Origin of the sequence: Corynebacterium sp. UMB10119B, assembly GCF_030228125.1 — a bacterium.
In the GTDB taxonomy this organism is placed as follows: Bacteria; Actinomycetota; Actinomycetes; order Mycobacteriales; family Mycobacteriaceae; genus Corynebacterium; species Corynebacterium pseudogenitalium.
In genome coordinates, this window is sequence record NZ_JASPBG010000007.1 from 57,422 (window position 1) to 108,619 (window position 51,198).

Sequence of the window (51,198 nt, forward strand, 5' to 3'; positions counted from 1 at the left end):
AAGACGACCCGAAAGCGGTCGCGGTGATTGAGCACAATGCGGGCGTTGTCGGGCACCCGAACACCCGTGTCGAGTCCGTGAAAGTCTCCACGTATGTGGCGCGTGCTCCCAAGCAGCACTTTTCAATGGTGCTCGCCGATCCACCCTATGACCTTGCCGATGAAGCCGTGGCCGAAATGGTCACTGCGTTGCAGGAGCTACTCGTCGACGGCGCCGTGGTCGTCATCGAACGTCACCGCGAAAGCCCCGAGACCGCATGGCCGCCCGCGTTTACCCCTACGGGACAGAAACTCAAGAAGCGCTTGTACGGGATCGCACGGTTCGATATGGCAGTGTATACAGCCCCCTCAGACGCTCAGGAGGAGTGAGTTATGGCCCAATCGTTAGCTTCGGCTCGTAACGTTGCGGTGTGCCCCGGGTCGTTCGACCCCTTCACGAACGGGCACCTGGATATCGTAGACCGTGCTCGACGCCACTTCGACGAAGTAGTCGTTCTGGTAACTGGGAACCCAACCAAGAAAACTGGAATGTTTACAGTGGCGGAACGAGTCGCCTTGATCCAGTCCGCCGTCGCCGACATGCCGGAAGTGAAAGTAGACAGCTGGGGTGGGTTGTTGGTCGACTACACCAGCGCACACGGCATTACTGCCCTGGTGAAAGGCTTGCGATCGTCACTTGACTATGAGTATGAGCTGCCAATGGCGCAGATGAACCGCCGACTCACCGGTGTTGAGACGTTCTTCTTGCTCACTGACGAGAAGTACGGCTACATTTCGTCCTCGCTATGCAAGGAAGTCGCCCGCTTCGGAGGCGATATCGGGGGACTGGTACCTCCGGCGGTCATGCAGGCGATGAACGAACGCCTGCGCGAAGCAAAGTAAAAACCCGGAAGATCAGCCAAGCAGATCTACCGGGCTCCGATTGCGCGCTCAAGCTAGAAAATCGTCGAAAGGAAGGCCTTCGTGCGTTCCTTTTGAGGGTTGTCGAGCACCTGTTCAGGGGTGCCGTACTCGACGATCTGACCGTCGGACATGAAAGCCACGTGATCTGCGACCTCGCGCGCGAATGCCATCTCGTGTGTGACCACCAACATCGTCATGCCATCCTGCGCAAGTTGCTTCATCACCCGCAGCACTTCACCGACAAGCTCCGGGTCAAGTGCGGACGTGGGCTCGTCGAAAAGCATGAGCTTTGGATCCATCGCGACCGAACGAGCGATAGCGACTCGCTGCTGCTGACCACCTGAAAGCTGGATCGGGTAGGCGTCCGCCTTCGATTCGAGACCGACCATGCGCAGAAGCTCCATCGCACGGACCTTTGCCTTCTCCGGTGACTCGCCCTTGACATGGACCGGAGCTTCAATGATGTTGTCGAGCACGGTGCGGTGCCCGAACAAGTTAAAGCTCTGAAAGACCATCCCGATGTCCCGGCGCTGGACTGCGGCATCCTTCTCGCTCATCTCATAGAGCGTGCCGTTCTTTTCGCGGTACCCGATCAGATCACCATCAACGTACAGGCGACCAGCAGTGACCTTCTCAAGATGGTTAACGCAGCGAAGGAATGTGGACTTGCCGGAGCCGGAAGGACCGATCAAACAGGTAACAGAACCCGGAGCTACTTCGAGGTTGATGCCCTTGAGTACTTCCAAGCTGCCGAAGGACTTCCATACGTCAACCGCTTGGATCATTGGCGTTTGGGCGGGGGAAGAAGATGTAGGAGAAGCCATGGTTACCGTTGGTTCCTTTCTGGAGCTTCAATGATCTCGACGTTGTTTGGAATTGTGCCTTCGGCGTCGGCCAAGCTAGCGAGCTGCCGAGCAGTGAGCTGGCGGGTTGCGCCCCGGTCGAAGTAGCGCTCCAGGTAGTGCTGCGCGACCATCAGCAAGGAGGTGATTACCAAGTACCACGTTGCTGCCACAAGCAGCAACGGAACCGGCTGGAACAGCGCTGCAGCGATATCCATCGAGCGGCCGTACAGCTCCAGGGAGTAAGGAACCGCAACAACCAACGAAGACGTCTTCAGCAAGGAGATAAATTCATTTCCTGTCGGCGGGATGATAATGCGCATCGCTTGGGGAAGAACTGTCCTAGTCATGGTCTGGGACCAGCTCATGCCTAGCGACTTCGAGGCTTCAATCTGTCCTTCTGGAACAGCGGAGACACCCGAGCGGACAATTTCCGCCATGTAGGCGGCCTCATTGAGGCCAAGGCCAACGACGGCGAGAGCAAATGCGGAAGAGGTGAACGGATCGAGGGAGATTTGCGTAAACCCGAGATTGATGGAGTCGTAGATCGCGCCGATCAGGCCCCAGAACATCAACTGAACGTACACGGGGGTACCGCGGAAAATCCAGAGGAAAACCCAGCTTACGGTGCGAAAAACTGGGTTGGGACTCATTCGCATCACGGCAAGGAGCACACCGCCGACCACGCCAATAAGCATCGCGAGGACCGTAATCGCAATGGTGTGTAGAGCAGCTACCGCGATTCGAGTATCGAAGAGGTACTGCGCGTATGTGTCCCACCCATACGCTTCATTCTTGGCTGCGCCAATAATAAACCAGACAACGAGGACGCCGAGCAGGACCGCGAGCGCCCACCGTCCTGGGTGCCGTAACGGTTTCGCTTCAATTCTGGCAGGCCGACTTTGGCTAGTAGATGGTGTGGTCATGGTCTGTTACTTCCATTCTGTAAGGGGCTGTTCGTTAATAAGCGCGGTATCGAGCAGGCCAGTTCGTACGTTCCACTGCGCCAAAATGCGCTCGTAATCGCCAGTGTCGATGAGATGCTGCATTGCGTGGGCAAGCGCAGTGCTCAGACCTGAGTCTTTTGGCACCGCGATTCCGTATGGTGCTGCGTCGAACATGTCACCCACGAGCTCGAGCTTCCCGTCGGAGCGTTCGACCGCCCAAGACGTGACAGGGGAGTCAGCACTAAAGGCATCTGCACGGCCAACCAGTGCCGCGAGCGCCGCGTTGTCAGAGGTGTCGAACGACAGGATGGTGATGGGTGGTTTTCCTGCTTCAATACAAGCATCATTCTTCGGACGCACGTCATCGGTCTCGGAAACGGTTGTGCGCTGAACCGCAACTGTGAGACCACAAGCATCCTCTGGGTTCACATGCGTACCGGTGAGTTGAGCCCACTGGATTCCTGCGAAGAGGAAATTAACGAACTCAAAGCTTTTGCGGCGCTCTTCGTTATCAGTAAATCCAGACATGCCAGCGTCAAGGCTGCCTGCCTGAACCGCAGGTAGGATCATAGAAAAATCCATCTCCTGTGGATCGAATTCGAGACCCATGATTGAGGCAAGCGCGCGCCCGAGGTCAAGCTCCAGCCCGATCAAATTACCTTGTGAGTCTTTGAACTCGAAGGGGGCGAATGGTGGGTTGGCGCCAATTGAGAATTTGCCGTCTTTCGAGACATTCTCGGGGACCATCGCCGCAATCTCAGGAACGGTAGCAGGCTCAATAGGCTCCCACCCATCTGGGTTGCCACCTTCCACGTTGGTTACGCAGCCACTGAGAAGACCAACGCCCATCATCAACGTGAACGCGCTGAGGACCCTCGTCGCCTTGCCAAAGCGTTTGTTTTGGTTCATTGTTTTCGACCTTGTTTGGGATTGTTTCTAGCGTGGGGTTGGAAGCGATCGCAGCTCACGCATGATGAGCTCTACCGTTTGTCCAACCAGAAACACACTCAACATTGCGAGAAGCACTGGTGCTGTCGCTTGGCTTGAGCCCTGAGAACTTTGAGCAAAATTACCAGTGAACAATCCACGGACCATATTCGAAGATCCCTGTACCTCAGCTTTAGTCCATTCGAGCGGGTTTGCGGTGCTTGGTATCGACGACCCCTTCGCCCATCCCTGAACAAAGTCCTTGCCCTCGCCCTCTGGCATGTCATCAGTCCATTTGAGGAACAGTTCAGAACTGGAGATTTTCTGCACGGGGTTCTTTTCGGGCGGAATGTAGAGAGGGTCGTTCTCTGGGTCTTGATCCAGGGAGCTCTTCTTTTCGCCCTCGGACGCGCTAGAAGCTTCACCGGCGTCTTTATCAGAGTCTATCGAACTTGTAGCAGGTGCTTCGGGGGCTGGGATTTCCGCAAGTGCGGAAGGGCTGACCACCGAAGCCGTTGCAATGAGAGAAGCCGCGGTGACCGCGGCCGTGATACGTTTGCGCATGAGTGAATAATACCCACTCGGACAGTTTTGCGCTAACAAATCGAAAGATTTTACCCCCAGGCAGTTCTGACCTGGGGGTTTACTAATCTAAGAGAGGGAAGAAGTGGTGATTTTATCTATTCTTCCGAAGTTGTAATATGCGGCACAGGCTCCTTCTGGGGAAACCATGCAGGTACCAATCGGGGTGTCCGGCGTACAGGCGGTACCGAAGACCTTGCACTGCCACGGCTTGATGTGGCCGGTCAGGACAGACCCGCACTCACATGCCGCGGGGTCTTCGACTCGGTTGCCGGGCACATCGAAAATGCGCTCCGCATCCCACTTGGCGAACTCTTCAGAGATGGCCATTCCGGAATGGGGAAGGGTTCCAAGGCCACGCCACTCGAACTCGTCCCGTATATCGAAGACCCTATCCAAGAGTGCTTGCGCTGAAGGGTTGCCCTCTGGGCGCACGACGCGGGCGTACTGGTTTTGGACGCGTGCTTTGCCCGCGGCAATGTCGCCCGACGTAAACTGCTCCAGCAACTGGGCAACGCCCTGAAGAATATCCAGAGGTTCGAAGCCGCAAACGGAGACTGGCCGGTTAAATTCTTCAGCCAGGAAATCGAAAGCCTTTGTGCCGACCACAGTTGCTACGTGGCCGGGTCCGATAAAGCCGTCAACCTCCGTGACGCCCCCGTTGGCGATTGCACGCAGTGGTGGCTCGATGGTCACATGGTTAGAAAAGACTGAGAAGTTTGGGATATCGCGTTGCTTGGCGGCGGTTAGCGTTACAGCGGTGGATGGCGTCGTCGTCTCAAAGCCAATTGCGAAGAAGATAACGTGCTTATCCGGGTTCTCCTCCGCGATCTTGAGAGAGTCCAGTGGAGAGTAGACAAAGCGAACGTCGCAACCACGTGCACGAGCCTGCAACAGTGACTCCTCGGAGCCTGGAACACGCATCATGTCGCCGAACGTGGTCAAGATAACGTCAGGCTGGTTTGCAAGCCAGAGTGCGTCATCGACCCTGCCCATCGGAATGACGCAGACTGGGCAACCAGGTCCGTGAACGAGGTCGATGGAGTCTGGGAGAAGGTTTTCCAGGCCGTAGCGGTAGATCGTATGGGTATGCCCACCGCAGATTTCCATGAGCTTAATCGGGCGGTCGAGTTGCTTCGCCTGTTCCTCAATGGTTGCAATCAGTTGGCGAGCTGCGGCTGGGTCACGAAACTCATCGACGAATTTCATGTGGGGTCCTTTCTTAGGAACGTAGGGGGCGGTGGCTTAGTCGATTCTTGAGGTTGTAAACGAATCGAGCTCGTCCTCAAACGTATTTGCACCGAGTTGTTGAATCTGTTGCAGGGTTGTCGCGGCCTCATCCTCGTCAATTTTTGACAGCGCAAATCCTACGTGTACCAGCACCCATTCGCCGACCTCGAGTCCTTCTTCAACAAGAAGATCAGTGGAGATTGCACGGGTTACTCCCGAGATGCTGACTGTTGCGCGGGTGGGATCCTTAATTTCGACAACCTGCGCTGGTACTCCCAGACACATAAAGCAGAGCCTTCCATCGATTGCATTATTTTCACACTTTTTCGTGCTTATTCCGTTTTACATTATTGCCCATGATTTGTGCATTTCTAAAAGTACCCAGCAAGCTAACTATGCGCGTCACCCACAACCTTCAAGCCCCGAAAACCCAAAACACGGTACCGGCGGTAGAATTCACACACGGAACTATTCGTAGCAATTCCACACGGTGGCTAGTTGCGAAAATAAGAAAAGGAAAGTGCTGTGCAGCCTAAAAACCGCCTCAATGTTGATGAGTCCAAGGTCAATGACAACATTGCTCGAGTGCGTCGTCGTGGCGGACGCTTGAAGGATGAATATGTCACGCTCGCACACGGGGCGGGCGGAAAGGCGAGCGCGACACTGCTAGAGCAGGTATTTTTCGACGAGTACGGCAACGATCTGCTCTCACAGGGGGAAGACTCGACGCTGTTGGACCTCGATTTGAACGGCGGGACGCTGGCGTTTACAACCGACAGCTATGTGGTGAACCCGATAGAGTTCCCGGGTGGATCCATCGCGGATCTCGCGGTAAACGGTACCGTCAACGATCTTGCCGTGGGTGGTGCGGAGCCGAAGTATATTTCGGTGGGTTTCATTCTGGAAGAAGGGCTTGAAGTAGAGACGCTTCGCCGGATCGCGCAGAATCTCCGCACCGCAGCAGAACGCGCCGGAGTACAGATTGCGACTGGCGACACAAAAGTAGTTCCGAAGGGTGCTGGGGACAAGATTTATATCAATACAGCAGGCATCGGCGTAGTACCTGCTGGACGGGAACTCGGTTTTGCAAAAGTCAAGCCTGGTGACCGGATTATCGTTTCTGGCCCGATCGCAGACCACGGTATGGCGGTCATGATGGCCCGCGGAGACCTCGCAATCGAAGCACCGATCGAGTCCGACTCGCGCGAGGTCGCAAGTTTGGTGCGGGCGATGCTCGCCGATGCCCCCGAGACTCGTTGGATGCGTGACGCCACACGTGGTGGTCTAGCGACAGTCATGAACGAACTTGCAGAATCAACTGGCTACGGCGTTGCACTGCACGACGAGAAGATCCCTGTGCAGCCGATGACGCGCGCAGCTTGCGACATGCTGGGCATTGATCCGCTCTACGTCGCGAACGAAGGAACGTTTACGGCGGTGGTGCCGGAAGACCAGACCGACCAAGCACTCGCGGCGCTGCATGCAGCAGGCGCTGAAGGGGCGGCGGTGGTTGGAAAGATCGTCGAGGAACCAGCTGCAGCGGTAGTGTTGGTCACCGGCTTTGGTGGTACCCGTATGGTCGACAAACTGGTTGGCGATCCGTTGCCACGAATCTGTTAAGTTCCTGAGGCTGCATGGGTTCGCTACCGCGACCAGAGCCTTCCTGCGGCCGCCTGGCCGAGGCTGAGCCCGCCATCAGTGGCGGGCACTTTTTTATGCGTTAACACCGTCAATGATGGGCGTTGGTGCCGGAATACTTGCAAGATGTCGGTCATCAAAATGCGGTTGACGGCGCAGCCCCCCGTGATGCCAATGACCTCGGTAGCTTCTTCTTGGGCGGCGTCAATAAGCGAGCGAGCAACGAGTGTCGCTATGCCTGCGTGTGCAATCCGGGCAATGTCTTCGAAGAGGCGTGTTCCATCTAGGGTTGCGTTGATCACCCATTGTGCAAGATGCGGGAACGATCGAATGTCTTCGATTGCGTCAAGCGCTTCTGCCGACGAAAGGCGAGACTTGCCTGCGAGAGCCTCAAGCTCCATCGCTGCTTGCGCTTCGTAGCTCACCGATTGTTGGACCTGAAGTATCGATGCGAACGCGTCGAAGAGTCGTCCCATCGAAGTTGTTGCAGTGGTGCCGAACCCGCTGCTGAGCTGAGAGTCGACTAATCGCAACTCGTCTAGATCAACCTCAGGAGGCACGCTGAGGTCTTCGAGCTGCCAGCTATGCGCGAGACCGCGCGCAATCCGCCACGGATTTCGCACCGCTTTGTCGCCACCGACGAGGGAAAATGGTGGTAGGTGCCAGAGCCGCTCGGCGTTGCCATCGTCGGTTACATGAAGTATTTCGCCACCCCAAATGGTGCCGTCCGTTCCGTAGCCGGTGCCGTCGAGAGCTGCGACGACGGCGGGCGTCGATAGTCGCTGATGCTCAGCCAACAGTGACAGTGCATGTGCGTGGTGATGCTGGACCTCAATGAGCTCGACGTCACGCTGGTCAGCGTAACGCTGCGCCCACATCGAAGTTTGGTAACCAGGGTGCATGTCGCACACAACAACGTCGGGTTGTGCGCCTTGTATTGAGCAGAGCTGTTTTACCATTTTTTCGAAGTGCCGCTGAGCATCCCATGACCCCATATCGCCTACATGCGAGGAGACGTGTGCGTACCGCCCAACGGCTAGAGTCGCCGTGTTCTTGAGTTCGCCCCCTACCGCTAGGACAGTGGGCTTTCGCTCAGTGTCGAGCAGCATTGGAATCGGCGCCAGTCCGCGAGACCTCCGAACAAGCGTCGTATCGACGTAGACCGAGTCTTCCACGGGCACATAAATCTCACGATCGTGGAGCACAAACATGTCCGCGAGGTGCGTAAGTTTCCGAAGTGCCTCTTCATTAGTGACGCATAAAGGCTCGCCGCTGAGATTGCCCGAGGTAGCTACCACAGGTCGGTCAACCAACAGATGGTGCAGTGGCGAATATGGAAGCATGAGGCCTACTTCCCTCAAACCAGGCGCAATACCTTCGCAGAGTGCTCCTTCGTGAAGCGGAACAGACACGATCGGATGTGACGGCGATGCCAAAAGATCCTCCGCTTCTTTACTGAGTGTTGCAATGGATTTGGCGGCGTCGAGATTTGGCACCATCACCGCGAGAGGCTTGTCGGGTCGGCGCTTGCGCTCCCTCAGCTTTTCGACGGCCTCTTCGTTTTTCGCCGCGCACATCAGGTGAAAGCCACCAATCCCTTTGACCGCGACGACCGCACCAGATTCCCAGGCGTTTTGAACCTTAAGCACGAGCTCGTCGAATTTGCCGGGGTCCAATGCAAGCGCATCCGTTCGCGTTTCGGCGAGGACGGCACCGTTGGCATCCGTACACCACAAAGTAGGGCCGCAATGTGGGCAGCTAATTGGTTGGGCGTGAAACCGCCGGTCGTCTGGGTTTGTGTACTCTTCCTCGCATTGTGTACACATAGGGAATTCGCGCATGGTGGTAGTCGCGCGGTCGTAGGGGAGCGAAGTAATGATGGAGAGACGTGGTCCGCAGTGTGTGCAAGTGGTGAATGGGTAGTGGTAGCGCCGATTGTCTTGGTCATCAATATCGGCTAGGCAGGCTTCACAGGTTGTCATGTCAGGAGAGATGAGTGTCTTTTCTCCCTCGACATGTTCTGACTCGACAATCCGAAACCCCGTTTCGCCGTATACGAGTGGGAGTGGAGACGTTTGGCTATCCAAAATGTGAGCGAGAGGCGGGAGCTCGTCGATAAGCGTCTTCTGCGCATTGTGGAGTGCTGTTGCGTCGCCCTGAAACTCGATAAAGACTCCGCGCTCGTTGTTGCCGACAAGTCCAGTAAGGCCGAAGCGTTGTGCGATTCGCGCGACGTGCGGACGCATTCCCACCCCCTGGACAATGCCTTCGAGAAAGACGCGGACTCTGCTCTGTGCTCCCATGCTGCATACTCTACAAACTTCTTGAATAATCGCCTAGGCTAGGTGCTGTGCATGAAGTTGCATTAAGTCATCAGTTAGCGTCAGCAGTTCAGCGCGCAGCGCGCGGACGAACGGTGCTGTCGGTGCACCTCCGAATCGGTGCGCTGCGACAAGTCGTGCCGGAATCACTCGAGTATGCCTGGGGGTTCGTCACAAAGGGGAGCCTCATGGAAAAGTCGGAGCTGCGGATCGACTGGGTTCCAGCCGAGATCGAGTGCAGCAACGGGCATCGAAGAATACTCGACCCCAATGAGTATCTCGACGTCCGATGCCAGGAATGCAACGCTCCCACGAGTGTGATTACGGGCGAGGAATTCGCTGTCGTAGACATTGATGTGACATCTGACCGTTAAGAAGGAGAAAAGAAGCATGGGACGTTTCCACCGCCACGACGACGGGACTGTTCACAGCCACGATCATTCGCATGATCACACGCACCACCACGAACACGATCACCTCCACGTGGGAGTAGATGCGGAGCACTCTGAGCACGGAGACCACACTGGGTATGACACTGGACGTGAACGCATCGCGGTGCTTGAGGATATTTTCACGGAAAACGATGTAAAAGCGGCCGCAAACCGTTCCGCGTTTGAAGAGCACGGCGTGGTTTGCATCAACGTGATGAGCTCCCCGGGAGCAGGAAAGACGACGCTGCTGCGTAAAACCTTGGAAGCGCTCGCGGACAAAATCCGTTTCGGGATTATAGAAGGTGACATCGAAACTGCGTTAGACGCAGAGCGCTTGGAAAACCTCGGTGCACAGGTAAGTCTGCTCAATACCGGGAACGGGTTTGGGGGCGAGTGCCACCTCGATGCTCCGATGGTTGCGCATGCTTTAAAGGGGCTCAACCTCGATGATGTCGATATGGTGCTGATTGAAAATGTTGGCAACCTAGTGTGTCCGGCTGAATTTGAAGTTGGAGAGCATCATAAGGTAATGGTTGCCTCAGTTACCGAGGGGGAGGATAAGCCGCTGAAGTACCCGGTCATGTTCCGGAGTGTCGAAGTGGTCGTCGTAAACAAGGTTGACCTGCTGCCTTACCTGAATTTCGATCTCGATCTGTTCAAGGAAAATCTTGAGAAGGTGAATCCTGGAGTGAAGGTAATCCTTACCTCAGCTACAACCGGGGAAGGATTAGACGAGTGGAATGAGTGGCTTATGTCCCAATCGGGGGTAGATTTCTAGCCCTGCCGACTTCACGACACCGGAATTACTTTCATGTCTTGATACCCTGGCCCTATAGATGCGTTAAGCATGCAGCTTGACCGCTGATGGAATCTGTACACGTTCATTTGAGGGGTATGGGCCGGAGTATGTGCCGGCACATGGCTCTCGCATGAGAGGGAAAATCGATGCTTCTACAAGACACTTGGCAGAGTGGAACGCTTTGGGAAAACCTGTCGAAGAAGGGGGTGAAGCGTCGAGACTTCCTTAAAATGTGCAGCTCTATGGCTGCAGTGTTTGCAGTGGGTGCGCCGCTTGCCTCACGCGCCAACGCTGAAGAGACTGAGGTAATTGCCGAGGCGCTCGGTGATGTAAAGAAGCCAATGGTTGCTTGGCTTCAGCTACAGGAGTGCACCGGCTGTATGGAGTCGGTGCTTCGTTCCGGTTCCTCCACAGTTGAGGACCTCGTCTTGAACCAGCTGTCGATGAACTACAACGAGCTCGTGATGGCTGCATCAGGGCACGCAGCCGAGCAGGCACTGGAAGAGATGAACAAGGAACCGCACATTCTGGTGGTCAACGGCTCTGTTCCAACTGGTGCAGGTGGCGCATACTGCCAGATCGGCGGCAAGAGCGCCGAGCAAGTTCTCCGCGAAGCCGCAGAGAACGCAACCGTAATCCTTTCCGTGGGTGCATGTGCAGTGTATGGCTCAGTGCAGGCTGCTCGTCCAAACCCGACCGGGGCAGTGGGTGTTGACGAAATTATCAAGGATAAGCCAGTCATCAACGTGGCTGGTTGCCCGCCTATCGGTGAAGTTATCACCGCAACAATCACCTACCTGCTGACCCACGGTGAGCCACCAAAGGTGGATGCAGAGGGTCGTCCACTCTTTGCGTACGATCAGCGCATTCACGATTCCTGTCCGAAGCGTCCACACTTCGATGCGGGCCAGTTCGTGCGCACGTTTGATGACGAAGGCGCTCGTAATGGCTGGTGCCTCTATGAAGTTGGTTGCAAGGGGCCATCGACCTTCTCGCCATGCCCGATCATCCAATGGAACCTCAAGTCCGGCTGGCCGATCGGCGCTGGTCACCCGTGCATTGGTTGTACGGAAAAGGACTTCTTTGACCGGTTTACTCCGTTCTACGAGGAACTGCCGAATGTTCGTGCATTCGGTCAAGAAGCTTCCGCTGGCAAGATTGGCCTCGGCCTCATCGGTGTCGCCGCCGCTGGTACCGCAGTCCATGGCGCACTCAGCGTAGTCAAGGAGGTTGGCATCCGTCGCAAGAGTGGCGAAGTTCAGCCTCTTGCGGCCTTTGGCGAAGAAGACGGTCCCGAGGATATCTCGGCACTTATGGCAGAAGGTGATCAGGCGTTCGCGACCACCACCGATACTGATGGACACCACCGACCCAACCCATCCGCGTAAGCGGCGTTCACGACGATTGAAAGGAAAAGCAACTAAAAATGGCTGAAAGAGTTGTTGTAGACCCGTTGACGCGTATCGAGGGTCACCTCCGCATGGAGATGGAAGTCGAAGACGGCACCATCACCAACGCTTGGAGCGAGACTACGATGTTCCGCGGCATTGAGAAGATTGTAGAAGGTCGAGATCCACGCGACGTCTGGGCGTTTGTTGGCCGTATCTGTGGTGTTTGCACTGGCGTCCACTCCCTGGCAAGTGTTGTTGCCGTCGAGGATGCGATTGGAAGCCACATCCCAAAGCAAGCGCAGCTTATTCGTGACCTCGTCCTGACAAGCCAGGAAATCCACGACCATGTTGTGCACTTCTACCACCTGCACGCCCTTGACTGGGTGAACGTTGTCTCCGCAGCAAAGGCTGACCCAGAGAAGGCAGTCGAGTTTGCGAAATCGATTGGTTCAAACTGGAAGCTCAACTCCGTCGACAAGTTCCAGCAGGTGAAAGACACCTTGAACTCGGTTCTTGATTCCGGTCAGCTTTCTATCTTTACCGGTGGTTACTGGGACCACGAGGACTACCGTCTGCCACCAGAAGCAAACTTGATGGCGGTTTCGCACTACCTCGATGCGTTGCAGTTCCAGCGCTCGATTATCCGCATCAACACGGTGTTTGGCGGTAAGAATCCGCACCCGAACTTCCTCGTCGGGGGTATGGCCTGCACGATCGATCAGGATAAGTCAGAGACGGTCAACCAGGTTTCGATTGACCAAATCAAGAACTGGGTCGCAGAGATCCATGAGTTCATCAACGGTGTGTACCTGCCTGACGCAATGGCGATCATGGGCGTGTACAAGGACTACTTTGATATTGGTGCGGCTGCCCCGAACTTCCTCGCGGTTGGTATGGCTGGCGCAACAGTTCGTGGTGATCACATGGAGCGAACCATGGGGTACACGCACACGGACATCACTCCGGGTGTACTGCTCAACGGTGACTACTCCAAGGTCCATGAGCTCAATCCGGACCTGTTCAAGGAATACGTTTCCTCGGCATGGTTCGCACAGGATGACAAGAACGAAGGCAAACACCCATTTGAGGGCGACACTATCGCCGATTACACCGGTCCTAAATTGCCGTATAAATGGCTCGGCGATAACGAGGAGTACACCTGGTCTAAGGCGCCGCGTTACGACGGCCACGTCGTTCAGGTTGGCCCAGTTGCCCGTATCCTGCTCGCATATGCTCAGAACGAGCCAAGCACGAAGCGCCTCGTTGATGATGCGCTGAAGAAGCTCGGCATTAAGCTCGAACAGCTGAATTCGACCGGTGGCCGTACGCTGGCTCGTGCTCTGGAAGCTGTAACGACTTCTGAGGCCATGACCAATGTGTTGCTGCCCGAGTTCATCGAAGGATTGCGCAAGCGTGACTACGACGTCTTCGACTCCAGCAAGTGGGAACCTTCTTCCTGGCCGAAGGAATCAGAAGGCTTCTGCATGATGGAAGTCGCCCGTGGCTCTCTCAGCCACTGGACCAAGATCAAGGATGGTAAGACGGAGCGCTACCAGGCCGTCGTGCCGACCACCTGGCTGGCCGGTGGTCGTGATCCTGAGGGCAAGATGGGCCCATACGAGGAATCTCTGGCGAATGGCAAGCACCCGCTGGCCAACCCAGAGGAACCGCTAGAGGTACTTCGCACCATCCACTCGTTTGATCCATGCATGTCCTGTGCTGTGCACCTGCTGGACACGGAAGGCAATGAACTTGTGAAGGTGATCACGCAATGAGCACCCAGCTAAACCGTGCTTCTTCGAGCTCGGGTGGCGTGCCTGAGACTCGCAAGATCGCTCCAGATAAAAATCTGGTGTTGAGCGTCACAGAATCACGGCCGATAGACGATATCGGTGCGGAAACACTGTTGCGCCTGGCATCGTCGCAGCCGGCAAACTCGCCAGATCCTGTTGATCAGGCGCTGCTGCGTGCTGTTGACCCCGACTACGTCTACGGCACCGTGGAGAGCTTCAGCCCCGCGACGCCAAGCCGAAAGTACTCGCTTTCGGTCGTGCGTAACGCAAAGTTGCTCGGCGAGCGCCAGGACGTAGCGGTCATGCGTGGAGACCTTGCATCGGTAGTTCAAGCATCTGCATGGGATAAGCATGAGATGAAGACGATGATGCAGAACGTCGACACTGTTTCGAAGTTCGGCAATCGATGCATGGGTGTCGCCGTTGCACCTGTAGATGGCGACAAGACCGGTGAATTTGTACTCAAAGGCTATATTGCATTCGGCATCGGCGACCATGTCCGTCCGCGTCCTGTATCCAAGGGCGGCTACACCCGCATCGAGATGTGGCCGGTTGCACTGCGTTGGCAGCACTGGATCAACATGATTTTGATCATCATGATGACGATCACTGGTTACTACATCATGGATCCATTCTTCGGTCCTTCGAATGCTCACGATGCCGGAATGCTCATGGGCTGGAACCGTCTCATCCACTTCATTGCAGCCTTCGCGTGGATCGCACTGTCTATCTGGCGCCTAGCCATTATGGTGTTCGCTCAAACACGACAGATGAAGTGGCGGGCACTGTGGCCAGTGCGAAGCCAAGATGATCTGAAGTTGATGTGGGAGCAGACGAAATACTACCTGCTCCTTACGAACGAACCGCCACCACGTGTTGGCCACAATGGTCTCCAGCAGACGGCGTACACGGGCATTTACGCCATGTGCATGGTGCAGATTTACTCTGGTCTTGCGCTTTTCGGTTTGCCAAAGCAGGATAGCTGGTTCTGGCGGCTCATGGCTGCACCCGTGGAATGGATCGGCATCCCATACTTCCGTTTGGTGCATGCATTGATCATGTTCATTATTTGGGCTTTCGTCATTCTGCACGTCTACCTTGTGTTCCGTGCCGATGCGACGGAGCGCCACGGTGGCCTGTCTGCAATGATCAACGGCGGTGTTTGGTTGCCGAAGGGCACGAAGCCGGTTGACGGTCCTGAGGTTGAGTAGAGTATGACGGTCACGAGGAAGCTTCGTCCTGCGCCAGATGTCCCGGTGCCATCGCCTGAGCTGGTGACGCTTGATGGCGTCACTATCAACGTCATTGGCATTGGAAACGAGATCATGGCGGATGACGCAGTTGGGCTGGCCATCCTCCGCGAGCTTGAGGCGGACCCGATCCAGGGTGTGAACTTCATCTATGGAGGAACGTCTGGCATGGAGATCCTACCCATGGTGCAGGACGCCGACTACCTGCTGGTGCTCGATGGGCTCAAACAGGGCCAGCCAGGTGATGTGGCTGTGCTCGTCGGTGATCAAATTCCGCGCCTATTGCAACAGCAGCTATCGCCTCACCAGGTGGGACTGCTGGACCTGTTGAGCGCCGCGCGCCTCACAGGTCAAGAACCCGACAACGTGGCGGTTGTGGGTATCACGGCGCGCGACGTCGAATTCCGTACATCGCTGAGTGAGGAGACCAGTGCTGCAATTCCAGAAGCAGTGCAGCGGGCCCGGCAGCTGCTAAAGGAGTGGACAGCAGAAGCTACTCAACATCAACCCAAGTAACTTGGAACTCGTCACCCCCACGCAGATCTGCAGTGGGGGTGTCACATTTAGGGCATCGCAGCGCGAAGTATTCGTCAATCTCGACGGTATCTTCACATTGAGGGCACCAGACTGCCGCGGGGATAATGTCCAAGTCGAGCCGGGCTTGAGCACACGTTGTATCGACGCGTGCAAGATCCCATGCTTGGCGAAGCGCATACACATCAACCCCGGAGCGCGTGCCTACTTTCATACCGACCGCCAGGACGTTTCGGCCGGGCACCGACTCGTTCACTGCATCGATTACCCCGCGAAGTAGACTCAATTCATGCATACCCCCATTATGTTCAATTGGGGTAGGCAACGCGAGTAAGGAGCATGGAATTTGTCAGAGAAGTTGTTTCTTGACGCCGTCATCGATCCGCTTGCAGCGACAGTTATTGTCGAAGGCGAGGGAAGTGAACGCACGGCACGCTTCGACATCGCCGGCGTGCCGCGCGTAGACAAGCTGTTAGTGGGCAAGCGCGCGAGCGAAGTTCCGACTATCGTGACGCGACTCTGTGGGCTGTGCCCGGTAACGCACCACTTGGCGGGGATGCGAGCACTTGACCAACTTGTTGGGTCGAGCGATTCGATGAGCGAGCAGGCCGTGCAGCTCCGGCGCCTTCTTCATGCGGGTTCGGTCCTTGACACGCTCGCACCGCGCCTGCTGCCTGACCACGGATTAGAGATCCGCAAGTTTGCGAAGCTGGTGCTGCGTGCCGCCGGTTGTCCGGGTCACTTTCCCGATGTTGCGATTCCTGGGGGAGTGCACGCACACGCCGATGCCGATGAGGTCAAGCGCGCAGCTGAAGGCGTCTCGACGATCCGTAGTCTCTTGCCTTCCCAACCGGTTGAGCCTGTGGAACAGCATCCTCCAAAGCTTGCCGACCTTTTCGCGTGTGATGCTGACGGCGCAGCAGATCCACTAGGAGAGTGCATTGCCGCGCGTTTCGAGGGTGAGCTGCATGTGTTCCCAGCGCATGATTTCTATGAGCACGTTCGAGAGCAGCACCCCGGTGCTATCACCCCGCGGCCCCAGGTACTTATCGACGGCCACTGGCGCGACTACCGGGTAGGCCCAGTTGCGCGATTCCCCCATCTGAGCGCGCGCGACGCCCAGTTTGCGCTTGTGCGCTCGGTACTCGACGATATCGAAAAGCTTTTGCAGGTTCCTGAGCTGTTGGCTGAGCCGGTCGTCGTCGATAATTCACTGCGCGATGGCACCGTAACGGGCATCGTTGATGGTCCTCGAGGCTTGTTGGTGCACCGCTACACTGTGGAAGACGGCAATCTGATCGATTGCCAGATTTTGAGCCCTACCGCGCAAAATGAGGGATGGCTTGCTCGGATGCTCACAGAGGCATCGACTTCCGCGGAGATGGAGCATGCGATCCGTAGCGCAGACCCTTGCCTGCCGTGCACCTCGGCACCGGAAGGCGCCATGAACATCAACATTGAAAGGAAATGATGTAGCGATGTGTCTTGGAGTTCCAGCGAAAGTGCTCAGCACTGGCGACCTGTCCAGCCCCATGCCGATGGGGGCCATCGATATGAAGGGTGAGGAGCGGCCATGCTGCTTCGCATATCTCCCAGAAGTTGAGGTGGGGCAGTGGGTGCTCATCCAGAATGGATTCGCGATGGACGTCATTTCGGAAGATGACGCGCAGGCCTCGTTCGAGGCGATCGATGAGTTTGATCTGCTACCAAACCAACCCGGCTCTACTGTGCGCTGACCTTAACGGCGTCCGATTGTTGTTCTGCTCGCGCCGTGCGCTATATTGAGCAGGCACGCCCCAGTAGCCCAATTGGCAGAGGCAACGGATTCAAAACCCGTCCAGTGTGAGTTCGAGTCTCACCTGGGGCACAAGGAGCGGGGTCGGAGTCTTTTCTCCGACCCCGCTCCTTGCCTAGATACGGCTGACTTATATACCTCCGCACGTCTCTTTCAACGGCTAGCGAATATTTTTTACCTTGTTATGTATCCGCTAATAGCTCTATTTTGCTGAGGCCAGACCGTTGATGCGTTCGACGGCTGTTACAGGGTCATCAACTGTGAGAACCAGACGGTCGAATTCCTCGTCTTTTAGCTCGATAACAACTGTGTTTTCGAATCCGCTGACATTCCAAAACAACTTTTCACCATTTGAGTGGAAAGTTCCTGCCAGCTTTTCTCCCATCCTTAATCCAGGAAAGCGAAACCCCTTGGGCTCGTTCTTCATGCCCGGGTCGTGCGTGGCTCCGCGTACATGTTCCCAGGGGATGTCGATGCATCCTTTGAGCGACCAAATCTTGTCCAGGCCAAGTAGTTCAACGACAAGGGCTGTGTCGGTGAACTCGAGATTGTTGTTTCTCATCGTGCTTCTCCTATCGGTCTACCGCTCGCGCGGTCTAGCAGGTGCTTGCCAAGTGCCGTCGGATTCTCCTCGAAGCAAAGAGCGTTTGCTTCGAGGATCAGGGGCCGTAGCTCTTGGTTCATGGGCGCTACTTCCACTAGCGTGACTGCAACGAGGCTCTTGGCTTCGGGTGTCACTTCACCGGCCTTGGCGCCTTGGCAAACTGCCTCCAACGCGGTTCTCAAAAGGCCGTGCTTGGATCCGAAGATCTTGTAGAAGCTTGAACGATTTAACCCAAGGTACGAAAGGGTTGTGTCAACAGACAGTGCTGTGAATCCCTGTTCGCCAAAAAGCTGTATCGCCTTACGAACTACTTCATCTTCATTAAACTCTCGTGGCCTACCCATGACTTTCATACTATTCATTCGGGAATGAAATGTCCATTACTCGGAGAAAGTCTTACCCGAATGTCAGATCAGTGATTGTGGTGCTTGGGGCAGACAGCAAATAGGCGCTGTGCGGTTCGGGCTCCTGCGCGCAATTGTGTTGGTTTGGGGGCTACGCTCCGGCACCAAGCAACCCGCGAACGAGTGCGGTGAACCCACCGAAAATCGCCAAAGCGAGCGCGATACGGTATCCCACTTGTACCGGCACTCGTGCTGCCATGCGGGTGCCAACGACGATGCCCAGCACCATCGCAACAATGCCAACCACCCACGTTTCAGGAGTCACCGCGGAGAGGTTTGCTGCACCAGTGATTTCCTTAATGGCGAAAGAGAGAGCGCCACTGACCAGGAAGATTGGCTGGAGCGTAGCTGCGTAGATCTCCTTAGGCCAGCGTGCCGCATGAGCGTACACGGTGATTGATGGGCCAGCTACTCCCGCCAGCGTGTTCATGAAACCACCAACTGAACCTGCGATAACAGAAGGTACGGTGCCTTCAATATTCGGTATGTAGCGCTTTCCCAACGTCACTGTGCCGAGCGCGATCAACAATAGAACGCCAACGATGATTAGAAGCAAGCTAGCTGAAACTGCCCGTATGAGGAATGCGCCGGGTACCGCACCCAAAACAAGGGTTCCAGCAATTGGGGCAAAGCGTTTCCAATCAACGCGCTCGCGCATGGAATAGGTGTTGGCAATCGCGTTGGCGGTGGCTAATACGTTGACCATGAGCACGCCGGATACCGGGCCGAGTAAGACAGAGAGTGCGGGGGCCGCAATTAGTCCGAGCCCCATTCCTGAAATTCGTTGGAGCGCTGCACCGGCAAATATGGCCAGGAAAATCCCCATCAGAACTGGTGTCACTGTGCCCTCCTGCGCTCTACTCACTATACGGCGCTCATCACCCTACCTGACAGATTCTAGATACCCGCAGTGAACTGGCGATTTAGGTGATTTCGCGCTGCGATTCACGCCGGAGCGCCTGCCTGCTATATACTTTGCGACGTCGCCCCAGTAGCCCAATTGGCAGAGGCAACGGATTCAAAACCCGTCCAGTGTGAGTTCGAGTCTCACCTGGGGCACAACACCCGGCCACGAGCCGGGTTTTCTTGTTTGAGTCGTCATGTCGGGACGTACGTCTACACTAGGGGCCGTGAAGAAACGGTTATTGCTCATTGACGGACACTCCATGGCATTTCGAGCGTTCTACGCTCTGCCTGCTGAAAACTTTTCGACGACCGGTGGCCAAACAACGAATGCGGTGTATGGCTTCTTGTCGATGTTCGCCAACGTTGTGGCGCAAGAAGCACCGACGCATATTGGTGTGGCGTTCGATGTGGGGCGCAAGACGTTTCGAACGGAACGTTTTCCGGAGTACAAAGCTCAGCGCGAATCCACTCCGCCAGAGTTTAAGGGGCAGGTTCCGCTGATTCAGGAGTGTCTTGCGGACCTCGGAATCATCAGCTTGTCGAAGGAGAATTTTGAAGCTGACGATATCGTGGCGACGCTGGTGCACCTGGCTCGCGCTGATCAGGATTTCGAAATTGTCTTGGTTTCAGGGGACCGTGACTACCTACAACTGGTAGACGATTCAACGACGCTGTTGTACCCGATGCGCGGGGTTTCGACGATGACACGTTTCACTCCGGACAAGGTCGAGGAGAAGTACGGGCTGACTCCGGCACAGTATCCGGATTTTGCGGCGCTTCGGGGAGACCCGTCTGATAACCTCCCCTCGGTTCCGAAGGTCGGGGAGAAGACGGCGACAAAGTGGATCACGCAATACGGTTCGCTTGCAGAACTCGTTAACCACGCGGATGAAATCAAGGGAGTCGCAGGTCAAAACTTCCGAGACCGTATCGAGCAAGTGCAGCTCAATCGTGAACTCACGCAGATGGTCACCGACGTAGAGCTCCCTGTTACGCCAAATGACTTGGAGCTAAAGGCCGTAGACATCGGTGCTATTGCGAAGCGATTTGATTCTTTGGAGTTCGGCACGAATCTTCGCGAACGTGTGCTATCCGCGCTTCCTACGGAAGGGGACGCCGAAGAGCATTTGCCTGTGGAGCTTCCAGAAGTTGTGATCGACGAAGGGCCGTTGGACGCATGGATCGCTTCCCATAGGGGTCAAGGATTAGCGCTGTATGTGGACGGTAGTCCGCTGCCGGCAAACGGCGATGCTACTGCGATTGGGATCGTCGATAAGGAGCGGCACGGCATCCAACGCGAAACAGCGGAGCTAACCCCTGAAGAGGATGTTGCGCTGAAGGACTGGTTGGAGTCAGATGACCCCAAGTACCTCCACAACGGTAAAGCTATGTATCACATGCTGCGGGGCAGAGGTATCACACTCAGCGGGATTGCGCATGACACAGCGATTGCTGCCTACCTGCTTCGCCCGGGGCAGCGCACCTATGCGCTGGCTGATGTATACCAGCGTCACTTGCAGCGACAGTTGGACGTAGGGCAAGAGCAACTCAGTCTGTTGGATCAAACTTCACAGGTTGATGCCGCCGTTGCTGTGCTGGAACTGGCGCAACATCTTGCTCAAGAACTTCGTGAAATCGACTCTTACGCGCTGTATGCCGACCTTGAGCTGCCGCTTGTACCCATTCTTGCCAGGATGGAGGACGTCGGTGTGGCTGTTGACGTCGAAGCTCTTGAAAATCTTCGCAAGGAGTTTACTGACAAGGTTGCCCAGGTAGAAGGAGAGGCCCGCACGCTTGTCGACGAGCCAGCTCTCAACCTTTCAAGTCCGAAGCAGCTTTCTGTCGTTCTTTTCGACAAACTCGACTTGCCTAAAACCAAGAAAACAAAGACTGGGTATTCGACGGCAGCCAAGGAGATCGAGGCGCTTGCAGAAAAGAATCCGCATCCGTTCCTTGATCATCTGTTGGCACATCGTGAATATCAGAAGATGAAGTCCACAATCGAGGGGCTTATCAAGGCGGTACACAGTGATGGCCGAATTCACACAACCTTCAACCAAACCGTGACTTCAACGGGCCGACTGAGTTCGACTGATCCAAACCTGCAGAATATTCCCGTCCGTACAGAGACAGGCCAAAAGATTCGAGCAGCATTCACCGTTGGTAAGGGGTATGAGTATCTACTGACCGCTGATTACTCACAGATTGAGATGCGAGTGATGGCGCACCTGTCCGGGGACAAGGGGCTCATCTCCGCGTACAAGGATGGCGAAGACCTGCACAACTACGTCGGTTCCCAGGTATTTGACGTAGCTATCGACGCCGTGACGCCCGAGCTACGCCGTCGGGTCAAGGCAATGTCATATGGTTTGGTCTATGGGCTCTCTGCGTACGGCCTTGCCGCGCAGCTCTCGATCTCGCCAGGTGAAGCCAAGGAAATCATGGAGAGTTACTTCCACCGTTTCGGTGGGGTGAAGCACTATCTGGACTCGGTCGTCGAGAAGGCCAGAAAAGATGGATACACGGCAACTGTGTTTGGGCGCCGACGCTACCTGCCTGAGCTCAACAGCGACAACCGAGTCGCCCGAGAAAATGCTGAGCGGGCGGCCCTGAATGCTCCTATTCAAGGTACTGCCGCAGACATCATTAAAGTAGCGATGATTCACGTTGACCGAGCGTTGGCTGACTACGAGTCCCGTGTGCTGTTGCAAGTGCATGACGAGTTGGTTGTTGAAGTCGCTCCGGGTGAGCTCGATGAAGTGCGTGAGATTGTTGAGCGGGAGATGGATCGCGCTATTGAGCTCAACGTGCCGCTCGAGGTTTCTACCGGATACGGAGAGAACTGGCAAGATGCTGGCCATTAGGGCGGGAAGTGTGGGGCTATAGAGCGGCCCCCCATTATTCCGCTCTATAGCCCCGAGACGGTCCCAGAGCCTCCTTCTCAATCCGTCTGGGACTGCCTTCCCCCATCAACCGCTTCCTCCCCCGAGTTCCCCCGAGAAGCGGTGCCACGGTTCACCTCGCGAGGTTTCACAGCTCTAGATCGGCCTTATCTATCGCTGCTGCGCCTTGATCGTGGCAATGAAAACACTAACAGACGTCTGTGGGGAGCGTAAGAGAATTGGCCAAAAATGGACTACATTAAACAAAATATTGACCAATTAAGGGGGTGGAGGATGGCGAGTGTATTGCGTTGATCTGCGAGTTTGCGTCTTATTGGCGGTGCGGCGGACTTACGGTGTTCTCAGTTGGCGAGTTCGGTGAAGGGCGTGTTGTTTGCCTTAACGGTCGACCTGATGGGGATTTATCCGAGTGTTGATATTTGCGCGAGCTGGGCAAAGGAGATATTCTTGCACGAGCATATCTGGGCAATAGGTCTCGTGGTGTCGTAATAGGAGGGCATCACCGGCTCATATTGCGGGATCTTTCCGCACTGGTAAGAGATGATATGCCCCTGTCCAAATACGATCTCCTATTTCAATTTCGGAGCACATTTAACTTATGCGCACTTCCAACGCACCACAGGTCGCAATCAACGATATCGGCGGACCTGAGGAATTTCTCGCCGCTGTAGACGCAACCATCAAGTACTTCAATGATGGTGACATCGTCTCCGGCACCGTAGTTAAGGTTGACCACGATGAGGTTCTCCTTGACATCGGCTACAAGACTGAGGGTGTTATCCCTACCCGTGAGCTGTCGATCAAGCATGACGTTGACCCGGACGAAGTTGTCCAGGTCGGCGACGAGATCGACGCCCTGGTCCTGACCAAGGAGGACAAGGAAGGTCGCCTCCTGCTCTCCAAGAAGCGTGCTCAGTACGAGCGTGCATGGGGCACCATCGAGGAGCTGCAGAAGAACGACCAGCCAGTTACTGGTACGGTCATCGAGGTTGTCAAGGGTGGCCTCATCCTCGACATCGGTCTTCGTGGCTTCTTGCCTGCGTCGCTCGTTGAGATGCGTCGCGTCCGTGATCTGGATCCATACATTGGCCAGGAGCTCGAGGCAAAGATTATCGAGCTGGACAAGCACCGCAACAACGTGGTTCTGTCCCGCCGTGCATACCTCGAAGAGACGCAGTCCGCTGTTCGTTCCGACTTCCTGCACCAGCTGCAGAAGGGTCAGGTACGCAAGGGTGTTGTTTCTTCCATCGTCAACTTCGGTGCTTTCGTGGACCTTGGCGGCGTAGACGGTCTGGTTCACGTTTCCGAGCTGTCCTGGAAGCACATCGACCACCCATCTGAGGTTGTCACCGTCGGCGATGAGGTTACCGTTGAGGTTCTCGACGTCGACCTCGACCGTGAGCGTGTTTCCCTGTCGCTGAAGGCGACCCAGGAGGACCCATGGCGCGTGTTCGCACGCACCCACGCTGTCGGCCAGATCGTGCCGGGCAAGGTCACCAAGCTTGTTCCATTCGGTGCGTTCGTTCGCGTCGAAGAGGGCATCGAGGGTCTGGTTCACATCTCCGAGCTGGCACAGCGCCACGTCGAGGTACCGGACCAGGTTGTCAACGTTGGCGAAGAGGTCATGGTCAAGGTCATCGACATCGATCTCGACCGTCGTCGTATCTCGCTGTCGCTGAAGCAGGCGGACGAGGACTACAACGAAGAGTTCGATCCGTCCCGCTACGGCATGGCTGATTCCTACGATGAGCAGGGCAACTACATCTTCCCAGAGGGCTTCGATCCGGAGACCAACGAGTGGATGGAGGGCTTCGACGAAGCTCGTCAGCAGTGGGAGGCTCGCTACGCAGAGGCTGAGCGCCGCTTCCAGGCGCACACTGCACAGATCGAGCGTCATCGCGCTGCTGCTGCCGAGGCGGCAGAGCAGGCGGGTGACCAGGCGAACTACTCCTCGCAGTCCAACGCTGCAGCTCCGGCAGCGGATGAGACCGCTAGCGCAGGTGGGTCGCTCGCATCTGACGAGCAGCTCGCAGCACTTCGCGACAAGCTCGCTGGCAACTAGTCTTTACTAGCTAATCGACGACCCCTTCCTGGATTTCAGGAAGGGGTTTTCGCCTATTATGTGACGCATGTTGAAAATTGGGCTTACCGGAGGAATCGGAAGCGGAAAGTCGTCCGTTGCCGCGTTGTTACGCGAGCGTGGCTTCGTCGTAGTCGATGCTGACCGTATCGCGCGCGATGTTCTGCAACCAGGAAACGATGCGCTAAAAGAGGTGGCTGCTGCATTCGGCGATGACCTGGTGGACGCTTCCGGCGCTTTGAACCGCAAGTTGCTGGCGCAGCGGGCGTTTGCCTCGGAGGAACAGACGCAGAAGCTGAATTCGATTACGCATCCTGCGATTCGTAAGGAGTCATCACGGCAGTTCGACGCCGCTGAAGCTGAAGGAGCCCGGGTTGCTGTGTACGATATGCCACTGCTTGTAGAGCTTGGGCTGCACCGTCAGATGGACTTCACTGTTGTAGTCGACGTGAATGAGGAAGAGCGAGTGAGGCGACTGGTTCAATCGCGCGGTCTATCGGAGGCAGACGCCCGTTCCCGTATAGCACGGCAGATTGATGACGACGATCGACTCGCGGCCGCTGACTACGTGATTGACAATAACGGTCCGTTGTCTGAGCTCGCTCCGCAGGTGGATGCTTTGGTCGACTATGTCGAGCGAGAATTGTTGCAGCATCAACGTTGAGGAATCTGGTTGAGTCATTAGACTGAGCTGCATGGCATTTGCAGCAGAGCATCCGGTCCTGGCACATTCGGAGTTTCGACCAGTAGGCGAGATCGAGCGTCGAGAAAAGCCCTTTGAAGTCGTCTCGGAGTTTGAGCCATCGGGTGATCAGCCTAAAGCGATCGCAGAGCTAGATGAACGTCTCAACCGGGGAGAAGAAGACGTCGTCCTCATGGGTGCCACCGGCACCGGCAAGTCGGCGACGGCAGCGTGGCTGATTGAAAAGCAGCAGCGCCCAACGCTCGTGATGGCTCCGAACAAGACGCTCGCCGCGCAGCTAGCAAATGAGCTTCGGCAGCTCCTCCCAAATAACGCGGTTGAGTACTTCGTCTCGTACTACGACTATTACCAACCAGAGGCATATATCGCTCAGACGGATACATACATCGAAAAAGATTCCTCCATTAATGATGATGTGGAACGCCTGCGTCACTCAGCTACCTCCGCATTGCTGTCGCGTCGTGACGTAGTGGTGGTGTCGTCAGTCTCTTGTATCTACGGCCTTGGTACGCCGCAGTCCTACCTTGATCGCTCTGTGGTGCTGCGCGTGGGGGAAGAGGTTGAGCGTGACCGCTTCCTTCGATTACTCGTTGATATCCAGTACGAGCGCAACGATATTGACTTCAAACGCGGTACGTTCCGAGTAAAGGGCGACGTCGTCGATATCATTCCTGCGTATGAGGAAGTCGCGGTTCGGGTTGAGTTCTTCGGAGACGAGATTGACAGCTTGTATTACATTCATCCGCTCACGGGAGACGTGCTGAGCCAAGAAGATGAGCTTCGGATCTTTCCTGCTACCCACTACGTGGCCACTGAAGAGCGAATGGAAAAGGCGATCGAAGCCATCAAAGAAGAGCTTGCAGACCGTTTAGAGGACCTTGAGAACCGCGGAAAACTACTTGAGGCTCAGCGACTTCGGATGCGCACCGAGTATGACCTCGAGATGATTCAGCAGGTTGGCTTCTGCTCAGGCATTGAGAACTATTCTCGTCACATGGACGGGCGCGAGGCAGGATCGGCGCCGGCGACGCTCATCGACTACTTCCCGGAAGACTTCCTCACAATTATCGACGAGTCCCACGTGACCGTCCCGCAAATTGGAGGAATGTTTGAAGGCGATATGTCGAGGAAGCGCAACCTCGTGGAATTCGGATTCCGGCTGCCGAGTGCCGTCGACAACCGTCCGTTGACCTTCGATGAGTTTGAATCGCGCGTGGGGCAGACGGTGTACATGTCCGCGACACCGGGCGATTACGAGCTCGAAGCAGCACACGGCGAGTTTGTTGAGCAGGTTATTCGCCCAACAGGCCTCGTCGATCCAAAGGTCACGGTGAAACCGACGAAGGGACAAATCGACGACCTGATTGACGAGATTCGCGTCCGGGTGGAGAAGAACGAGCGCGTGCTGGTCACTACCTTGACGAAGCGCATGGCTGAGGACTTGACTGATTATCTCCTGGATAACGGGGTAAAGGTGCGCTACCTGCACTCTGACATTGATACGTTGCAGCGCGTTGAGCTGCTCCGCCAGCTGAGGCTTGGAGAGTTTGACGTCCTCGTTGGCATCAACCTGCTGCGAGAGGGTCTCGACTTGCCGGAAGTTTCACTTGTTGCAATTCTCGACGCCGACAAGGAAGGGTTCCTGCGTTCGACCAAGTCGCTGATTCAGACTATCGGGCGCGCAGCTCGTAACGTATCTGGAGAGGTCATCATGTACGCCGACCAGGTCACTGAGTCGATGGAGGAAGCAATCAGTGAGACAGAGCGGCGTCGTGAAATTCAGTTGGCGTACAACAAAGAACATGGGATCGATCCGCAGCCGCTGCGCAAGAAGATTGCCGACATTTTGGATCAGGTATATGAGAACACTGACGGTGAAGCTGAAAATGGCGTTGCCTCGGATACCGCAGTTGTATCGAAGCCAGACGTGTCCGAGATGGCCTCTGATCAGGTACAAGCATTGATCGACGACCTTACGAAGCAAATGGGTGCAGCAGCTCGTGAGTTGAAGTTTGAGCTCGCCGGCAGACTGCGTGATGAAATTGCTGATCTCCGAAAGGAACTTCGTGGTATGAAAGATACAGGAAACTAAGAAAGGTTCGAGGAATCTATGCATACCTATAAGTCGATTGCTGTCGGTACTGACGGTTCACCAACTTCGCTTGTTGCGGTTCGTGCTGCTGCGAGCCTGGCCCGCGTGTATGACGCGAAGCTCACAGTCATCTGTGCTCACTACACAGCGTCGGGCTCGATGCTGAACGCAACCAACGCGGAGCTGAGCAAGATCGATATCGTGACGGAATCGGGCGCCGAGGATATCTTGAGGCGTGCGAAGGCGATCGCAGTCGAAGAACAGGCACCAGAGATTAACTTGGTCTCCAGTGGCGGCCAGCCTGCGAATGTACTGCTGGAATCAGTAAAGGAATACAGCGTAGATCTCCTCGTGGTTGGAAACAAAGGAATGCGGTCCCTCGCCGGTCGAGTCTTCGGCAACATCCCAGGTAGCGTGGCAAAGAAGGCGCCGGTTGATGTCATGCTCGTTGACACCCGAGCTGAAGGCCATGACTAGCCTTCATCCGCGCGAGAACCAGGTACTATAAATTTGACCGTGCTTGTTGGCGCCACCGTTATCCAGCGAGCGACAGCTGAATCAGGAAAGGTCTCAAGAATACAGCTATGGCCAATTACTACAAGACCATCGTCGTAGGGTCCGACGGGTCCAAGTCTTCACTGCTCGCCGTTGAGCGTGCTGCAAAAATGGCGAGTGCATTTGGTGCCACGCTAGTGATCGGTACCGCGTATTACGAAACGGAAGCGGACGCGACGAAGAGCCTGCGACAAGATTCGGTCACCATCCTCGGTGACAAGGACGCGTTGGCAAATCTTGAAGCGGCAGCAGAACATGCGCGACAGCACGGAGCAAAAGACGTGCAGACTGCGACCCGTCCGGGTACTCCAGTAGAGGCTCTGATGGCGATTGTTCGTGACAACAATGCGGAACTGCTGGTGGTCGGTAACCGCGGTATCAACTCTCTGACCGGTCGCCTGCTGGGGTCTGTCCCAGCAGACGTTGCTCGCCAATCGGACTGCGACGTCATGATCGTACATACCGTCAGCTAACGTCTTCATGTAACAACCTCCGGCCAACTGCATGGCCGGAGGTTGTTCTATGGCATCTCACCGATGACGGCGAGGCTTTGAGTTGCTCGGGTCATCGCCACGTAGAGGTCTTGCCAACCTTGCGGAGAGGCGTCGATAATTTCTTGGGGTTCTATTAGTACTACATGGTCAAATTCGAGTCCCTTCATCGCATCGACATTTGACTTGTCGATGATCGCTGTCGTGCGCCCATCCTCGTATGTTGCGACAGTTTCTGGGGTGGTGCCGGAAGGCCAAAACTCGACGGGTTGCCCGGTGCTTCGAATACTCTCAGGGACCGCTGCCTCTGAGTCGATCGCGTGAAGAACTTTCGCGGCGTACTTCATAATCTCCGACGGAGTCCGGTAGTTCACACTCAAGGTATGCGTGCGGAAACGCGAGCCAACGAACGGTTCCAGCGTTGCTGACCAGTCGTCTGAACCCGCAGGCGAAGAAGTCTGCGCGGTGTCTCCAACTAATGTCATCCACTTTGATGGGCAGCGCCGAAACACCATCTGCCATTCCATCGGTGAGAGCTCTTGTGCCTCATCTACAATTACATGCCCATAGGCCCATGTGCGATCTGCGCGTGCGCGCTCTGCGGTCGAACGGATATCGGTGCTCGCCTGGCGCTGCGCGAGCGTTTCCGCATCAATGACGTCTGATGCAGAAAGGATCTCAGCCTCGAACTGGTCGTCATCGTTGTCAGTGGACTCGGATGAAGCCAAGACGTCCAACGCGTCCTCTGCCTCGGCCACCTGCTGTTGCCACGCATCGTCATCGGAGTCACGAATACCCTCCGCTGGGCTACTACCAATAAGAATCGACAGCTCGTCGAGTAACGCAGCATCCGACGGGGCCGTTGCCGCACCAGGCTCCCGAAAGAGGGCATCTTGTGTGTAGTCGTCGTAGTCATACGCGACAGCTGCGATTGCGTCGCGGTCTTCAAGCAGATTGCGTAGTACTTCTGCAGGCGACAGAGTGGGGAAGTGGGCGTCAATAAACTCTCGGACCTGGGATTCTTCAGCCAGGTCATCGTGGAGCTGATCGACGTCCGCAGCAGATAACAGATTCTCACCGCCTAGAGGGTCCGCACCAATGGTGTTGGCAAGTGCTTGCGCAAGAAGTTCGCAAAGATGTTCCGCAAACACGGCTCGTGCTTCATTATGAGGACGACGTGACCGTCGTGCTTTGGTTCTGGCTGCCTTAACCATGGCCGGCGTCGCAGCGACGGGAACGTTCTCAATTGAAAGGGTTACCGCGCGCTCCGGAACCGTCTCATATGACTGCACAGCCCGCTTGAGAATCGTGACCATCTCAATCGAGCCTTTGACTTCCCGTGCAGCAAGCGACTCGCTACCTTCCGGGGTAAAACCGGGGATTAAGTCTGAGATGGTGGAAAGCACTACGCCGGTCTCGCCGAGCTCCGGAAGAACTCGCGAGATGTAGTCCAAAAAGACGGTATTGGGGCCAAGAACCAAGACGCCGGTCTTCGCCAGCTGCGCTCGCCAAGTATAGAGCAGATACGCAACACGATGAAGAGCGACTGCAGTCTTGCCAGTACCTGGACCACCCTCGACAACCATCACTCCACGCGTAGCGTCACGAATGACGGCATCCTGTTCACGCTGGATTGTCTCAACGATGGATTGCATGTGCGCAGTGCGTGGCCGATTCATGGCGCGTCGCAGCGCAGCCTCGGATCCGACACCCGAGGCTTCAACGCCCGTACCTGTGCCGGAGAGGACCTCGTCGTCAATAGCTTCCACCGTGCGGCCCCTCATACGGATGTTTCGCCGGGTTTGCACGCCTGAAGGGTGCGCCGTCGTTGCGAGGTAAAACGACCGTGCCATGGGTGCACGCCAATCGATGAGGAGCGTCCGGTACTTGTCTTCGGGGGCGTCGATGCCCATCCGGCCTATATAGCGTCGGTCAAGATTGTCGCTGTTAGGGACTAGATTCTCCGGTGACTCGTCCTCCACATCAATTCGGCCAAAAACTAAGCCAACTTCTGCCAGGTTGAGTGCATCGAGTTTTGCATTCAGCCCATGATATTCGGTTTCGCGCCGGACGAGCGCATCAGAATCTGGGTTGTCAGGGTCGACATCTCGTTGCACCGCTTCCAGTTTGGCTTGGGCTTTCGATACTTCATCGTCAAGACGAGAAAATAGACCGTCGACGTAGTGCTGTTCGCGAGCAACCTCTTGCTCTGACACGGTGAACATAATCTCCTTCAAAGTAAAAGCCACCCCGCAACCACAACTATGCGGCCACGGGGTGTACTACAGAAAGTCAGATTAGCTGAGCTTCTTCTGAACCTTCTTTACCAGCTTGTTCGCGCGCTTTTCGGCCTTCTTAGCCTTACGCTTCCACTTCCACTGCTTGCACTTTGACGGCGCAACATCCAAGTTGTCGAAGGCATCCTGCAGGGAGTCAACCGCGCTCTGGGCACGGTCCTGCAGCTTCGCGGTGCTCTTCTTTACCTTGCGCTTTGCCTTGAACTGGTCCAACTTGCTTGGCTCGAGGCTCTCCAGCTTGTCCTGGAGATCCCCAACAACGCTGTTGACCTTGCGCTTTGCCTTGAACTGCTGGAGTTTGCTTGGCTTCAAGTCCTTGTAGGTGTCTTGAGCGCTATCGGAAACATCCTCCATCCAGTCACCCGCATCAGAAAGGAACGAGGAGGTTTGCTTGCGCGCATCCTGCCAGAAGCCCTCAGCTGCGTCAGATGCCTGGTCCGCAAACTTAGAGGCCTGCTTCTTCCAGTCATCCTTGTTGTTATCGACGTAGTCGACCACTTGATCTGCAGTATCGGACAGCCAGTTACTTGCTTTACCCAGAGCCTTTTCGGTCTCAGACTGGGTAGGCAGTGCCTGCTGTACGTTCTTCTTCGCGGTGCGGGCAGCCTGCTGGGCGCGCCAATGCAGCCCTGGCTTGCCAGCAGTGTCCACAGTCGCGAGGAGCACACCACCGGCGAGAGCGACATCGGTCAGCGCGCCAGTCTGACGACGCTGCTTCTCATTCGCCTCGTCAGCCTCCCAGAAGGCATTACGGCCGATAATCGAGGGGATTGCAGTCGCAGCGAGCAGTGCAGCGGAAGTGCGTGGCAGCTTGCCAATGGCGAAGAGGCTGCCTGCACCTGCTTTAATGCCACCAACGACCTGAGCGGCCGTCTTCGGGTCGCTCGGGATCAGACCACGGTACTCGCTCGGAACGGCACCGCGGACCTTATCTAAAAGCGCCTTCGTGCTTTCTTTATTGGCATTTGGGTCACGCAGCGTCTGAACACCGTCAACGATGTAGACGGACGCGAGCATTGGCCTTGCGAGTTTTCGAATCATAAATGCATTCCTCTTTTCTTTTCGCAACGTACCGGTCGCTGTATATACGTTCTATGTGACGTCCGACATTCGGATTACGCTTTTACCAGCGACGGTTCCACCAAACATCTAAATCTGGACGCTCTGCACCAAGCGTAGTGGATTTACCATGGCCCGGCCACACAATTGTCTCATCCGGGTATGCGTCGAAGAGTTTTTCTTTGACATCGCGGAAGAGTCGCACGAAGTCGCCTTCGGAATTTGTTTTCCCAAGCCCACCAGGGAAAAGGGAATCACCGACAAAGAGGTTAGGCACCCCCTTGAGGTCGGCGTGCACGGCTGCGCCACCTGGGGTATGTCCACGCAGAATTACCACTGGGAGCTCGTGGCCTGCGAACGAAATCGAGTCGCCGTCGTGGAGTTCGCGGTCGACAGGAGCAGGCAGGGCAGGTACCTCGAGGAACGGTGCCCAGTGTGTAGCGCCCGTTGCTTCCAGGACTGTAGCCAATGCACGCACGTGGTCGTGGTGGCGATGCGTCGTTAATACATCCGTGATCTTGACTCCGGCCTGTTCGGCCATGGCGAGGATAGCCGGCGCGTCGTCAGCGGCGTCGATTAGCAGGCCCTGGCCATCTGCGCAGAGGAGATAGCAGTTGTTGTCCATCGAGCCGACGGAAACTTGGTGCAGTGTTATTTGGGGCAGTGGAGTTGATCCTGAATTCATGGTGCCTACCCTAGTCAATTCTTTCTTCGCCAGAACAGTGATTACCGAAGTGGTATACGCTGGTATGTTCGGAACAAAATGAACCGATCTTCTGGAAGAGGTATCTAGGTGGCTGACCGTCTTGTTGTACGTGGAGCAAGAGAACACAACCTGAAGGGCGTCGATGTGTCTCTGCCGAGGGACAAGATGGCCGTATTTACAGGCCTGTCTGGATCGGGTAAGTCCTCGCTGGCATTCGATACGATCTTTGCGGAGGGACAGCGTCGATACGTTGAGTCTCTTTCGTCGTATGCTCGGATGTTCTTAGGACAGATGGATAAGCCCGATGTCGATTACATTGACGGACTATCGCCCGCGGTATCAATCGACCAAAAATCGACGAACCGTAACCCCCGTTCGACTGTAGGTACCATCACCGAAATCTACGATTACCTTCGCCTGCTCTATTCGCGGGCTGGCACTCCTCATTGTCCAGAGTGCGACGCTGTGATTGAACGGCAGACGCCGCAACAAATTGTGGACCGCGTGCTGGGGATGGAGGAGCGCCTCAAGTTCCAAGTCCTTGCCCCGGTAGTACGAAAGCGTAAAGGCGAGTTCGTTGACTTGTTTAAGGATCTCGCCGCTCAGGGTTACTCTCGAGTGAGCGTGGACGGCGAGTTGTACCAGCTCAGCGATCCACCGAAGCTTGAGAAGCAGGTCAAACACACGATTTCGGTGGTAGTGGACCGCCTTCAAGTGAAGCAAAGCCAAAAGCAGCGTCTCACCGACTCAGTGGAGACAGCACTCAAACTTGCCGACGGCCTCGTTGGCTTCGAATTCGTTGACTTCGATGAGGGCAACCCTGATCGGATCCAGATCTTCTCTGAAAAGATGGCGTGCCCGAACGGGCACAAACTTAACGTTGAGGAGTACGAGCCGCGCGCGTTCTCGTTTAACTCACCGTTTGGTGCCTGTCCAACGTGTGATGGTCTCGGGACGCAGAAGAAGATTGACGAAGAACTCGTTATTCCAGATCCAGACGCACCAGCAATTGATGCTTTCCAGCCATGGAACTCCAGCCCGAACAAGCGATACTTCGTCAAATTGATTGAAGCGTTAGCAAAAGAGGAGGGCTTTGATGCTCACGCTCCGTTCAGCTCGCTGACAAAAACGCAGCAGAAGCATTTGGTAAATGGTTCCAAAACCAAGATCAGCGTGCGGTACAAGAACCGCTACGGCAGGCAGCGGTCATTCAGCGCAGCTTATGAAGGCGTCATTGGGTACCTGGAGCGTAAGCTCGAGCAGGCCGAAAGCGATACCCAGAAAGACCGACTGCTTGCTTATACGCGAGAGGTACCGTGTCCTTCGTGCAAGGGCGCTAGGTTGAAGCCCGAGATTCTCGCCGTTCGCCTCGACTCAACAACACATGGTGAACGCTCCATCGCCGGACTTACGGAACTGAGCATTGAGGATGCGTCCGAATACCTTGATAATTTGGTACTTGGTTACCGCGAGGAAATGATCGCGGGTGCGGTGCTTCGAGAGATCCAAGCTCGACTGCACTTTCTCTTGGACGTAGGACTGAGTTACCTCTCGCTAGCTCGGTCAGCCGGCACCCTGTCGGGCGGTGAAGCGCAGCGTATCCGTCTGGCCACGCAAATTGGGTCTGGCCTTGCCGGTGTACTGTACGTGCTTGATGAGCCGTCAATCGGTTTGCATCAACGGGATAACCAGAGGCTGATTAAGACTCTGAAGAAACTTCGCGACCTTGGGAACACGCTAGTTGTGGTCGAGCACGATGAGGAAACAATCCGTGAGGCAGATTGGTTGGTAGACATCGGGCCGCTCGCCGGAGAGTACGGCGGGGAAGTGGTCTACCAGGGTGAACCCGACGGTATCCGTGAAGTAGAGAACTCCATTACCGGAGACTACCTTGCGGGCAGGAAAAAGATTGAGGTCCCGGATCAGCGTCGATCGGTAGACGCAGACCGCAAGCTGAGAGTTGAAGGCGCGCGAGAGAACAACCTCAAGAACGTATCAGTGGATATTCCACTGGGAGTGTTGGTAGCTGTTACTGGGGTATCTGGGTCTGGCAAGTCTACGTTGGTAAACCAGATTCTTGCTAAGACTCTCCAGAATGAGCTCAATGGAGCTCGACAAGTCCCGGGACGTGTAAAGAAAGTTAGTGGCCTTGACCATCTAGATAAACTTGTCCAAGTCGACCAGAGTCCCATCGGGCGTACACCACGATCAAACCCCGCGACGTATACAGGGGTGTTTGACAAGATCCGCAATCTATTCGCGGAAACACAAGAGTCAAAGGTTCGCGGCTACAAGGCTGGCCGATTCTCGTTCAATGTCAAAGGCGGGCGCTGTGAAGCGTGCCGTGGTGATGGCACTATCAAGATTGAGATGAACTTCCTACCGGATGTATACGTCCCGTGTGAGGTGTGCCAGGGAGCACGATACAACCGTGAAACCCTCGAAGTGCGCTATAAGGGTAAGAACATTGCCGAAGTTCTCGATATGCCGATTTCTGAAGCAGCTGAGTTCTTCGAGCCAATTCAGTCAATCCATCGATACCTCAACACGCTTGTCGACGTCGGCCTGGGCTACGTACGTCTTGGGCAGGCTGCGACAACGTTATCCGGTGGTGAGGCACAGCGAGTGAAGCTGGCGGCAGAATTGCAGAAGCGAACTAACGGCCGAACGATTTACATCCTCGACGAGCCCACTACGGGGCTGCACTTCGAAGACATTCGTAAGCTCATGCTTGTGCTGAATGGCCTGGTGGAAAAGGGCAACACTGTGTTGGTGATCGAACACAACCTGGACGTTATCAAGTCGGCGGACTGGGTGATTGACATGGGGCCTGAGGGGGGATCAGGCGGTGGAACGGTGGTCGCGCAGGGAACGCCAGAAGACGTAGCACGTAATGGCAAGTCTCATACAGGTGCTTTCTTGAAGGAGATATTGCAATAAATCCAGCTTGAATGCATGATTTGCTTGAATAAACTTCATGTATTAAAGTTCTCACCACTACCGCCCAGAGCATTCTTTACAAAGGTGCCTGGGCCACAAGTGGAGTGAATCCCACCCCATGCCGGTCGACAGTGATCAGGATACGGGTCAAGGTAGCCAAAGTCTTTTGGCTGCCTACGGAAAGCTCCCGCGTTATTGCTAATAGCGCGGGTTTTGTGCTTTTGCGCAGAATCACTGGTGGTCTGGTAGCGATCACACATTGGTTTCTATGTTTTAGGAGTTCTCATCAGCGCTGAAGCTCGGATTAACGATCGTATCCGCGTCCCGGAAGTCCGCTTGGTCGGCCCGTCCGGCGAGCAGGTAGGGATCGTCCGTACCGACGATGCTCGGAAACTGGCTTACGAGGCCGATCTTGACCTCGTCGAAGTTGCGCCAAAGGCGAAGCCGCCCGTGGCGAAGATCATGGACTACGGCAAATACAAGTATGAGCAGGATCAGAAGGCTCGCGAGGCTCGCAAGAACCAGCAGCAGACCGTAGTGAAGGAACAGAAGTTCCGTCCTAAGATCGATGAGCACGACTACCAGACGAAGAAAAACAATGTGGAGCGCTTCCTAGAGAAGGGCAACAAGGTCAAAGTCACCATCATGTTCCGTGGCCGCGAGCAATCGCGCCCAGAACTCGGCTACCGCCTCCTCGAGCGTCTTGCAGACGACATTCAAGAGGTTGGTGTCGTGGAGTCCCGTCCGAAGCAGGACGGGCGAAACATGACGATGGTATTCGGACCTGCTCGCAAGGGCAAAAAGTAGATCAAGTTTTCAACTCTGAAGGGCTTTCAACATGAAGCAGAAGACCCACAAGGGCACCGCAAAGCGCATCAAGGTTAACGGCAAGGGCAAGCTGCGTCGTGAGCAGGCTGGTAAGCGCCACCTGAACGAGAAGCTGTCTTCGAAGCGTCGTCGCAAGCTCTCGGGTACCACCGACGTAGCTAAGAACGACGTGAAGCGCATGAAGCGCCTCCTCGGCATGTCCTAAGCACTGCCCAAGTTAAAACAACCGGTGAACGAAAGAAAAGGAAGTATTGACTCATGGCACGTGTCAAGCGTTCAGTTAATGCCAAGAAGAAGCGTCGCGCGATTCTGAAGTCCGCAAAGGGCTACCGTGGCCAACGCTCCCGCCTGTACCGTAAGGCAAAAGAACAGTGGCTGCACTCCCAGACCTACGCTTACCGCGATCGTCGTAAGCGCAAGGGTGAGTTCCGTAAGCTGTGGATTCAGCGTATCAACGCCGCGGCCCGTATGAACGACATCACTTACAACCGTCTCATTCACGGCTTGAAGCTCGCAGAGGTCGAGGTTGACCGCAAGATCCTCGCGGAGCTCGCAGTGAACGACTTTGCAGCCTTCTCCGCTATCTGCGAGATCGCTAAGAAGGCCTTGCCAGCTGACGTAAATGCGCCAGTTGATGCAGCATAAGTTGCCTAGAACGTTGAACTAGGACGGAGCCCGTCGGCAAGCGTGAACGCTTGGCGGCGGGTTTTTACATTCAGGAGTAGGAAATTTCGTGGCCCTTGACTTTTCACAGCCCTTCACCGAACGAACCCCGCGAGTCGTGAATGCAGCGAAGCTGCTCCGCGCAAAAGGACGCAAGAAAGCAAACCGCTTTCTGGTGGAAGGGGTGAACAGCGTCGAGGCTGCCGTAGCTACGGGCGCGGCTACTGACCTCTTCGTGACAGAACATGCTTCACAAGCCTTTGCTGACGTTGTGACTACCGCAGAATATATGGATGTATATGTTCATGCCATTACAGACATCGCAGCGAAGCACGTGAGCGACACTGTAAACACCACTGGTATTTTTGCTGTTTGCAAGCCAGTGTTGTGGTCAGTCGGGGCAGCTCTTCGCGGTAAGCCTTCTTTTGTTGTGGTCGGGATTGATACTAACGATCCGGGTAACGCAGGCACGATGATTCGCATTGCTGACGTGTGCGGGGCGGATGCTGTCATATTTGCCGGCGACTGCGTCGATCCTGAGTCGGGCAAGGCTGTGCGGGCCTCAGCAGGTTCGTTGTTTCACTTACCTGTGGCACGCGAGCGCAATACCCAGGACGTCCTTGGCCAGTTAAAAGCAGCAGGGCTTCAGACAGTAGCGACGACTATTGACGGCGAGGTATCCCTTGAGAAAACAAGTGATCTGCTTTCTGCCCCGATTGCTTGGCTGTTCGGAAATGAAGCACACGGATTGCCAACAGCTATTGCAGATCGTGCTGATGTACGGGTATCAATCCCGATTCAGGGATCTGCAGAGTCGCTGAACCTTGCAACAGCGTCAGCAATGTGTCTTTGGGAAACTGCCAAAGCAAAGATGGCGCAACAAGAGCTTTAGTTATATGTGTCGTGTCTGAAGCGACAGGTATGCTTAGTTTCGTTTTAACGGCTTTACAACCTTTACTACAAAGCGTAATCGGAAGGACCGAGTGTGTCGGAAAATAGTGGAATCGAATTGTCAGAAGAGAAACTCAATGCGGCAGCAGAAGCTGCAATTTCGGATTTTGAAGCAGCTGCAGACCTGCAGGCGTTAGAAGAGGCTCACAAGCAGCACTTGGGCGACCAAGCCTACATACCTCAGGCTCGGCGTGCACTCGGTTCGTTGCCAAAGCAAGACCGTAAAGACGCTGGTAGGGCAGTGAATGTGGCCCGAGGCCGTGTAGAGAAGGCGTATGCCAAACTTCACGCGGTGTGTGAAGCCGAGTACCGCGAGGCTCAATTGAAAGCAGAGGCTGTCGACGTAACTCTACCGACACGTCGTTCTCAGCTGGGCGCGATGCACCCCATCACAACGTTGAGTGAGCAGATCGCAGATATCTTTATCGGCATGGGGTGGGAGATCGCCGAAGGGCCAGAAATCGAAGCCGAATACTTTAATTTTGATGCACTGAACTTCATTCCGGATCACCCGGCGAGGACGCTGCAGGACACCTTTTACGTTGGTAAACCTGGTTCCCGCCAGGTGATGCGCACGCATACTTCGCCTGTCCAGGTTCGAACGATGCTTGACCGTGATGTGCCTGTGTACATTGCTTGCCCTGGCAGGGTATTCCGCACCGATGAACTTGACGCAACGCACACCCCAGTTTTCCACCAGATTGAGGGTCTTGCCGTCGATAAAGGCCTGACTATGGCTCATTTGCGTGGCACACTCGACCACCTTGCGAAGACGCTGTTCGGGCCAGAGACGAAGACGCGTATGCGTACCAATTACTTCCCCTTCACCGAGCCATCTGCTGAGGTAGACGTTTGGTTCCCAAATAAAAAGGGTGGTGCTGGCTGGATCGAGTGGGGTGGCTGCGGCATGGTGAACCCGAACGTGCTTCGCGCAGTAGGCATTGATCCGGATGAGTACTCAGGCTTTGCGTTCGGGATGGGCCTTGAACGTACTCTCCAGTTCCGTAACGGCTTGTCAGACATGCGTGACATGGTCGAAGGCGATATCCGTTTCACCGTCCCATTTGGTGTGCAGGCTTAAAGGAGTTAATGACATGCTGATTTCAAAAAATTTCCTCACCACCCTTCTGCAACAGGCGGGCAATACTGGTTGGTCTGTCACTGACGAAGAGATGGACGCAGGCTTCGTTCGCGTCGGTTTTGAGACTGAAGGCTACGCCCCGATTGAAAAAACCGAGGGTCCCCTAGTGCTCGGCAAGGTCCTTGAAATTGAAGAGCTCACCGAGTTCAAGAAGCCGATTCGTTACTGCCAGGTTGACGTGGGACAGGCGAATGGCACGGGTGAGCCGCAGGGCATTATTTGCGGTGCACGTAACTTTACTGTTGGCGACACGGTAGTTGTCGCGCTTCCGGGGTGCGTTCTTCCGGGTAATTTCGCTATTTCTGCGAGAAAGACTTACGGGCATATCTCTAACGGGATGATGGCGTCAGCGGCGGAGCTCGGTCTGACCGCGAAGAGTGCTGGCATCATTACTCTTAGCGATGAAATCGGCGCCCCTGGCACTGATGCGCGGGAAGTTCTGGATTTCGACGACACTATCTTCGAAGTGAACGTCACTCCGGATCGTGGTTACGCTTTGTCGGCGCGTGGCCTAATGCGAGAGCTTGCGTCGGCATTCGACATCGCTTTTGTCGACCCAGCTCAGCAGCCTGACATCGTCGGCATCGATATTTCTGCAGTTCCTGCGCCAGCAGGTTCCCTTCTCGACGTCACCGTAGAGCCGGACACCGCTACGAAGCGCTTCGGGCTGCGAAAGGTGGAAGGCATCGACCCCGAAGCGGCGTCGCCGTTTTGGATGCAGCGCGAGCTCATGCTCAGCGGCATCCGTCCAGTGAACGGCGCAACCGATGTTACGAACTTCGTAATGTTGCTGCTCGGTCAGCCGATGCACGCCTTTGACGCAGATACAATCTCTGGCGCGCTTCGCATCCATAATGCGGAAGAGGGCACTGAATTCGAAACACTGGATCATACAATGCGAACCCTTCGCGCTTCCGATGTAGTCATTTCTGATGACTCTGGAATTCAGTCTCTGGCTGGTGTCATGGGTGGCACGACCTCTGAAATTTCGGAAACCACGAAGAATGTTTACTTCGAAGCAGCAACTTGGGATGAACTTACGGTTGCGCGTACTGCTCGTCACCACAAACTGAGCTCAGAAGCCTCCCGTCGATTTGAGCGTGGAGTCGATCCGGCACTGGTGGAGGTAGCGTTGGATGTAGCTTGTGAGCTGCTGACGAGCTTTGCCGGGGGCAAGGTTGCAGCAGGTCGTACGTTGGTGGGTGAGGTGCATCAGCGAACTGAGATCTCTATGGCGAAAACGTTCCCTTCGGCATTGATCGGCGTCAAGTACTCTGAAGAGACCATTTCTCAGCGGCTACATGAAGTCGGGTGCGGCGTTGAAGAAAGTGGTGGCAATTTCATTGTGACGCCACCTTCCTGGCGGAATGACCTTACGGTCCCAGTAGAGCTTGTAGAAGAGATTGTTCGGCTCGAAGGGCTTGACGCTATTCCATCGATTCTTCCGACGCCGAAGGGGGGACGTGGCCTGACTGCAACGCAAAAGCGTCGTCGTGCAGTGACGCATGCTCTTGCGTACTCAGGTTACGCAGAGATTATTCCTACACCGTTTATGGCCACGGGTCTTTTCGACGCCTGGGGCCTGAGCAAGGACGATGCCCGCCGCGCAACCGTGTCTGTTCAGAATCCTCTGGATAGCGACTACGCCGTACTCGCTACGACACTCTTGCCCGCAATGCTCGAGGCAGTAGCGAAAAATGCGGCCCGCGGTCAGCATGACGTGTCGATTTACTCAGTTGCACAGGTAGCTATCGGCGGGGAAGCTGAAACACCAATGCCAAGCGTTGATCACCGCCCGGACGAAGAGACCCTGGCAGCAGTGGTGAACTCATTGCCGAAGCAGCCGCTGCATGTTGCAACTGTTGGCGTCGGAGATGCCGAAGTAGAGGGGCCTTGGGGCGATTCGCGAATGTACTCGTGGGCTGATGCTGTTGAATCTGCGCAGATAGTGGCGCGGACAGCCGGGATAGAGCTCGAGGTCCGGGCAGCAGACTACCTACCATGGCATCCGGGACGCTGCGCAGAGTTGCTGGTCGACGGCCAAGTTGTTGGTCACGCAGGTGAACTACACCCGCAGATTCTGGAAGAATGTGGCTTACCTGCACGAGTTTGCGCAATGGAGATGGACCTTTCGGCATTGCCACAGAGTGCTCACTTGCCCGCTCCGAAGCTGTCTGCGTACCCGGCAGTTCACCAGGACCTTGCATTGGTCGTGGACGACTCGACACCGGCCGAAAGCGTGCGAAAGACCGTAGCAGAACACGCCGGGCCGTTATTGGAAAATGTAACGCTGTTTGACGTCTATCGTTCTGAGTCCCTCGGCGAAGGCAAGAAGTCGCTCGCATTTGGACTCTTGTTCCGTGCGGATGACCGAACGCTCACTGAAGACGAAGCGTCGGAAGGGCGTTTAGCTGCGGCTGAGGCAGCGAAACAGGAATTTAATGCCACGATGAGGGCGTAGGTTACTTTTGCTGCTGACAGGCAGGACATCGCAGTGAGCGGCGTCCTGCCTGCTGTCGTTTTAGGAATGCATGTATCTTGAATCGGCACGAGCTTGCCATTTGTCTGGCAGGATGGGACTCCGTAGCCACAAGCGTCTACACCCGTAAAGGAGCCATAAAACCATGCCACAACAGACCGTTCTCACCCCTAAGGGATTTGTGGCTGCAGGTCTTCACGCGGGAATACGCGAAGGCGAGGGGCGTGATCTGGCGCTCATTGTTAATCAGGGACCTGCTTGGAACGCAGCAGCGGTGTTTCCAGATAGTCGGGTCTGCGCCTCGCCTGTTCGAGCTACGCGCGAAGTTATGCGCTCGCATGCTGTGAACGCAGTTGTTTTAATATCAGGCAACGCTAATGCGTTCAACGGTTCAACGGGGGATGCGGACACTCGTGAGATTCAGAAGCGCGTATCCCAAGAGATTGGAGTCCCAGAAGACCGGGTCGCAGTCTGCGCGAAGGGACAGTTCGCAGTGCCTTTGCCAATGGAGCGTGTGAAAACTGGGTTAGCCAAACTCGCCACGGATCTGGGAGATTCCCCTGCGCACGCTGAATCGGCTGCGGCCGCAATAGCGTCAACCCAAGGAACGATCAATCAAGCAGGCGTGAGCTGTGGAGCTTGGAGTGTCGGGGGCATTTCCCAGGGGGCTGGAAATTCACAGGAAACACTAGACACAGTACTGGGGTGCCTCACCACAGATGCGCTTGTACCGGCCTTTTCACTCGAAAAGGCATTGCGACGGGCTATGGAAACTACGTTTAATACGCTTGATCGATCTACAGCCCCGCTAACGAACGATACGGTGTTGTTGCTCGCATCTGGTGCGAGCCAGGTCACCCCCAACCAAACTCAGTTGGATGAGGCAGTGCTTGCGGTTTGCGAGGCATTGGTGGAGCAGCTTTTGGTCAACCAGGGAAGCGCGACCAAGAAATTGACGCTTGCCGTAGCTGGCGCTGCAAATGATGAAGAGGCACGCATCGCAGCACAAGCCGTAGCATGTGACGGACGTTTTCGAGAGTCGCTACTCAGTGGTGCTCCGGACTGGCCACGCGCACTTGCGATTGCGGGGAAGACAAAAGTGTGCCTAGATGCTGAGGCACTGGAGATCAACGTCAATGGAACACAGCTCTGCCAGGGAATCACTCCGCTCTTGACAAGCCGGGTGCTTGACTACGACGAACACGTGACTATTACGCTGGATCTAGGAACTCGTGGCGTCGGTACAGCAACAGTGCGGACGCTTTTGGAGCCTATGTAAGGGGAAAGTGGGCGTCGAAAAGCGAACGTCCAGGAGGCTTTGAAAATACAATAGGGGAGACGTCCGCATATTTTGCAGCAATCATAACGCAGAAATAGGAAGTAAACAGCATGGTGAACTCAGTTCGGCACTTTTTCGCAGACGATGACTTGACGCCAGAGGAACAAGCGCAAGTGCTCACGCTTGCCGCAGAGATGAAAAAGAACCCGTATGCGCACCGACCTCTCGAAGGGCCGAAGTCTGTTGCGGTACTTTTCGACAAGACCTCCACGCGCACGCGGTTCTCCTTCGATACAGGGATTGCACAGCTGGGTGGGCACGCGATTGTTGTCGAAACTCAGAATGCACAAATGGGCAAGGGTGAGTCCTACCAAGATACGGCGGCGGTGCTTTCGCGATACGTCGAAGCAATCGTTTGGAGGACGTATGCCCACGACAATTTGCTCCAGATGGCGGAGACATCACAGGTTCCGATTGTTAACGCGCTTTCCGATGACCTGCACCCGTGCCAAATTCTTGCGGATCTGCAAACAATCGTCGAAACCTTTTGTCCTGAGCAGGGGCCGGCGGGACTCCACGGCCTGAAAGCTGTGTATTTGGGAGATGGCGCTAACAATATGGCCAACTCCTACATGATTGGGTTCGCAACTGTGGGGGTAGACATCGCGATCATCGCGCCTCCGGAGTTTCATCCGGAGCAGCGGTTTGTGGACCGTGCGCGTGATCGTGCAAGCCAGACAGGTGCGACAGTCACGGTTACCAGCGATGTTGCTGCGGTAGCTGGAGCAGACGTGGTTATCACGGATACTTGGGTGTCAATGGGCATGGAGGGAGATGGAAAAGATCGACGCACTCCGTTCTTGCCATACCAAGTAAATAGTGGAATTATGCAAATGGCCGGTAATAATGCGATATTTCTTCACTGCCTACCGGCGTATCGTGAAAACGAAGTGACCGCAGAAGTAATCGATGGGCCGCAGTCGCGAGTCTTCGATGAAGCTGAAAATCGTCTTCACGCCCAAAAGGCGTTGTTGACCTGGTTGTTGGAGCACCAATAATGACCCAAACTGTCTCAAGAACTGCGCGACAAGCTCGGATTCTGGAGATACTTGTGAGCACGCGAGTGTCTTCTCAGATCCAGCTTTCCGAGCTTTTGCAAGACGAGGGTATCGAGATTACGCAGGCAACCCTGTCCCGTGATCTTGATGAGCTGGGAGCAAAGAAAGTGCGGCCAAGCGACGGAGGCCGTGCATATTACACGGTGAACTCCGATGCCGAGGCTTTTGATGCCTTGCATACAGGCCCACGTGAGAAACTTCGTCGAATGATCGAGGAACTCGTCGTCTCTGTTGACCATTCTGCGAATATGGCTGTACTGCGAACTCCACCTGGAGCTGCACAATATCTGGCTAGCTATATAGACAGAGTCGGTTTGGAGCAGGTAGTAGGCTGTATCGCTGGTGACGATACGATTTTTGTTCTCGCCCGAGATCCGCTTAAGGGCGGTGACCTAGCCCAGCAGGTATTTGGACGCAATACAAAGGCGTAAGTGACGCCGAAGCAAGCACAAACCCCGCGCTAGGTATACTATGTACCGCAGTGCAGAATATGATCTAGAAACACAAGGAGCTTTGATCCATGACTAACCGTGTTGTACTCGCATACTCAGGCGGGCTCGATACCTCTGTTGCGATTTCCTACCTCGGCGAAATGCTTAATGGCGAAGTCATTGCAGTAGCACTCGACCTTGGCCAGGGCGGCGAAGATATGGAGTCCGTACGTCAGCGCGCATTAGATTGCGGTGCTGTGGAATCCATCGTTATCGATGCGAAAGATGAATTTGCTGAGGACTACTGCCTGCCAACCATCAAGGCGAACGGTATGTACATGGGTGAGTACCCGTTGGTGTCAGCAATTTCCCGCCCGTTGATCGTAAAGCACCTTGTGAAGGCCGCACAGGAGCACGGTGGCACTCACGTATCACACGGTTGCACCGGTAAAGGCAATGACCAGGTTCGTTTTGAGGTTGGATTCCTGAACCAGGACCCAGATCTGGAAATTGTTGCGCCTGCTCGCGATTTTGCGTGGACACGCGATAAGGCGATTGCGTACGCAGAAGGAAAGGACCTGCCAATTGAGCAGTCGGCAGCTTCGCCATTCTCGATTGACCAAAACGTTTGGGGGCGCGCGGTAGAGACAGGCTTTTTGGAGGACCTCTGGAACGCGCCGACGAAGGATCTATACGCTTACACGGAAAGCCCTTCGATGGGCAATGCGCCTGACGAAGTCATTATCTCGTTCGAGGGAGGCAAGCCGGTTGCAATCGACGGCCGCCCGGTAACGATGTTGGAAGCAATCGAAGAGATGAACCGTCGCGCTGGTGCGCAGGGCATCGGTCGTCTGGATATGGTCGAAGACCGCTTGGTTGGCATTAAGTCCCGTGAGATTTACGAAGCGCCAGGCGCGGTCGCTCTGATTACGGCGCACAAGGCGCTCGAGGACGTTACGATTGAGCGCGAGCTGGCTCGCTACAAGCGACTTATCGACGCGCGCTGGTCGGAGGAAGTGTACGACGGTCTTTGGTTCGGTCCGCTCAAGCGCTCCCTGGATGCGTTCATCGAGTCGACACAGGAGCACGTCACTGGGGACATCCGCATGGAAATGCATGCAGGTAAGGCAGTGGTCAATGGCCGCCGCTCCAACCACTCCCTGTACGACTTCAACCTCGCAACGTACGACACAGGCGACACTTTCGACCAGACCTACGCTAAGGGCTTCGTCCGTTTGCATGGTTTGTCATCGCAGATCGCGAACAAGCGCGATCGCGAAGCGAAATAGCAGGGAGCTTTGGAAGTTATGCAGCAGCATAAGACGAATGAAGGCGCGCTGTGGGGCGGTCGGTTTTCTGGCGGCCCTTCTGAGGCGATGTTCGCGCTGAGCGTATCGACGCACTTCGATTGGGTGCTTGCGCCTTATGATGTATTGGCATCGAAAGCTCACGCAAAAGTCTTGCACCGTGCAGGACTTCTTTCGGACGAAGACCTGAAGACCATGCTCGAGGGGCTTGAGCAACTCGGCGCAGACGTTGCAAGTGGTGCGTTTGTTCCCGAACCGACGGACGAAGATGTTCACGGCGCAATGGAGCGCGGCCTGATCGACCGAGTAGGTCCTGAGGTAGGAGGGCGCCTGCGTGCAGGGCGCTCGCGGAATGACCAGGTGGCAACGATGTTCCGGATGTGGGTTCGTGATGCCCTGCGCGGTGTTGCTCTGCACATTACGGATCTCATCGATGCTCTCGTTGCACAGGCGGCTGCACATCCCGATATCATCATGCCGGGTAAGACCCACTTCCAGGCTGCGCAGCCTATTTTGCTCGCACACTCGTTGCTCGCTCACGCACACCCGCTGTTGCGTGACTTGGAGCGGATTCAGGATGCGGACAAGCGGTTGGCTGTGTCGCCGTACGGCTCTGGCGCTTTGGCGGGTTCTTCGTTGCACCTAGACCCGGAGGCGATTGCGGAAGAACTTGGCTTCTATGAAGCAACCGACAACTCACTGGACGGCACAGCTTCGCGTGATTTCGCAGCCGAAGCGGCCTACGTTCTAGCCCAGATTGCAGTGGATGTGTCCCGCTTTGCGGAAGAGATTATCGCCTGGTCGACGCCAGAGTTCGGTTACGTCACGTTGGACGACGCATGGTCGACTGGTTCTTCGATCATGCCGCAAAAAAAGAACCCAGACGTTGCGGAGCTTGCCCGAGGCAAGTCAGGTAGGTTAATCGGCAACCTTACCGGATTGATGGCCACTCTTAAGGCGCAGCCTCTCGCGTATAACCGCGATTTGCAAGAAGACAAGGAGCCGGTAATCGATTCCGTAAACCAGCTCAACATTCTTCTGCCAGCGTTTACCGGGTTGGTCTCGACTCTCAAGTTCCATGGTGATCGAATGCGTGAGATTGCACCTGCGGGATTCACGCTTGCTACCGATTTGGCAGAGTGGATGGTTCGCCAGGGTGTGCCATTCCGAGAGGCGCACGAAGCTTCCGGAGCATGCGTACGCATCGCGGAGTCCCGAGGCGTCAACCTTATTGACTTGACAGATGAGGAGCTCGCGAGCGTAGACCCTCGACTTAACGCAGGTGTCCGTGACGTGCTCACGATTGAGGGTGCTGTGAGCTCGCGCGATACACGCGGTGGAACCGCCGGCCCACGGGTAGAAGAACAGCGTGTACGCGTAGCGGAGGCAAATAGGAAGTATCGAGCGTGGGCAGAGAAGCCTGTGCGGGGTTAAAATCGGTACCGCATTTGCGACGCCCACCTTTCGGTGGGCGTTTCCACTTTTTGTAGTGGTGGCGTCGATAAGTGACTAACAAGGGTGAGGTAAGCTCAACTGCATGAGTCTTGATCCCAAACTTCTCGACGTACTGGTGTGCCCGCAAGACAAAGGGCCGCTTGAGTATAAGGAAGACGAACAGTTGCTGGTGAATGAACGCATTGGTGTCGCGTATCGGATCGACGATGGTATCCCAGTCCTGCTAATCGACGAAGCAGTTCCCTATACAAACACCCACAAGTAACGACGCTGGGAAGACGACTCTCTGAAAGGAATTTCATGACTAACGCAAACATTATCGACGAACTCGAGTGGCGTGGCCTGATCAATCAGCACACGGATCTGGAGGCGTTGCGTGAAGAAACGCAGAAGCCTATCACGTTGTACTGTGGCTTCGACCCGACTGGCCCTTCACTACATGCAGGTCACCTGGTGCCGCTGCTGATGCTGCGCAGGTTCCAACTCGCTGGACACCGGCCAATTGTGCTAGCAGGTGGTGCTACCGGCAAGATAGGCGACCCGCGTGACGTGGGCGAGCGCACGATGAATTCCGATGACACTGTGGCAGATTGGGCCGAGCGAATTGGAGGTCAGCTGTCAAAGTTCGTCGATTTTGACGGTGAGAACGGTGCGCTGCTGCTGAATAATAATGATTGGATTAAGGACTGGAAGGTCATCGAGTTCCTTCGGGACGTCGGCAAGCATTTTTCGCTCTCCACAATGCTGAGTCGTGATACCGTGAAGCGTCGCCTGGAAAACGACGGGATTTCTTTTACCGAGTTTTCGTACATGCTGTTGCAGGCACATGACTTTGTACAGTTGCGTCGTACGCACAATTGTGTGCTGCAGGTTGGTGGTGGCGACCAGTGGGGCAACCTGGTTGCTGGTGTTGATCTGAACCGACGCATGGATTCGGAGCGCGTGCATGCGTTAACCGTTCCGCTTGTGACGGACTCCGAGGGCAAGAAGTTTGGCAAGTCCACCGGCGGTGGTTCGTTGTGGCTTGACCCAGAAATGACCAGCCCGTACACCTGGTACCAGTACTTTGTTAATGCGGCGGACGCCGATGTGATCCGGTACCTGCGGTGGTTCACGTTTCTCGATAAGGAAGAGCTGGATGCTCTTGCCGTCGAGGTCGAAGAGCGACCGTTTAAGCGAGAGGCACAGAAGCGGTTGGCGCAAGAGATGACAGATCTCGTCCATGGCCGCGAAGCTCGTGAGGCCGTTGAGTTAGCGTCCCAGGCGCTATTCGGTAAAGCAGATCTGACTGATCTCGATGAGCGTACCTTGGCCAGCGCTGTTGCCGAGACGAATGTGTTCGAGGTCGCGGCTGGAGCTGAAGTCAGCATCGTGGACATGCTGGTCGGCTCCGGCTTGGCCGACTCGAAGGGTGCTGCCCGTAGATCGCTGAAGGAAGGCGGCATTTACGCCAACAACGAGCGTGTAGTAGATGAGAACTGGGTTCCATCCGTGGATGATTTTCTGCATGGAACCTGGCTCGTGCTGCGTCGTGGTAAGAAGACATTCGCAGGCGTGAAGCGCAGCTAGGCGCAGGTGACAGCATCTGAAAGCAACGCGGTGGTAGGGCAGAAGCCTATGCCACCGCGTTAAGTCTTTCCATGATGGTTGCTGCGATGCCCTCGGGAGTGTCATCGATATCCACAGCGAAACCCAGCTCGTCCGGTTGGAGCGATTCAAGCGTATCTAGCTGGGAATCCAACATTGAAGCAGGCATGAAGTGATCCGTACGGTGGCTCAGCCGTTTCAGCAGTAGCTCACGCGGCCCGTCTAGGTGCACAAATATAAGGGGTACGTCGGCTAGTCGGAGCTTGTCGCGATAAATGCGTTTCAGCGCTGAACATGTAACGACGGTTCGCTTTCCAGCACTGTCTTGCTTTTGAAGCCAGTTCGAGAGTTTCTCAAGCCACGGCCAGCGGTCCTCGTCGGTGAGAGGTTGGCCCTTACTCATCTTTTCGACGTTTTCCGCCGGATGAAACTCATCAGCCTCGACGAGTTCAAAGCCGGATCTCTGCGCAAGAATCTCGGCGATGGTGGTCTTTCCGCTTCCGCACACGCCCATAAGGATGAGGTGCACCGGGGGTAGCTTCTCTGCTTCATGCATGTTCTTCCCTCCTTGTTGCTTCGCGAGTGGGGGTAGTTAAAGAAAGCGTCGCCCTGACATTGATGCAGTGCACGAGCGCCCACTGAAGTATGTGTATTCTAACGCTATAGCCAGTTTTCCGTATTGATGCTCCGTAGATAGGCGCGTCGATACGGCCTTGAAACCTCGCTTGAGAAGAGACAGGATAGCTCATGGAAACTTGGGAACAGACGTTGTCGGCCGGCCCCTTAATGGGGATCGCTGCGGTCGGCATTGCCCTCATTCTTTTGCTCATTATTCAGTTCAAGGTCCATGCGTTCGTCACGCTGATTCTTGTGTCTGTCTTGACCGCTATCGCGGCAGGCATTCCAACAGGAGAACTGTATGACGTTGTGATGGGCGGCTTCCGATCCACACTTGGCGACGTGGGTATTCTTGTCGGTTTGGGCGCGATGCTTGGCAAACTTATTGAGTACTCCGGTGGCGCTAGAGTCCTCGCCAACACGATGATCGATAGGTTCGGCGAGCGGCGAGCGCCGATGGCGCTTGGTGTGGCCTCGCTCTTGCTTGGCTTCCCAATGTTTTTCGACGCCGGCCTCGTTGTCATGCTGCCGATCATTTTCGCAGTTGCCGCTCGTATCGGTGGACCAATCTTGCTCTACGCAATTCCGACGGTTGCTGCATTCTCTGTCATGCACGTCTTCGTGCCTCCGCATCCAGGACCAGTCGCTGCTTCGACATTCTTCGACACAAACCTTGGTCTGCTGATCGTTTTTGGCTTGATTGTTGCAGTTCCAACGTTTTATGTTTCGGGCCTTTTGTGGGGTAAGTATTGCGCAAAGAAGTTCCCGTTTACGTCAGTAGCAAACGCCGTTTTCAACTCGGACGACAGCGATATTAAGTCATTGCCGAAAACAGGCACTGTCATTACGATTCTGCTGCTCCCGATGCTGTTGATATTCCTGAACACGGGTGTCGACTTTGCGACGAAATCTGGCGCAATTACAGGTGACGAAGCCTGGGCGCAGGCGTTCACATTCCTTGGAAAGTCCGGTATTGCGCTGTTGATTTCGGTTCTCGTCGCGCTTCCAGTGCTCGGGACCTCACGTGGGGTGAAGGGTTCGGCGCTGGAAAAACTCGTCGATTCGGCGTTAGGGCCAATTGCATCCGTTGTGTTCATTACTGGTGCCGGTGGCATGTACGGCGGAGTTCTTCGTGCGTCTGGTATCGGCGATGCCATCGCGGATCTCATGCAAGGACTAGGAATTCCAGTCATCCTCGCTGTGTACTTGGTAGCGGTGATCATGCGCGTTGCGCAGGGATCTGCAACTGTAGCGCTGACAACCACGGCCGGATTGATGGCTCCAGCAGTACTGGCTGGCGGCTACTCGGAAATTCAGATCGTCGCAATTACATTGGCGTGTGCGGCCGGTTCGGTTTGCTGCTCTCTAGTGAACGACTCCGGCTTCTGGCTTGTGGGCCGTCTTTTTGGGATGGACGTCAAGACCACACTGAAAACTTGGACGCTGCAGCAGACCATAGAATCCGTGGCGGCATTCCTAATCACGCTTCTGATCTTTGTCCTTTTCTAACTCCTCGAGAAGGCGTTAGGGGAACGCAATCTGATCCGTTAGCGCCTTCTCAATAAACTACTTCTACCAGCCAATTTGTGTTGTTGTTGGTGTGTGTGTAACTTTATGTGAGTCAGCGAGACCGACAACGCCCCGCCAGACAGACTCGGTAAAGAGTTGGTTGGTGAGATGGCGGTTAGGAAAACTACCGCTGGCCGACATAATGAAATAGGTTCTATGATGTGGCGCGTGTTTGCGTTGTTGAGAATGTTTTGTTAGTGTCAATCTTCGTCGCTTTGAATGCGCCACTGTGTTTTGTGGTGTGTTTGGGTGTGCGGTTGTTGTTTGAGAACTCGATAGTGTGCCAATGTACTTTTTATTTTTTTTGATTGCATTGACTTTTGGTTGCGTGCTGTGTGCCATGTTTTGGTGTGTGCCGGCGGTGATGCTTGAACCTATGATTGAGTGTCACTAGTTACTGGTACAAGTTTTACACGGTTATGTTGACTGTATTGGTTGATGTGGTTGTGACTGGTCCTGTTTTGCCCCGTCGGGTTGGGACCGGTTGTTTGTACTTTACAGTTTTTGTAATTTTAGGATTTTGCCAGACACTGACTGTTGTTGGTGGTTGGTTTGTTTTTGGTTAGGTTTTCAGGCTTTTCACGGCCTTGTTTCTTTCTGAAATAGTTTTTGTGGAGAGTTTGATCCTGGCTCAGGATGAACGCTGGCGG

At 55.4% G+C, this 51,198-nt stretch carries 48 protein-coding genes and 2 tRNA genes (1 of these 50 running past the window's edge); 34 read left to right on the forward strand and 16 right to left on the reverse strand.

The window, feature by feature from the left end:
- Nucleotides 1–368: the 3' portion of an RsmD family RNA methyltransferase gene (locus tag QP802_RS06945; RefSeq protein WP_070479139.1), read on the forward strand. The gene continues 217 nt to the left of window position 1, outside the view; the window shows 368 of its 585 coding nt (coding positions 218–585); its start codon lies off the left edge, out of view; its stop codon occupies nucleotides 366–368.
- 3 nt (nucleotides 369–371) lie between these two features.
- Nucleotides 372–881: a pantetheine-phosphate adenylyltransferase gene (gene coaD, locus QP802_RS06950; RefSeq protein ID WP_070479138.1), complete on the forward strand. Its 510-nt coding sequence runs from the start codon at nucleotides 372–374 to the stop codon at nucleotides 879–881.
- A 53-nt stretch (nucleotides 882–934) separates the two neighbouring features.
- On the opposite strand, the gene QP802_RS06955 is transcribed toward coaD, so the two are convergent.
- The 6 genes from QP802_RS06955 to QP802_RS06980 form a co-directional block, all read right to left on the reverse strand.
- On the reverse strand, nucleotides 935–1,726 hold the full coding sequence (locus QP802_RS06955; protein ID WP_070362550.1) for an amino acid ABC transporter ATP-binding protein: 792 nt from the start codon (nucleotides 1,724–1,726) through the stop codon (nucleotides 935–937).
- 2 nt (nucleotides 1,727–1,728) lie between these two features.
- The gene (locus tag QP802_RS06960; RefSeq protein WP_070362549.1) at nucleotides 1,729–2,670 is read right to left on the reverse strand and encodes an amino acid ABC transporter permease; all 942 of its coding nucleotides are present in this window, start codon (nucleotides 2,668–2,670) and stop codon (nucleotides 1,729–1,731) included.
- A gap of 6 nt (nucleotides 2,671–2,676) precedes the next feature.
- Nucleotides 2,677–3,543, reverse strand: coding sequence for an ABC transporter substrate-binding protein (locus QP802_RS06965; protein ID WP_071573944.1), 867 nt, complete (start codon nucleotides 3,541–3,543; stop codon nucleotides 2,677–2,679).
- Nucleotides 3,544–3,627: 84 nt separating this feature from the next.
- The gene (locus tag QP802_RS06970; protein WP_284818008.1) at nucleotides 3,628–4,182 is read right to left on the reverse strand and encodes a hypothetical protein; all 555 of its coding nucleotides are present in this window, start codon (nucleotides 4,180–4,182) and stop codon (nucleotides 3,628–3,630) included.
- A gap of 87 nt (nucleotides 4,183–4,269) precedes the next feature.
- Nucleotides 4,270–5,409: a hydrogenase formation protein HypD gene (gene hypD, locus QP802_RS06975; protein WP_070362547.1), complete on the reverse strand. Its 1,140-nt coding sequence runs from the start codon at nucleotides 5,407–5,409 to the stop codon at nucleotides 4,270–4,272.
- 36 nt (nucleotides 5,410–5,445) lie between these two features.
- Nucleotides 5,446–5,715, reverse strand: a complete 270-nt coding sequence (locus QP802_RS06980) for a HypC/HybG/HupF family hydrogenase formation chaperone (protein ID WP_070362546.1) — start codon at nucleotides 5,713–5,715, stop codon at nucleotides 5,446–5,448.
- 240 nt (nucleotides 5,716–5,955) lie between these two features.
- Between QP802_RS06980 and hypE the strand changes: the two genes are divergently transcribed.
- Complete coding sequence (gene hypE / locus QP802_RS06985) at nucleotides 5,956–7,050, forward strand: hydrogenase expression/formation protein HypE (protein ID WP_070479136.1); 1,095 nt, start codon at nucleotides 5,956–5,958, stop codon at nucleotides 7,048–7,050.
- 23 nt (nucleotides 7,051–7,073) lie between these two features.
- Here hypE and hypF read toward each other — a convergent pair whose 3' ends face one another.
- Nucleotides 7,074–9,371 (reverse strand): carbamoyltransferase HypF, encoded by a 2,298-nt coding sequence (gene hypF / locus QP802_RS06990; protein ID WP_284818010.1) that lies wholly within the window; start codon nucleotides 9,369–9,371, stop codon nucleotides 7,074–7,076.
- Between the two features lie 47 nt (nucleotides 9,372–9,418).
- Between hypF and QP802_RS06995 the strand changes: the two genes are divergently transcribed.
- The 6 genes from QP802_RS06995 to QP802_RS07020 all read left to right on the forward strand — a co-directional run bounded on the left by QP802_RS06995 (nucleotide 9,419) and on the right by QP802_RS07020 (nucleotide 15,569).
- A complete protein-coding gene (locus QP802_RS06995) occupies nucleotides 9,419–9,763 on the forward strand; it encodes a hydrogenase maturation nickel metallochaperone HypA (RefSeq protein WP_284818012.1) in 345 nt (114 codons plus the stop codon).
- Nucleotides 9,764–9,779: 16 nt separating this feature from the next.
- On the forward strand, nucleotides 9,780–10,598 hold the full coding sequence (gene hypB, locus QP802_RS07000; protein WP_284818014.1) for a hydrogenase nickel incorporation protein HypB: 819 nt from the start codon (nucleotides 9,780–9,782) through the stop codon (nucleotides 10,596–10,598).
- A gap of 167 nt (nucleotides 10,599–10,765) precedes the next feature.
- Complete coding sequence (locus tag QP802_RS07005; protein ID WP_083329509.1) at nucleotides 10,766–12,007, forward strand: hydrogenase small subunit; 1,242 nt, start codon at nucleotides 10,766–10,768, stop codon at nucleotides 12,005–12,007.
- Nucleotides 12,008–12,045: 38 nt separating this feature from the next.
- The gene (locus QP802_RS07010; protein ID WP_070479130.1) at nucleotides 12,046–13,785 is read left to right on the forward strand and encodes a nickel-dependent hydrogenase large subunit; all 1,740 of its coding nucleotides are present in this window, start codon (nucleotides 12,046–12,048) and stop codon (nucleotides 13,783–13,785) included.
- Nucleotides 13,782–15,014, forward strand: a complete 1,233-nt coding sequence (gene cybH / locus QP802_RS07015) for a Ni/Fe-hydrogenase, b-type cytochrome subunit (protein ID WP_084028583.1) — start codon at nucleotides 13,782–13,784, stop codon at nucleotides 15,012–15,014. The genes QP802_RS07010 and cybH overlap by 4 nt, the downstream gene beginning before the upstream one ends.
- 3 nt (nucleotides 15,015–15,017) lie before the next feature.
- Nucleotides 15,018–15,569 (forward strand): hydrogenase maturation protease, encoded by a 552-nt coding sequence (locus tag QP802_RS07020; protein ID WP_083329511.1) that lies wholly within the window; start codon nucleotides 15,018–15,020, stop codon nucleotides 15,567–15,569.
- Here the strand turns inward: QP802_RS07020 and QP802_RS07025 are convergent.
- Nucleotides 15,547–15,882, reverse strand: coding sequence for a hydrogenase maturation nickel metallochaperone HypA/HybF (locus QP802_RS07025; RefSeq protein WP_071573925.1), 336 nt, complete (start codon nucleotides 15,880–15,882; stop codon nucleotides 15,547–15,549). The genes QP802_RS07020 and QP802_RS07025 overlap by 23 nt on opposite strands.
- 51 nt (nucleotides 15,883–15,933) lie before the next feature.
- On the opposite strand from QP802_RS07025, the gene QP802_RS07030 reads away from it, so the two are divergent.
- From QP802_RS07030 to QP802_RS07040, 3 genes are all read left to right on the forward strand, one after another.
- Entirely contained in the window at nucleotides 15,934–17,058 is a 1,125-nt protein-coding gene (locus tag QP802_RS07030; protein WP_284818015.1) for a reducing hydrogenase subunit alpha, read from the forward strand.
- A gap of 7 nt (nucleotides 17,059–17,065) precedes the next feature.
- Nucleotides 17,066–17,323, forward strand: a complete 258-nt coding sequence (locus QP802_RS07035; protein ID WP_070362538.1) for a HypC/HybG/HupF family hydrogenase formation chaperone — start codon at nucleotides 17,066–17,068, stop codon at nucleotides 17,321–17,323.
- Between the two features lie 57 nt (nucleotides 17,324–17,380).
- Nucleotides 17,381–17,454, forward strand: a tRNA-Leu gene (locus QP802_RS07040).
- A gap of 130 nt (nucleotides 17,455–17,584) precedes the next feature.
- Here the strand turns inward: QP802_RS07040 and QP802_RS07045 are convergent.
- The 3 genes from QP802_RS07045 to QP802_RS07055 all read right to left on the reverse strand — a co-directional run bounded on the left by QP802_RS07045 (nucleotide 17,585) and on the right by QP802_RS07055 (nucleotide 19,231).
- Nucleotides 17,585–17,944 (reverse strand): hypothetical protein, encoded by a 360-nt coding sequence (locus tag QP802_RS07045; protein ID WP_256001398.1) that lies wholly within the window; start codon nucleotides 17,942–17,944, stop codon nucleotides 17,585–17,587.
- Entirely contained in the window at nucleotides 17,941–18,348 is a 408-nt protein-coding gene (locus QP802_RS07050; protein ID WP_350338468.1) for a TetR/AcrR family transcriptional regulator, read from the reverse strand. Before QP802_RS07050 ends, QP802_RS07045 begins: the two co-directional genes overlap by 4 nt.
- 133 nt (nucleotides 18,349–18,481) lie before the next feature.
- Complete coding sequence (locus tag QP802_RS07055; RefSeq protein WP_256042152.1) at nucleotides 18,482–19,231, reverse strand: sulfite exporter TauE/SafE family protein; 750 nt, start codon at nucleotides 19,229–19,231, stop codon at nucleotides 18,482–18,484.
- Between the two features lie 144 nt (nucleotides 19,232–19,375).
- Here QP802_RS07055 and QP802_RS07060 point away from each other — a divergent pair.
- The 7 genes from QP802_RS07060 (at nucleotide 19,376) to QP802_RS07090 (ending at nucleotide 28,102) form a co-directional block, all read left to right on the forward strand.
- Nucleotides 19,376–19,449 (forward strand) — tRNA-Leu (locus QP802_RS07060).
- Nucleotides 19,450–19,490: 41 nt separating this feature from the next.
- On the forward strand, nucleotides 19,491–22,160 hold the full coding sequence (gene polA, locus QP802_RS07065) for a DNA polymerase I (RefSeq protein ID WP_284818019.1): 2,670 nt from the start codon (nucleotides 19,491–19,493) through the stop codon (nucleotides 22,158–22,160).
- 637 nt (nucleotides 22,161–22,797) lie between these two features.
- Nucleotides 22,798–24,261 (forward strand): 30S ribosomal protein S1, encoded by a 1,464-nt coding sequence (gene rpsA / locus QP802_RS07070; RefSeq protein WP_070362535.1) that lies wholly within the window; start codon nucleotides 22,798–22,800, stop codon nucleotides 24,259–24,261.
- A gap of 67 nt (nucleotides 24,262–24,328) precedes the next feature.
- Complete coding sequence (gene coaE / locus QP802_RS07075; protein ID WP_256022012.1) at nucleotides 24,329–24,943, forward strand: dephospho-CoA kinase; 615 nt, start codon at nucleotides 24,329–24,331, stop codon at nucleotides 24,941–24,943.
- A 31-nt stretch (nucleotides 24,944–24,974) separates the two neighbouring features.
- Nucleotides 24,975–27,074, forward strand: coding sequence for an excinuclease ABC subunit UvrB (uvrB, locus tag QP802_RS07080; protein WP_284818021.1), 2,100 nt, complete (start codon nucleotides 24,975–24,977; stop codon nucleotides 27,072–27,074).
- Between the two features lie 18 nt (nucleotides 27,075–27,092).
- Nucleotides 27,093–27,551, forward strand: a complete 459-nt coding sequence (locus QP802_RS07085; protein ID WP_070362532.1) for a universal stress protein — start codon at nucleotides 27,093–27,095, stop codon at nucleotides 27,549–27,551.
- 107 nt (nucleotides 27,552–27,658) lie between these two features.
- Nucleotides 27,659–28,102, forward strand: a complete 444-nt coding sequence (locus tag QP802_RS07090) for a universal stress protein (RefSeq protein WP_070362531.1) — start codon at nucleotides 27,659–27,661, stop codon at nucleotides 28,100–28,102.
- Between the two features lie 47 nt (nucleotides 28,103–28,149).
- Here QP802_RS07090 and QP802_RS07095 read toward each other — a convergent pair whose 3' ends face one another.
- The 3 genes from QP802_RS07095 to QP802_RS07105 all read right to left on the reverse strand — a co-directional run bounded on the left by QP802_RS07095 (nucleotide 28,150) and on the right by QP802_RS07105 (nucleotide 32,161).
- A complete protein-coding gene (locus tag QP802_RS07095) occupies nucleotides 28,150–30,345 on the reverse strand; it encodes a HelD family protein (RefSeq protein ID WP_284818023.1) in 2,196 nt (731 codons plus the stop codon).
- 72 nt (nucleotides 30,346–30,417) lie between these two features.
- Entirely contained in the window at nucleotides 30,418–31,458 is a 1,041-nt protein-coding gene (locus QP802_RS07100; protein ID WP_284818024.1) for a DoxX family protein, read from the reverse strand.
- An 82-nt stretch (nucleotides 31,459–31,540) separates the two neighbouring features.
- Nucleotides 31,541–32,161 carry an MBL fold metallo-hydrolase gene (locus QP802_RS07105; RefSeq protein ID WP_284818026.1) on the reverse strand — a complete coding sequence of 207 codons (621 nt, stop codon included), beginning with the start codon at nucleotides 32,159–32,161 and terminating at the stop codon, nucleotides 31,541–31,543.
- A gap of 108 nt (nucleotides 32,162–32,269) precedes the next feature.
- On the opposite strand from QP802_RS07105, the gene uvrA reads away from it, so the two are divergent.
- From uvrA to tyrS, 14 genes are all read left to right on the forward strand, one after another.
- The gene (uvrA, locus tag QP802_RS07110; protein WP_284818044.1) at nucleotides 32,270–35,122 is read left to right on the forward strand and encodes an excinuclease ABC subunit UvrA; all 2,853 of its coding nucleotides are present in this window, start codon (nucleotides 32,270–32,272) and stop codon (nucleotides 35,120–35,122) included.
- A 258-nt stretch (nucleotides 35,123–35,380) separates the two neighbouring features.
- Nucleotides 35,381–35,929 carry a translation initiation factor IF-3 gene (gene infC, locus QP802_RS07115; protein ID WP_083290943.1) on the forward strand — a complete coding sequence of 183 codons (549 nt, stop codon included), beginning with the start codon at nucleotides 35,381–35,383 and terminating at the stop codon, nucleotides 35,927–35,929.
- A 31-nt stretch (nucleotides 35,930–35,960) separates the two neighbouring features.
- On the forward strand, nucleotides 35,961–36,155 hold the full coding sequence (gene rpmI / locus QP802_RS07120; protein WP_070362525.1) for a 50S ribosomal protein L35: 195 nt from the start codon (nucleotides 35,961–35,963) through the stop codon (nucleotides 36,153–36,155).
- Nucleotides 36,156–36,208: 53 nt separating this feature from the next.
- A complete protein-coding gene (rplT, locus tag QP802_RS07125; RefSeq protein WP_070362524.1) occupies nucleotides 36,209–36,595 on the forward strand; it encodes a 50S ribosomal protein L20 in 387 nt (128 codons plus the stop codon).
- An 88-nt stretch (nucleotides 36,596–36,683) separates the two neighbouring features.
- Complete coding sequence (locus tag QP802_RS07130; RefSeq protein ID WP_284818045.1) at nucleotides 36,684–37,505, forward strand: TrmH family RNA methyltransferase; 822 nt, start codon at nucleotides 36,684–36,686, stop codon at nucleotides 37,503–37,505.
- 111 nt (nucleotides 37,506–37,616) lie between these two features.
- Nucleotides 37,617–38,645, forward strand: coding sequence for a phenylalanine--tRNA ligase subunit alpha (pheS, locus tag QP802_RS07135; RefSeq protein ID WP_407933406.1), 1,029 nt, complete (start codon nucleotides 37,617–37,619; stop codon nucleotides 38,643–38,645).
- Between the two features lie 13 nt (nucleotides 38,646–38,658).
- Nucleotides 38,659–41,166: a phenylalanine--tRNA ligase subunit beta gene (gene pheT / locus QP802_RS07140; protein WP_284818049.1), complete on the forward strand. Its 2,508-nt coding sequence runs from the start codon at nucleotides 38,659–38,661 to the stop codon at nucleotides 41,164–41,166.
- Between the two features lie 163 nt (nucleotides 41,167–41,329).
- The gene (locus tag QP802_RS07145) at nucleotides 41,330–42,463 is read left to right on the forward strand and encodes a bifunctional ornithine acetyltransferase/N-acetylglutamate synthase (RefSeq protein ID WP_284818051.1); all 1,134 of its coding nucleotides are present in this window, start codon (nucleotides 41,330–41,332) and stop codon (nucleotides 42,461–42,463) included.
- Between the two features lie 110 nt (nucleotides 42,464–42,573).
- Entirely contained in the window at nucleotides 42,574–43,521 is a 948-nt protein-coding gene (gene argF / locus QP802_RS07150) for an ornithine carbamoyltransferase (protein ID WP_284818053.1), read from the forward strand.
- Nucleotides 43,521–44,012 carry an arginine repressor gene (locus QP802_RS07155; protein WP_070362518.1) on the forward strand — a complete coding sequence of 164 codons (492 nt, stop codon included), beginning with the start codon at nucleotides 43,521–43,523 and terminating at the stop codon, nucleotides 44,010–44,012. The genes argF and QP802_RS07155 overlap by 1 nt, the downstream gene beginning before the upstream one ends.
- 89 nt (nucleotides 44,013–44,101) lie before the next feature.
- Nucleotides 44,102–45,301, forward strand: a complete 1,200-nt coding sequence (locus QP802_RS07160; protein WP_070479104.1) for an argininosuccinate synthase — start codon at nucleotides 44,102–44,104, stop codon at nucleotides 45,299–45,301.
- Nucleotides 45,302–45,319: 18 nt separating this feature from the next.
- The gene (gene argH, locus QP802_RS07165) at nucleotides 45,320–46,753 is read left to right on the forward strand and encodes an argininosuccinate lyase (protein WP_070479102.1); all 1,434 of its coding nucleotides are present in this window, start codon (nucleotides 45,320–45,322) and stop codon (nucleotides 46,751–46,753) included.
- Between the two features lie 103 nt (nucleotides 46,754–46,856).
- The gene (locus QP802_RS07170) at nucleotides 46,857–47,039 is read left to right on the forward strand and encodes a Trm112 family protein (RefSeq protein ID WP_070362515.1); all 183 of its coding nucleotides are present in this window, start codon (nucleotides 46,857–46,859) and stop codon (nucleotides 47,037–47,039) included.
- 35 nt (nucleotides 47,040–47,074) lie between these two features.
- Entirely contained in the window at nucleotides 47,075–48,343 is a 1,269-nt protein-coding gene (tyrS, locus tag QP802_RS07175) for a tyrosine--tRNA ligase (RefSeq protein WP_070479100.1), read from the forward strand.
- Between the two features lie 46 nt (nucleotides 48,344–48,389).
- Here the strand turns inward: tyrS and QP802_RS07180 are convergent, their stop codons facing one another.
- On the reverse strand, nucleotides 48,390–48,917 hold the full coding sequence (locus tag QP802_RS07180) for a gluconokinase (RefSeq protein WP_284818055.1): 528 nt from the start codon (nucleotides 48,915–48,917) through the stop codon (nucleotides 48,390–48,392).
- 191 nt (nucleotides 48,918–49,108) lie between these two features.
- Here QP802_RS07180 and QP802_RS07185 point away from each other — a divergent pair, with 191 nt between their 5' ends.
- Nucleotides 49,109–50,488 (forward strand): GntP family permease, encoded by a 1,380-nt coding sequence (locus QP802_RS07185; protein WP_284818057.1) that lies wholly within the window; start codon nucleotides 49,109–49,111, stop codon nucleotides 50,486–50,488.
- Between the two features lie 63 nt (nucleotides 50,489–50,551).
- Here QP802_RS07185 and QP802_RS07190 read toward each other — a convergent pair whose 3' ends face one another.
- Nucleotides 50,552–50,890, reverse strand: coding sequence for a hypothetical protein (locus tag QP802_RS07190; RefSeq protein WP_284818059.1), 339 nt, complete (start codon nucleotides 50,888–50,890; stop codon nucleotides 50,552–50,554).
- Nucleotides 50,891–51,198 lie beyond the last annotated feature (308 nt).

Bases quoted from the DNA above. Each gene is read 5' to 3' on its own strand.
- hypD (WP_070362547.1), bottom strand. From the start codon at position 5,409: ATGAAATTCGTCGATGAGTTTCGTGACCCAGCCGCAGCTCGCCAACTG.
- QP802_RS06980 (WP_070362546.1), bottom strand. From the start codon at position 5,715: ATGTGTCTGGGAGTACCAGCGCAGGTTGTCGAAATTAAGGATCCCACC.
- QP802_RS07170 (WP_070362515.1), top strand. From the start codon at position 46,857: ATGAGTCTTGATCCCAAACTTCTCGACGTACTGGTGTGCCCGCAAGAC.
- QP802_RS07145 (WP_284818051.1), top strand. From the start codon at position 41,330: ATGCCACAACAGACCGTTCTCACCCCTAAGGGATTTGTGGCTGCAGGT.
- tyrS (WP_070479100.1), top strand. From the start codon at position 47,075: ATGACTAACGCAAACATTATCGACGAACTCGAGTGGCGTGGCCTGATC.
- QP802_RS06970 (WP_284818008.1), bottom strand. From the start codon at position 4,182: ATGCGCAAACGTATCACGGCCGCGGTCACCGCGGCTTCTCTCATTGCA.
- QP802_RS07020 (WP_083329511.1), top strand. From the start codon at position 15,018: ATGACGGTCACGAGGAAGCTTCGTCCTGCGCCAGATGTCCCGGTGCCA.
- coaE (WP_256022012.1), top strand. From the start codon at position 24,329: ATGTTGAAAATTGGGCTTACCGGAGGAATCGGAAGCGGAAAGTCGTCC.
- QP802_RS07155 (WP_070362518.1), top strand. From the start codon at position 43,521: ATGACCCAAACTGTCTCAAGAACTGCGCGACAAGCTCGGATTCTGGAG.
- argF (WP_284818053.1), top strand. From the start codon at position 42,574: ATGGTGAACTCAGTTCGGCACTTTTTCGCAGACGATGACTTGACGCCA.
- QP802_RS07160 (WP_070479104.1), top strand. From the start codon at position 44,102: ATGACTAACCGTGTTGTACTCGCATACTCAGGCGGGCTCGATACCTCT.
- hypF (WP_284818010.1), bottom strand. From the start codon at position 9,371: ATGGGAGCACAGAGCAGAGTCCGCGTCTTTCTCGAAGGCATTGTCCAG.
- QP802_RS07010 (WP_070479130.1), top strand. From the start codon at position 12,046: ATGGCTGAAAGAGTTGTTGTAGACCCGTTGACGCGTATCGAGGGTCAC.
- QP802_RS06960 (WP_070362549.1), bottom strand. From the start codon at position 2,670: ATGACCACACCATCTACTAGCCAAAGTCGGCCTGCCAGAATTGAAGCG.
- QP802_RS07180 (WP_284818055.1), bottom strand. From the start codon at position 48,917: ATGCATGAAGCAGAGAAGCTACCCCCGGTGCACCTCATCCTTATGGGC.
- QP802_RS07085 (WP_070362532.1), top strand. From the start codon at position 27,093: ATGCATACCTATAAGTCGATTGCTGTCGGTACTGACGGTTCACCAACT.
- QP802_RS06955 (WP_070362550.1), bottom strand. From the start codon at position 1,726: ATGGCTTCTCCTACATCTTCTTCCCCCGCCCAAACGCCAATGATCCAA.
- QP802_RS07090 (WP_070362531.1), top strand. From the start codon at position 27,659: ATGGCCAATTACTACAAGACCATCGTCGTAGGGTCCGACGGGTCCAAG.
- polA (WP_284818019.1), top strand. From the start codon at position 19,491: ATGTCGGGACGTACGTCTACACTAGGGGCCGTGAAGAAACGGTTATTG.
- cybH (WP_084028583.1), top strand. From the start codon at position 13,782: ATGAGCACCCAGCTAAACCGTGCTTCTTCGAGCTCGGGTGGCGTGCCT.
- QP802_RS07035 (WP_070362538.1), top strand. From the start codon at position 17,066: ATGTGTCTTGGAGTTCCAGCGAAAGTGCTCAGCACTGGCGACCTGTCC.
- QP802_RS07190 (WP_284818059.1), bottom strand. From the start codon at position 50,890: ATGGCACACAGCACGCAACCAAAAGTCAATGCAATCAAAAAAAATAAA.
- argH (WP_070479102.1), top strand. From the start codon at position 45,320: ATGCAGCAGCATAAGACGAATGAAGGCGCGCTGTGGGGCGGTCGGTTT.
- QP802_RS07105 (WP_284818026.1), bottom strand. From the start codon at position 32,161: ATGAATTCAGGATCAACTCCACTGCCCCAAATAACACTGCACCAAGTT.
- pheT (WP_284818049.1), top strand. From the start codon at position 38,659: ATGCTGATTTCAAAAAATTTCCTCACCACCCTTCTGCAACAGGCGGGC.
- hypB (WP_284818014.1), top strand. From the start codon at position 9,780: ATGGGACGTTTCCACCGCCACGACGACGGGACTGTTCACAGCCACGAT.
- QP802_RS07185 (WP_284818057.1), top strand. From the start codon at position 49,109: ATGGAAACTTGGGAACAGACGTTGTCGGCCGGCCCCTTAATGGGGATC.
- rpsA (WP_070362535.1), top strand. From the start codon at position 22,798: ATGCGCACTTCCAACGCACCACAGGTCGCAATCAACGATATCGGCGGA.
- rplT (WP_070362524.1), top strand. From the start codon at position 36,209: ATGGCACGTGTCAAGCGTTCAGTTAATGCCAAGAAGAAGCGTCGCGCG.
- QP802_RS07095 (WP_284818023.1), bottom strand. From the start codon at position 30,345: ATGTTCACCGTGTCAGAGCAAGAGGTTGCTCGCGAACAGCACTACGTC.
- coaD (WP_070479138.1), top strand. From the start codon at position 372: ATGGCCCAATCGTTAGCTTCGGCTCGTAACGTTGCGGTGTGCCCCGGG.
- uvrB (WP_284818021.1), top strand. From the start codon at position 24,975: ATGGCATTTGCAGCAGAGCATCCGGTCCTGGCACATTCGGAGTTTCGA.
- QP802_RS07045 (WP_256001398.1), bottom strand. From the start codon at position 17,944: ATGAGAAACAACAATCTCGAGTTCACCGACACAGCCCTTGTCGTTGAA.
- QP802_RS07005 (WP_083329509.1), top strand. From the start codon at position 10,766: ATGCTTCTACAAGACACTTGGCAGAGTGGAACGCTTTGGGAAAACCTG.
- QP802_RS07025 (WP_071573925.1), bottom strand. From the start codon at position 15,882: ATGCATGAATTGAGTCTACTTCGCGGGGTAATCGATGCAGTGAACGAG.
- QP802_RS07050 (WP_350338468.1), bottom strand. From the start codon at position 18,348: ATGAATAGTATGAAAGTCATGGGTAGGCCACGAGAGTTTAATGAAGAT.
- QP802_RS06965 (WP_071573944.1), bottom strand. From the start codon at position 3,543: ATGATGGGCGTTGGTCTTCTCAGTGGCTGCGTAACCAACGTGGAAGGT.
- QP802_RS07100 (WP_284818024.1), bottom strand. From the start codon at position 31,458: ATGATTCGAAAACTCGCAAGGCCAATGCTCGCGTCCGTCTACATCGTT.
- rpmI (WP_070362525.1), top strand. From the start codon at position 35,961: ATGAAGCAGAAGACCCACAAGGGCACCGCAAAGCGCATCAAGGTTAAC.